Genomic DNA, 55472 nt, shown 5'->3' with positions numbered 1-55472 from the left:
ACGTCTACGACGCGGCGGAGCGAGCCGAGCGCCGTCTGGGCATTTCCGTGAATCCGGTGTTACGGAGCGTATCCGCGTGGGAGTCTGGCGACGAAGGCCTGCTCCGCGAGATCGCGAACGGGCCGACGGTAACCGTGGAGGTCTAGGGGGAACTCGGCAGTGCAGTGGACCATCGGGGAAGCCGCGATCCGCAAGCTTCTCGACGATCGTGAGCTCCAACGGGTTCCGCTGGCCGATCACATGGCCGAGTCGATGCTCGAATCGGCGCGAAGCCATCTCGAATCGGTGGAGTTGATCCGTGACACCGATCCCGACGGTGCCTACACCCTCTGCTATGACGCCGCGAGGAAGGCATCAGCGGCGCTCCTGCAAGCCCAGGGCCTGCGTGCCACGTCTGCCGGTGGCCACATCGCCCTCAGGGAGGCTGTCACGGCCCAGTTCGGGCAGACCAGGGAAGGTGCTTCGCTCCGTCGACTCGATCACATGCGGCGAAGAAGGAATGTCCTCGAATACTCCGGCCAGCCCAGCGAGGCGGTCACCGGCGCCGAACTCGACGAGGCGACCGCGTGGACCGCTGAGATCATCGACTTCTGTGAACGTCTCGTGTCGAAGCTCGATCTCTTTCCGCAGGGGGCGGTCCACCGAAAGTGATCATCGACATCGTCGTTCTGCCGTGAAACAGGCATGTTCGGGCTTGGGAGACATGGGGCGCGGTCTTCCCAGGAGAGCCATGACGGCGCGTATCGGGTCTATCGGTTGGGGAGATTTTTCAGGGCCTCGCGGCGGCTCAGGCCGCTGATGCGGGTGTGGTCGACGTAGCGGACGACCTCGTCGGGGTTGGTCTTGGCGTACTCGCGCAGGGCCCAGCCGATCGCCTTGCGGGCGAAGAAGTCGTTGTCGGACAGGCTCGGCTCGATGCAGGCGTACAGCAGGCCGGTGTCGGTGGCGGACTTGAAGCGGTTCTGGCTGAGGATGGCCGTACGGCGCTTCCACAGGTCGGTGCCGCGGGCCCAGCGGAGCATGAGGGGGCGCATGGTGTCGGGGAAGGCCGCGAGCAGGCCGCCGACGCGGTGGACGGCGAGCTCGTCGACGTAGTCCCACCAGGCTCCGGTGACGATCATCTCCTCGTACATCGGCAGCGCGTCGAGCGTCTGGAAGGAGCGGTAGAGGCGGAAACCGGTCAGCTCGATCGCCGCGTAGCGCTCCTCGCGGTATTCGGCCCCGCGCCACAGGGTCAGCGTCGCCTCTCGCCACGCGGACGCCTCGTCGACGGGATAGTCGGCGAAGACCCGCTTCAGCGCGGCGCGGCGGGGCGCGGCCTGCACGCCGAGGAACGGCATCGACGACCTCATGTAGGTCTGCATCACCGGAGCCTTGGCGGGGTCGGCCACGTCGGTGAGCGCCATTCGTACGGCCTTCTGCAGAATCTCCACGCTGCCCACCACTTCCCGTTCGCTTCGCGGACGCTTGATTCTCACAGGCCGCGCCGCCCGCCGCGCCGGTTCCGTGGGCGTTATTCGTTCTGGCTACTTCGCTCGCCGGTCGCCAGGCCGTCGAACAGGATGGTGATGTAGTGCTCGGCGAGGCCCGCGGTGTTGAGACGGCCCCCCGGGCGGAACCAGCGCACCGTCACCCAGATGGTGTCGCGGATCATGCGGTAGGTGAGCTTGGGGTCGACGTCCGCGCGGAGCAGGCCGGCGGCCTGGCCGAGCTTGATCTGCCCGACCCACATGCGCTCGACCTCCTCCTCGGCCCTGACCAGGTAGTCGAAGCGGTCGCCGGGGAGCGACCTCAGGTAACTCCAGTCGTTCTGCATGACGGTGATCGCCGCGCGGTGGGGCTCCAGCGTGCCGAACCCGATGCGCACCATCTCTGAGAGGATCGTGCGGGGGTCGCCGTTGCGGTCCAGGGCGGCGCGGTAGCGGCCGACGAGGTCGTCGAGGAAGGTGGTGAGCACCTCGTCGACGATCGTCTCCTTGGAGTCGAAGTGGTGATAGAGGCTTCCGGACAGGATGCCCGCCTCCTCCGCGATCTCCCGGACGGTCGTCGCCTGGAAGCCCTTGCGGGCGAAGAGCTCGGCGGCGAGTTTGACGAGATGGTCACGGCGCTCCGAGGCGGGGCCCGATGTGGCCGCGCGTCTGGTCCCGCTCTGGCGCCTGACCGGGGTCGTGGTCGCGCCGCCGGAGTTCTTTCGCGTGTTCACGCCCCCATTATGAGCCCTTGCGCAATCGCTTGTTCACCGGAACGCGCCAGCTCATCCCGGTTATCTCCCGCGACCGAACGCTCACCGCATTTGTCGCCGGACGGGTCCCGCCGGGCGCGGGACCTCTCGTTCTCCGCCCGCCTATCAGCGGACCTTCGGCTCGTCCATCGTCGCGATCCGCAAAATCCTGAGCGGAAGCCCTATGGTCAGCCCACTAGCAATTAGGAAACTTTCCTATTAGATTTGCGCAGAGCCGCCGTGGGAGCGCTTTCCCCGGGGGTCCGGTGACAACGCGGTGCCTGCGCGTTCCCGGCAGGAACGCCGACCGGTCGTCAGGCGAGGAGGGGTGAATGAAGCGCGGCCCAGAGCTGCTCCGTCTGGCGGAGACGGTCGTCTTTCCCGGGTTCGAGGGCAAATCGCCGCCGGACTGGATCCGACGCCGGATCGGCGAGGGACTGGCCGGAGTGGTGCTCTTCTCCAGGAACATCGCCACCCCCTCCCAGGTCGCCGAGCTCACCGCTGTACTGCGAGGGGAGAACCCCCAGGTCCTCGTCGGCATCGACGAGGAGTCCGGCGAGGTCACCCGCCTGGAGGCCGCGGGCGGGAGCACCCGCCCTGGCAACTTCGCCCTCGGCGTGGTCGACGACACCGACCTCACCGAGGAACTCGCCGCCGACCTCGGCCGCGACCTCGCCCTCGCCGGCGTCAACCTCAACTTCGCCCCCTCGGCGGACGTGAACTCCAACCCCGACAACCCGGTCATCGGCCTGCGCTCCTTCGGCGCGGACCCCGACCTCGTCGCCAGACACACCGTGGCCTGGATCCGCGGCATGCAGTCGGCGGGAGTGGCGGCCTGCGCCAAGCACTTCCCCGGCCACGGAGACACCTCCGTCGACTCCCACCACGGCGTGCCGCTCGTCGCCGCCACCCCCGAGGAACTGCGCGAGGTGGCGCTGCGGCCCTTCCGCGCCGCCGTCGAGCAGGGAGTACGCACGGTCATGACCGGGCACCTGCTCGTCTCCGCCCTGGACCCCGCGATGCCCGCCACCCTCAGCCGCCCGGTCCTGCACGACCTGCTCAGGGTCGAGCTGGGCTTCGAGGGCGTCGTCGTCACCGACGGCATCGAGATGGCCGCCGTCTCCGGCCCCTACGGCATCGGCGGCGCCTCGGTCCTCGCCGTCGCCGCGGGTGCCGACGCGATCTGCGTGGGTGGCGAGCACGCCGACGAGGAGACCGCGATCGGGATCCGCGACGCGATCGTGGACGCCGTGATCGAGGGCAGGCTCTCCGAGGAGCGGCTCGCCGACGCCTCCCGGCGCGTCTGCGAACTCGCCCTCTGGAGCACGGCCACCCGTCGGAGCGCGTCGGCGGGCTCCGGAACCCCGTCGATCGGTCTGACCGCCGCCCGGCGAGCCCTGCGGATCACCCGCCGCTCCGCGACCGCGCCCATCCCGCTGTCCGCACCGCCGCACGTCGTCGAACTCGCCCCCGAGATGAACCTCGCCATCGAGAAGGACACCCCGTGGGGCGTCGGGGAGCCGCTCGGCAAGCTCCTCCCCGGCACCACGGTCACCCGGCTCACCGCCTCCGGCGCCACCGGAGGCGCCGTCGAGGCCGCACTCGCCGCGGCGGCCGAGCGCCCCCTCGTCGTCGTCGTCCGCGACGCCCACCGTCACCCCTGGCAGGCCGACGCGCTCCTGCACCTGCTGGCCGCCCGCGCCGACGCGGTCGTGGTCGAGATGGGACTGCCGGGCCGCTCCGACCTCGGCGCAGTCCACATAGCCACCCACGGCGCCTCCCGCGTCTGCGGCCAGGCCGCCGCCGAACTCCTCGCCGGGGATCAGGGCACGGCCTGAGCGGGAGCGCTCCCACCGACCGTGACGCCCCGGAGCGCCGTGGCCTCGCGGACCGCGGGACCTCTTGGACCACAGGGCCTTCCGGAGTCTCCGGAAGGCCCTGTGGTCTCCCGGAGCAGGGGGTGAGAATTCTGTCGGTGCGGCCTGCTTGAATCGCGGAATGAATGCGGCACGGTTGCTGACAGAGCAACGCGAGATCCACGGGGTCGATCTGGCGGGGCTCTCGCTCAGCGATCATCTGACCGGTGAAGGACCCTACGTGTTCAGGGAGTGCGATCTCACCGGCGCGGACCTCGCCGGGGCGTCGCTGGTGGAGGCCTCGTTCGAGAAGTGCGTGCTGGAGCGGGCCGACTTCCGCCGCGCGGACCTGGACGGGGCCCGCTTCTCCGGCGGCGGGGGAGCGGGGCTCAGGTTCACGAACGCCGAGCTGGTCGACGCGACCTTCACCGACGTCGACCTGTCCGGCGCGCGCTTCGAGCTGGCCCTGCTCACCGACGTCACCTTCACCGGTTGCCGCATGATCGGCGCGGTGCTGTCCTCCTGCCGGGGCACCGGCTACCGGTTCGACGGCTCCAACCTGGCGCTGGCCGACCTCACCGGCTGCTCGATGCGAGGTCTCCACCTGCGGGGCGTCCGCTTCGACGACGCCAACCTGTCGGGCTGCGACTTCACCAAGAGCGTGTTCGAGGACTGCCGCATGATCGGCGCCCGCACCGTCGAGACGGTCTTCACCAAGACGGACCTGCGCGGCGCCGATCTCGGCGAGGTCGACGACACCCGGCTCCGATCGCTACGCGGAGCGATCGTCAGCCCCACCCAGGCCGCCCTGATCCTCGCCTCCCGGGGACTGACCGTAGGCTGACGGTCGGGGCCGACAGTCGGGGCTGACGGAGGCTCATCCACCGCGGACACACCGGCCCCGACCTATCCGTCCCACACGACCGGGTTCAGCACCGGGTAGACGCGGGACCGACCCTCACCGCCTCCACTGCTCCGCCGCGGACACACCCGGCAGCGGCTTGCCGATGAGGGCCAGGGGGAGGAAGAAGCAGACCTGGCCGATGGCCATGATGAGCGTGGCGAGCGCCCTGTCGTCATACTGCTCCGACGCTCGGGCGTACAGCTCGTCGGGGACGCGCTCGCCCGACGGGTTCGGGGTGAGCACGGATTCGGCCAGTTCCAGCGCGACGCGTTCGGCGTCGGTGAAACAGAGAGCGTCCCGCCAGGAGGCCACGGCGGTGATGCTCTCCTCGGTGGCGCCGGCCTCACGGAGGTTCCCGGTGTGCAGGATGGTCAGGTATGTGCTGCCGACGATCTGGCCGACGCGCAGCTGCACCAGGCCGATGGTGGTCGGCGGGACCGTGCCGTTCCCGGTCGCCCTGTACAGGGCGCCGCCGACGTCCTTGAGTTCGGGAACGAGCATGACGGGGTTGGGCAGACGCGACTCGGTGGTGGGCACAGTGGGCTTTCCTTCCGGATTCGAATGGTGGAACGCCGCTCTGACGGATCGCACGGGGCGAAGGTGACCGGGTACGTTCGCGGTCACCTTTCACCGCTCCGCCGCGTCAGCGATTCGACGTGGCCGAGACGAGAGGAACGCGACCATGACGCCCCATGAATTTCTGGCCGACCGGTTCCAGGTGCACCGCCCCCATCTGAAGGCGGTCGCCTACCGCATGCTCGGCTCGCTGAGCGAGGCCGAGGACGCGGTCCAAGAGGCTTGGCTGCGGCTGGCGCGTTCCGACTCGGGTGACATCGGCAATCTCGGTGGCTGGCTGACCACGGTGGTCGGCCGGGTTTGCCTGGACATGCTCCGAGCCCGCAGGTCCCGGCGTGAGGAGTCGCTGGAGGAGCGCCTGCCCGACCCGGTGATCAGCCGCGCGGATGCCGCCGACCCTGAACGGGAAGTGCTGCTGGCCGACTCGGTGGGCCTGGCGCTGCTGGTCGTGCTGGAGTCTCTCACCCCAGCCGAACGGCTCGCGTTCGTGCTCCACGACGTCTTCGGGCTGCCGTTCGAGCAGATCGCGCCCATCGTGGACCGTACGCCGGCGACGGCCAAGAAGCTCGCCAGCCGCGCCCGCCGGCGCGTTCGTGACACGGCCCCGAAGCCCGACCCCGACCTGAGCGGTCAGCGACGAGTGGTGGACGCCTTCCTCGCCGCCGCACGTGGCGGCGACTTCACCGCGCTGGTGTCCATCCTCGACCCCGACGTGGTGCTTCGCGCCGACGCCGGCCCGCTCACCGGCATGAAGGTCATCCGCGGCGTCGCGGCCGTGGCCGGACAACTCGCCACCTTCCAACGCATGGCCACCAGCGCCGCCACTCATCCCGTCCTCGTCAACGGCCTCGCAGGCCTGGTCAACACCATCGACGACCGGTTGATCTCCGTCATGAGCTTCACCGTCTCCGACGGCAGGATCGCCGCGATCGACATCCTCTCCGACCCCGACCGGCTGGCCCACCTCGACCGCACCCACCTGGAGCCGTGACACCCGACCTTTGTCGAGCGGGAATCGGCGAGCCTTGACCAGACGCCGCGCCTCCTCCCAAGAGCTGACAGGAGGTCGACCGTGCACACCTAACGAGCGCCCGGACTTCCGGCTTTCAGAGCTATCTGCGCTATCTGCTCGTATTGAAGCTCTCGGCTCCCAATACATTCAGAAGGGCGAGAATCTCGGCGTCACGCGATCCTGGTGGCGCGCTGTAGAGCACGAGGTTCTGGTCGCGGTCGGCGAGCGTGAGCGAGTCGCAGTCGACGGTGATCTCTCCGACGACCGGGTGACGGAAGGTCTTCGTGAGCGTCGGCGCGGCCTGCACGTCGTGCCGCTCCCAGAGCCGGGCGAACTCGGGGCTGCCGTCGCGGAGCTCGTCGACGAGTTCTATCACCGCGGGGTCGGACGGGTACCGGGCGAGGGCGGATCGAAGTCCCATGACGACGTGGTGCCGGAACTCCGTGGCGTCGGAGACCCCGTACAGCGCCGCGTCGGCGTGCGCCGATCCGAAAAACGCCTTGCGTGCGAGGTTACGGTCCTTGGGGTCGAGTGCGGAGAAGTCCTCCATGAGCGCGGCCATGAGGTCGTTCCACGCGAGCACCTCGAACGCGGCGGATGTCACGAAAGCGGCCGTCTGCGGCAGCCGTTCGAGGAGCGCGAGGATGCTCGGGCGGACGTCGCGCCGGTGCAGTCCGCTACGGTTTGGCGCGGTGCCCGCCAGGACGTGAAGGTGATCGGACTCGGCGTCGGTCAGCCTCAGCGCGCCGGCGATCCCGGAGAGGACCTCGCCGGACGGGCGTGGCGCCCTGCCCTGCTCAAGCCGGACGTAGTACTCCGTGGAGATGTGCGCGAGGACCGCAACCTCCTCGCGGCGAAGACCCGGTGTCCGGCGTCGCGAGCCCGAGGGCAGGCCGACGTCACGCGGCTGGAGTCGCTCGCGGCGGCTCCGGAGGAAGGCTCCGAGCTCCTGCTTGTCCATAACTCCCAGTCTGCACGCAGCGCGGCGGCCGATCCTGGTACTGCCTGTGCCTGTATCCGACCTGGTGGCCGACCTGACACTGCCGTCATGACGAACACCATCGACATCGCACCCATCGGCCTGCTCACCGGCAAGGTCGTGTTCATCACCGGCGCCAGCCGCGGCATCGGGGCGGCCGCGGCCCGGCTCTTCGCCTCCGAGGGGGCCGCCGTCGTGCTCGCCGCCCGCAGCACCGATGCCCTCCAGCAGATCGTCACCGAGGTCCGCGCCGACGGCGGCGTGGCGGACGCCGTGACAGTGGACCTCGCCGACCGGGAGAGCATCCGCGCGGCGGTCGACCACGTCGAGAAGCTGCACGGCCGGCTCGACGGCGCGTTCAACAACGGCGCGGCGATCCAGCAGCCCGGACCGCTCGACACGACGAGCGACGAGGACATCGAGGAGCAGTTCGCGGTGAACTTCCGCGCGCACTGGACCGCGATGACAGCCGAGGCCACGCTCATGCGCCGGGGCGGTGGCGGGGCGATCGTCAACACCTCGAGCATCGGCAGCCGCCGCGCGAACCCGGAGCTCCCCGCGTACGGCGCGATGAAGCGCGCGCTCAACAGCATCACCGAGACCGCCGCCGTGACCTGGGGACGGCAGGGGGTCCGCGTGAACGGCATCACCCCCGGCGGCACCGCGACGCAGATGATCGACGAGTGGGAGGCGGTGTCCCCGGGTGTCGTCGAGCGCATCAACGCGAGCATCCCGCTCGGCCGGATGGCCGAGCCTCGCGAGGTCGCCGAGGTGGCGGCGTGGCTGCTCAGCGACCGGGCCTCGATGGTGACCGGCGCGATCGTGCCGGTGGACGGCGGCGCCGGCGCCTGAGCTCGGGCCAATCCGTGATTCGGGTGGTTACCGAAACCGGCTCTCCAGGGTCAGGCCGATTCGGAGGACATACATCGCCTGCAGGTTAGCCCGGCCAGGGACCGTAGTCGGCGCCCCCGCAAGACGTGCCCCTTGCGCACTTCACAAGGGGCACGAACGCCGGGCCTGACGGCGCATCGCCTGCCGGACTACAGGGGGAACCGCAGACCGCCTTCACCGTGAGGAGAAGGAGGTGTGTCCTGACCAGAGAGGCTGTGCCCGAGCCTGAACCAGACGGCACCGCCTACTTCGTCGTCGCGATCGGTGCCCCAGGCGCAGGCCAGGCGGTCCACCCAGCTCAGGCCGCGCCCGCTGAGGCTGTCGTCGTCGGTCGTCCGGATCACGGGCACGCTGGTCGCCGAGCCGTCGTCGATCACCTCGATGTGGATCAGGTCGTCGCCCACCCCCACCCTGACCGTCACCAGGCCGCCGGGCCTGGCCGAGTCGCTGTGCAGGACGGCGTTGGTGACGACCTCGCTGATCAGCAGTTCGAGCGTTTCCAGTCTTTCAGCGGACGCGTGGCCCTCTAGAAGCTCCAAAGCCCACCTACGAGCCGCCCCCGCTGACTGCGCGATGCCGGGAAAGTCCCGCCGCCCCACGATCCGAAGCCCGTCCCAACGCCCGGCCGCCGTATCCGCCGCGCCGGAGACGTCCTGTTCCGGCGCGCTCACGCGGCCACCGCCGACGCGACCATGTCGGCCGCGTTGTCGGCCTCGGCCCAGATCCAGTCGCGTCGCCAGATCCTCGACCACCAGGGCCGCCAGACGAAGACCCAGCCGCAGGCGCGGCGGACGACCTGGATCCGGACCCGCACCCCGCCAGGAGACATGATCTCCAGCACCGGCGCCCCGGCGACGGGGACGACCAGCGAGGTGGACACCCCAAGCCCTCGCAGACCCCAGCCGAGCCGCACGAGGTGGATGTACTGCACTTGCTGCGAATCACGCTCTCGCGCCGGTATCTCCATCACCCCACCGCTTCTGTAGTCGTTCGATTACACTCCGATAAGCTACCTCGGGTCGTATGTTCTTGGTAGTTACCTAAGGAAGTTTCCAAAGATAGTTTTCGGACGTAAGACCTTCAGGAAGGTGCGGTCATGGCTGCCGACACGAGTCCCACCGTCCGCAGGCGTCGCCTGGCGTCGGAGTTGCGCCGGTTGCGCGTCGAACGCGGCCTGTCCATGCAGGAGGTGGCCGAGCGCATGGATCTGACGGCGGCCTCGGTCAGTCGGATCGAGACGGGCCGCAGGGGCATCCGGCCACGAGATTTGCGTGCGTTCCTCGACATGTACGAGGTCCCCGAGGCCGACAGGGAGCCGCTGATGGCCCTGTCCAGGGAGGCACGGCAACGAGGGTGGTGGCAGAACTACGGGGACGTGCTGCCTGGCGAGTACGCGACGCTCATCGGCCTCGAAGCCGAGGCGATCTCTACCAGGACATACCAGCAGACGCTGGTGCCAGGTCTGTTGCAGACCGCAGACTACGCGCGAACACTGATCGCGGCCGGACGCCTTGGTGACACACCGGAAGAGATCGAACGCCGAGTCTCCGTACGGATGGAGCGTCAGAAGCGGCTCGCGGATGACAGTCCACTGGAATTGTCAGCCGTCATCGGTGAAGGGGTGGTGCGTCAGCGCGTGGGAACGGCCGAGATTACCGTCAACCAGCTTAAGCACCTCGCCGAGGTCAGTCAGTGGCCCAATGTCATGGTCCAGATCCTCCCCTACCGGGCTGGAGCGCATCCAGCGATGACGGGATCATTCAGCATCGTGGGCTTTCCTGCCCAGAGCGACCTGGATGTTATTTATCTGGAGAACATGTCCAGCGGTCTGTACCTGGAGGACAGCGCTGACGTTCGGCGCTACGTCGCGGTGTTCGACTACCTCAGAGCAGCGGCACTCAGTCCGGCGGATACGGCGGTTATGCTGATGAACGCATCAAACAATCTGGTGTGAGTGTCGAGCGGAAGGGCCATGTGATGTCCGACCCGGTAGACCTGACCAAAGCCACGTGGCGGAAGAGCACGTTCAGCGGAGCCAACGGAGACTGCGTCGAAGTCGCGGACCTGGGTGATGCCGTTGCCGTTCGGGACTCCAAGGACCCCTCGGGTCCCAAGCTCGTCTTCGCCCGTAACACCTGGGCGGCATTCGTGACCGACCTGAAAAACGGCGCGTAGCCCGCAGCGTAACCAGAATTTCGCAGAGGGCCGGCCCGGTCGGCGTCTTTCGCCTGCTCCGACGACATCGACCCTGAAGTGGTGCGTGAGATACGCGTCAGCTACGGCGGTCGACCCTGAGCGGTCCCGTCGTGAGGGCTTCAGCATCGGAGAGCGCGCTGGGCGGCCGGAGAGTGAGCGACTACGGTCCGCACGCGGTACGGCGGGGTAGGGGAGCGCGGAGGTGGGTGGGTGTTCCGGCCGGCGTATAAAAGCCCGCAACCGTCGCGCCCGAGCAGGCCGGAGGCCTGAAACGCCGGGGAGCAACTGAGACGGCCGGCCGGAGCACCCGCCCACCGGAGCGCGCACCTCGGATCAGCCGGAAACAGTCGCAGCGCACACCCAACCCACCCGCCACCCCAAGAACACGACCCAGACCGGCCCGCAGCCGACAACACGGCCATAGGTAAGGTGCCTTATGTCCAATTGATGCTGACATAAGAGGATGCCCCATGCCTGCTTCCGCGGCGTACGTGACCTTCACGGATCCGGACAAGATCGATGACGAGAAGGGAATCGCCGTCGCCGCGTGGGCCGACCAGGGGATCACCGGTCACATCGTGCGCTGGGACGACCCCGAGGTCGACTGGGCCGCGTTCGACGCCGTCGTGGTCCGCACCGCCTGGGACTACGTGACGAGGCGGGCGGAATTCCTCGACTGGGCGCGCCACGTGGAGTCCGTCACCCGGCTGCTCAACCCGGCCGCCGTGCTGGAACGCAACACCGACAAGGTCTATCTGAAAGACCTGAAGGCGCCGATCATCCCCACCTCCTGGGTCGCGCCCGGCGAGGCCACGGACCTCCCGTACCTCGACGAGTACGTGGTCAAGCCGTCGGTCTCGGCCGGAGCCCGCGACACGATCAGGACCACGGACCGCGCACTGGCCGAGGAGCACGCGGCCAAGCTGGCCGCCAACGGCCGGACCGCGATGATCCAGCCGTACCTGGACATGGTCGAGGGCGAGGGGGAGACCTCGCTGCTCTACTTCGGCGGCCGGTTCAGCCACGCCGTCCGGCGCAGCCCGATGCTGACCGAGAACGCAACCAGGCCGGGACAGGGCGACGGCCACGGGGAGCTCCGCACCCCGGACCCCGACCAGTTCGCGCTCGCCGAGCAGGTGCTCGGCGAGTTTCCCGAACTGCTCTACGCCCGGGTGGACCTGGTCCGGCTGGCCGACGGCAGCCCGGCGCTCATCGAGATCGAGCTCGCCGAGCCCTACCTGTTCCTGTGCTACGCGCCCGACGCCGCCGCGAACCTGGCGACCGCCCTGGCCAAGGCGATCTGAAAAAACTACGCGCAGCCGGAGATGCCGCCGTCGACGGGGATCACGGTCCCGGTGAGGTAGGCGCCGGCGCGTGAGGACAGGAAGATCGCGGTGCCGGCCATGTCCTCCGGGCTGCCGATCCTGCCCAGCGGGACGTGCGAGGCGACGGCCGCGCGCATCGCCGGGTCGTCGAGTGCGAAGGCCATCATCTTCGACTCGAACGGCCCGGGAGCGATCGCGTTGACCGTGATCGACTCTCCCGCGAGCCGCTGGGCCAGGTGCCGGGTGAGCATGTGCACGGCCGCCTTCGCCGCAGAGTAGGCGTAGTTCTCCATCGCCGGCACCCGGAGACCGTCCACTGAGCCGATGTTGATGACCCTCGCCGGGTCCTCCGGGCTCGCGGCGGCGCGCAGCAGCGGCAGGAACCGCTGGGTGAGGTGGAAAACGCCCTTGACGTTGATCCCCCAGAGCTTGTCGAAGGCATGCTCGGGATACTCCTCCAGTGGCGCTCCCCAGGTCGCCCCGGCGTTGTTGACCAGCACGTCGAGCCGGGTCTCCCGCTCCGCGACCGCCTCGAACAGCGTGGACACCCCCTCCTGGGTGGACAGGTCGGCGGGTATCGCGGTGCACCCCAGCTCGGCGGCCGTCTTGCCGACCTCGGCCGCCTTGCGTGAGGAGATGTAGACCGTGGCCCCCGCGTCGACGAACCCGGACGCGATCATCCGGCCGATTCCCCGGGATCCGCCGGTGACGACGACCGTCTTGCCTTCCACCGAGAACAGAGTCATGTTCCGCAGCATGCCGCACCCCGCCGACCTCGTCCATACCAGCCGGTCGGTGCAGCGCATCGGCCGCCCTTTTCTCGAATAAAAATCCCTTTTGTCGGCATTCGTCCCAGAGAATCTGAAAAATAATGTCGCCAAATAAAACGAGAGTGAAACAATCTTCCACCGCCCGTTGACACGCACTGTTTGTATGGTGTGCCTTCGTTGTCAGGGAGTCAGCGATCCGGAGGTGGGTACGGCATGCTCAGAAGGGGTGCGCGCCTGGCGGCGCTGAGCCTGGGACTGTCAATGGCACTCTCGACAACGGCACTTCCCATGGCGCACGCCTCACCCCCGGAACCCCCGGAACACCTCCCGTCGTCTCCAAGGCACTTCCCCCCACTTCCTGAACGCCCGCCCTCTCCCCAGCCCCTCACGCTCTCCGCCGCGGGGGCGTCGCAGTCGCAGCCACAGCAGCAGAAGAGGATCGTCCGGCTGGGCGCGACGCAGAGCGTGGACTCGATGAACCCGTTCCTGGCGGTCCGGGTGGTCTCCACGTCGATTCACCGCTGGATGTACGGCTTCCTCACGGTGCCCGACTCCAAGACCCTGAAGCCCAGCCCGGACCTCGCCGAGTCGTGGGAGACCTCACCGGACAAGCTGACCTGGACCTTCACCATGCGAGCCGGAGCCACCTGGTCGGACGGCAGGCCCGTCACCGCCCAGGACGCCGCGTGGACCTTCAACAAGATCATGACGGATGACGGGGCCAAGACGGCCAACGGCCCCGCCGTGGAGAACTTCGACACCGTGACCGCGTCCGACGACCGGACCTTGGTCATCACCACCAAAAAGCCTCAGGCATCGATGCTGGAGCTGCCGATCCCGATCATGCCCAAGCACGTCTGGGAGAGCGTCCCCGACATCGGCACCTACGAGAACGAGACCTACCCCGCCGTCGGCAGCGGCCCCTACATCGCCGTCGAGCACAGGAAGAACGCCTATGTGAGGCTCAAGGCCAACCCGTCGTACTGGCGCGGGGCTCCCGGCATCGACGAGCTGCACGTCGTCTTCTACGAGAATCCCGAGGCGGCGATCGCCGGTCTGAAGAAGGGCGACATCGACTGGATCGGCCGCCTGCAGGGCCCGCAGTTCCAGGCCCTCGCGAACGACGCGAACATCACGCAGTGGAACACCCAGGGTCGCCGGGCCGCCTACCTGCAGTTCAACCCGGGCGCCGCGACGGCCGACGGCGAGCCGATCGGCGACGGGCACCCCGCGCTGAAGGACGTCAGGGTGCGCCGGGCCATCCACCACGCGATCGACAAGAAGACCCTCGTCGAGCAGGCACAGAACGGTCTCGCCGTACCGGCGGACGGTTCGATCGTCCCGCCGATGTACCAGGAGTTCTTCTGGAAGGCCGAGGGCGAGACGGCCGTCGCCTTCGACCTGGCGGAGGCCAACCGCATCCTCGACGAAGCCGGCTACACCAAGGGCGCGGACGGCATCCGCACCATGCCCGACGGCGGACGCAGGCTGGAGATGCGCTTCAGCATCCACACCGACGAACCCGTCGAGGACAAGATCGCCCAGTTCCTCACCGGCTGGCTGAAGGACATCGGCATTCAGGTCACCACCCGCAAGCTCGACTCCAACAAGTTCACCGAGGAGACGGGCAGCACGGCCCTCTACGACATCGCGATCAGCGGCTGGTCGGTCAACCCGGACCCGGAGGAGATCCTCGCCACCCACCTGTGCAGCCGCAGGCCCACCGCGAGCGGCCAGGGCGGCGGCACCGAGTCGTTCTTCTGTGACAAGGAGTACGAGCGGCTCTACCAGGCCCAGCTGGCCGAACTCGATCGGGCCGCCAGGGTCGAGCTGATCAAGCGGATGCAGGAGCGGCTCTACACCGAGGCCCCCGTCGTCGCGCTCTACTATCCCAACAACCTGGAGGGCTACCGCAAGGACCGGATCGCCGCCATCACCCCGATCCCCGAGGACAGGGGAATCCTGTACGGCGGGAGCAGCTACTGGCCGGTCTACTCGCTGCGTGCGGTGGAGCGCGACGCCGCCCCGGCCGGGAGCGGTTCGGGAACCGGCACCGTGGTGGCCGTCGCGGCGGCCGTTGTACTGGCTCTCGGCGCCGGAGCTTTCCTCCTGCGGCGCCGCCGCGCCTCCGTCGACGACCGCGAGTAGCGGCCGATGCTCACAACACCGCGGGAGATGAGAGACGGCACCGAGGAGGGCGGTGCCCGCCGGGCCGTGGTCCGCTACGCGCTGGGCAAGCTCGGCGGGGCGCTGCTCGGCATCGGGCTGGTGATCGTCGCGACGTTCTTCCTGTTCCGCCTGATCCCCGGCGACCCGACCATCGCCTACACCCGCGACGTGCCCGTCACCCCCGACCAGCTCGCCCTGCTCAGACGGCAGATGGGCCTGGATCGGCCGCTGGGCGAGCAGTTCCTGGACTTCGTGCTGCGAACCCTGCGGCTGGACCTCGGCACCTCGTACGAGTACCGCAGGCCGGTCGCCGAACTCATCGGCGAGCGGGTGGGGCCCACACTGCTGCTGGTGGGCACCGGGCTCGCCGTCGCGGTCGGCCTCGGCATGTGGCAGGGCACGAGGGCCGCCTGGCGGCACGGGGGCCGGTTCGACCGCCTCTCCACGGGAACCGCGCTCACCCTGTGGTCGGTGCCGACCTTCTGGCTGGGGCTGCTGCTGCTCATGGTCCTCGCCGCGGGGGCGGGCCCGATACCCGGCCTGTTCCCCACCCGGGGCATGCGGGACGTCGACGCGCCCGACGGGCCGCTCTACCTCCTGCACGTCGCCCATCACCTGGTGCTGCCGTGCCTCACCCTGGTCGCCGTCGTCTACGCGCAGTACCTGCTGGTCATGCGCTCCTCGTTGCTGGACGAGATCGGCCAGGACTACGTGACCACCGCCCGCGCCAAGGGGTTGCGCGACGACGACGTGCGGCGGCGCCACGCGGTGCCGAACGCGCTGCTGCCGACGGTGACCCTGGTGTTCATGCAGATCGGTTTCGTGGTCGGCGGCGCGGTCTCGGTGGAGTTCGTCTACTCCTGGCCGGGTCTCGGCCTGCTGTTCGTCGAGGCGATCAGGGGACCCGACTACGCGGTCATGCAGGGGACCTTCATGCTCGTCTGCGTCGCGGTGATCGTCATGAACACGCTGGCCGACGTGGTCTACCACGTCCTGGATCCGAGGGTGAGGTCGGCGTGAGCACGAAAAAGGAGGACACGAGGGACACGAGAGGCAGGCGGGCAGGCGAGGCGGCCTCACCGGTAACCGCCGATGGAGTCGCCATGACGTCGCGAACCGCCGATGACGACTCCGCGACTCCGCGCGCGATCGCCAGGGCGCGCCGTCGCGCCGCGTTCGCGCGGTTCCGCCGCGCGTACGGCCGCGACAGGGCCGGGTTGTACGGCGCGGCGATCCTGCTGGTCGCCGTCCTGGCGGCCCTCGTCACGCCGCTGGTCACCGACCCGTCCGGCCTGGACGTGACCAGGGCGACGGGCGCCAAGATGGCTCCGCCGAGCGCCGGCTTCCCGCTCGGCACCGACGAGTCCGGTCGCTCGGTCCTGCTCATGCTCCTGTGGGGCGCGCGGGTCTCGCTGCTCATCGGGTTCATGTCCGCGCTGCTCAGCATGGTGATCGGTACGGTCTTCGGCATCGCCTCCGGGCACTTCCGCGGCTGGGTCTCCGCGGTGCTGATGCGCGTCACCGACTGGTTCCTGGTGCTGCCCGCCCTGGTCCTCGCCCTGGTGCTCGCGGCAGTACTCGGCGGCGGCACCTCCACGATCATCCTGGCGATCGGGGTGACCTCGTGGGCCTCCACGGCGAGGCTGATCCGGGCGCAGACGCTCGCGGTCGAGGCGAGGCCCTACATCGAGAGGTCCAGGGCGCTGGGCGCCGGGCACTGGCACGTGATGACCCGGCACGTGCTGCCGAACGTCGCCCCGCTGGTCCTGGCGAACACCACCCTCACGGTCGCCGGCGCGATCGTCACCGAGTCCACCCTCGCCTTCCTCGGCGCCGACTCCGGCCAGGTGTCGTGGGGCGGCATGCTGCGCGCCTCCTACGACTGGGGCGCGGCCACCTCGGGCGCCTGGTGGTACGTGCTGCCGCCGGGTCTGTGCATCATCCTGGTCGTCCTGGCGTTCACCCTCTGCGGGCGCGCTCTGGAGACCGTACTCAACCCACGTCTTCGGGGGGTCTCGTGACCGTACTCGACCGATGGTCTCCGGAGGTCTCGTGAGCCTGCTCGAACTGCGCGACGTGGCGGTGACCTACCGGAGCGCGACCGGGGACGTCCCCGCGGTGCGCGGGGTATCACTCGGACTGGCGGAGGGCGAGGCCCTCGGCGTGGCGGGGGAGTCGGGTTCTGGCAAGTCGACGCTCGCCATGTCGCTGCTGCGGCTGCTGCCGAAGAACGCGCTGGTGTCCGGGGAGATCCTGCTGGACGGCGAGGACGTGCTCACGATGAGCTGGGGGCGGCTGCGCGCGGTCCGGTGGGCGTCGGCCTCCCTGGTCTTCCAGGGGGCACAGCACGCCCTGAACCCGGTGCGCAGGATCGGCGACCAGATCGCCGAGCCGCTGCGGGTGCACGGCATGGCGACCGGCGCGGCGGCGCGGCGCAGGACGGCGGAGCTGCTGGAGCAGGTCGGCCTGCCCGCCTGGCGGGCGCGCGGCTACCCGCACGAGCTGTCCGGCGGGCAGCGCCAGCGCGTGATGATCGCCATGGCGCTCGCCTGCTCCCCACGCCTGATCATCGCCGACGAGCCGACCACCGCGCTGGACGTGATGATCCAGGCGCAGGTGCTCTCGCTCATCCGCTCGCTCATCGCCGAACACGGGATCGGCCTCATCATGATCTCTCACGACCTCTCGGTCCTCGCCGCGACGTGCGACCGGCTGGCGGTGATGTACGCGGGCCGCGTGGTCGAGTCCGGTCCCTCACGCGAGGTCTTCCTGGACGCGAGGCACCCCTACGGCCACGCGCTGGCCGAGGCGTTCCCCACCGTCGGCGACCCGGCCTCCAGGATGGCGCCGAGAGGATTGGGCGGTGACCCGCCCGACCCGGCCCACCTGCCCGCGGGCTGCTCCTTCCATCCCCGCTGCCCGGTCTCGCTCGTCTCGTGCGCGTCGGAGCCGGTCGAGCTCAGGGTCGTGGGCCGTACCGGGCCGGGTGGCGCCGAGGTGCCGCACACCGCCGCGTGCGTCCACGTCCCCGAGGAGGTCCGATGACCCCGCCGGAAACGCGGAGCGCGGAGTTCGTCGTCCGCGTCCTGTGTTCCCGAGGAGGCCCGATGATCCCGCGCGACGCGTGTGTCCACGGCGTCCCCGAGGAGGCCCGATGACCCTGCTCGAAGCGCGGGACCTGCGCGTGGAGTTCGCCTCGCGCGGGCGCCGCGCCCGCGCGGTGGACGGGGTGAACCTCGCCGTGGGCGAGGGGGAGATCGTCGCGCTGGTCGGCGAGTCCGGTTGCGGCAAGACGACGCTGGCTCGCACCCTGCTCGGCCTGGAGCGGCCCGCCTCGGGGTCGGTCCGGTACGGCGGGGCACCGCTGGCCTACTCCTCACGCGCGCTGCGGGCCCATCGGCGCGAGGTGCAACTCGTGCTCCAGGACCCCACGGGATCGCTCAACCCCCGGCACACCGTCTACGAGGCGGTGGCCGAGGGGCCGCGCATCCACCGGCTGCCTGCGGAGGCGGACCGGGTCGCCTCCGCGCTGTCACGCGCCGGGCTGCGGCCTCCCGAGCGGTTCTTCGGCCGCTACCCGCACGAGCTGTCCGGCGGCCAGCGCCAGCGCGTCGTCATCGCGGGAGCCCTCGCGCTGGAGCCCAGGGTGCTGGTCGCCGACGAGCCGGTGGCCTCGCTGGACGCGTCGGTACGCGGCGAGATTCTCGCCCTGCTGCTCCGCCTCCGCGACGAGTTCGGCCTGTCGGCGCTGGTCGTCACCCACGATCTCGGGCTCGCCTGGAACATCGCCGACCGCGTCGCGGTGATGTATCTCGGCAGGATCGTCGAGGCCGGACCCGTGGAAACGATCCTCACCGCGCCGTCGCACCCGTACACCCAGGCGTTGCTCTCGGTCCTGCCGGAGTCGCCGTCACCCGTGGTGCTGGGCGGCGAGCCACCGGACCCGACCCGCGTCCCGCCGGGCTGCCGCTTCCATCCGCGTTGCCAGGTCCTCGCCTCGGGCGCGGCGGCCGAGGCGGGGGTCGACGGGTTGTGCGCGTCACGGCCGCTGCCCGTCCTGCCCTCCTCGGCCGAGGCCCAGGTCGCCTGCCACCACGCCGAGGCCCGCCGAGGGGTGGAGGTCGAAAACGGGAGACAGTGACCGGGAGAGGTCACAGACCGGGGAGGCGGCCGTTCCTGAACAGGTCGACGAAGAGACCGTGGTCGGCCCTCGCCCGTGCCCCGTAGGTGTGGGCGAACTCGACGAGGCCGCGGGTGAAGCCTTCGGTGTCGCCGTCGATCACGGCCACGATCGCGTCCTCGGTGGAGAAGTCGACCAGGTCGTGGCTGGACTCGTCGTCGGCCACCGAGTGCATCCTGGCCACGGCCCGGCCCAGGTCGCGGATGACCGAGGACAGCTCGTCCGGCTCGTTGACGTCGCCCCAGTCCAGGTCGGCGGAGTAGGGGGAGACCTCGGCGACCATCTGGCCGACGCCGTTCAGCGTGGTGTAGCCGAGCCACGGGTCGGCGTACGCCTGCAGGGCCCGCTGCGACTCCGCGGTGCGGTGGCCCTGGTGTTTGAAGTAGCCGTGCACCTTCTCGTCGGTGATGTACCGCGCGACGGCCGGCACCTGGGCCTGCTTCATGTAGAGGATGACGTCGTTCTCCAGTGCCTGGGTGTGGCCCTCAAGAAGCATGTTGTACGAGGGCAGCCCGGCCGAGCCGATCCCGACGCCGGTGCGCAGCGCGAAGTCCTTGATCGTGTGCTCCATCTCGGAGACCGCGGGAAGGGTCGTCAGATAGTCGCGGAAGGCCACCTCCACCGCCTCGCGAGTCTCCTGGTCCACCGGGTAGCGGCCGTCCATGACGGCGAACCTGCGGTCGAAGTTCTCGATGGTGGTCTCCAGCTCCAGCAGCGCCACCCGGGTGTTCAGCCGGGCGTGCTGCAGCACCCGGTGCAGCACGCCGGTGGTGGTCTCCAGGGTGAGTGAGCCGATCGCGTCGTCCCCGCCCTCCGAGATGCCGTGCAGCTCGGAGAGGTAGGAGTGGGCGAACCCGGTCACCAGCTCGCCGATGGCGTCGTCCGACAGCGCCTTGGCGTACCCGATGAGCGCGACGCTGGCCGCGAACCGTCGCAGGTCCCAGATGTACGGGCCGACGTAGGCCTCGTCGAAGTCGTTGACGTTGAACACCAGGACGCCCGAGGCGTTCATGTAGGTGCCGAAGTTCTCGGCGTGCAGGTCGCCGTGGATCCAGACGCGTCGCGTCTGGTCGTCGAGGAAGGCGTCGTCGGCGAACTCGCCGGTCATGTCCGCGTAGAACAGGCAGGCACTGCCCCGGTAGAAGGCGAAGGGCGAGGCGGCCATCTTCCGGAACTTGCGCCGGAAGGCGGCGGGGTCACGCTTCATGGAGTCACCGAACTCGGTGATGAGGACGTCGAGAATGCGCGCCGAGCGCCCATCGGTGGTCATGGTGGGCAGATTAGGTCGCGGGACCGAAATTCCGCCAGGGCCGGAGCATTACGGATCTGGAACGCACCAAGGAACCGCTCCCGTTCCCATCCGGTGCGCGGGCTCCGGCACGGCTGTCCGAAAGGAGGAGAGGCATCGACAGGCACGCCGGTTGATCATAGATTCGCGGGGAGCCGAGGGGCACGGACGGGGAGCGGACGCGAAGGCCACGGCCGGGGAGTTCACGGGAGAGGCGGAGGGGCGACATGGCGGTGCTCGAAGGCAGGACGGCGGTGGTCACCGGGGGGTCCAGGGGCATCGGCCGGGCGATCGTGGAGCGCCTCGCCCGCGACGGGGCGGACGTCGTCTTCGGCTACGCGAACGCCGCCGTGTCCGCGAGCGAGGTGGAGGAGGCCGTCAAGGAGGCGGGCGGCAGCGCCCGCGCCGTCCAGGTGGACCTCGCCAGGCGCGGCGCCGCGGAGTGGCTGATGGAGACCGCCGAGCAGGTCCTCGGCGGCCTCGACATCCTGGTGAACAACGCCGCGCTGAGCTTCACCCCGATCTCCATCGCGGAGACCAGCGAGAAACTGTACGACCGCGCCATGGCGGTCAACGCCAAGGCCGCCTTCCTCACCATCCGGTACGCCGCGAGGCACATGCGCGACGGCGGCCGCATCGTCAACATCTCCACTCTCAACACCGTTCGCCCCGCGGCCGGTATCGCCCCCTACGCGGCGAGCAAGGGCGCGCTCGAACAGCTGACCGCCGTCGCGGCCCGCGAGCTCGGCGGGCGGGGCATCACCGTCAACACGGTCTCTCCGGGCGCGACGGACACCGACCTGCTGCGCGGTACCAACCCGGAGAAGGTCCTCACCGAGATCGCCGCGCTCACCCCGCTCTCCCGCCTCGGCGCGCCCTCGGACATCGCGGACGTCGTCGCCTTTCTGGTGGGACCCGACGGCCGCTGGCTCACCGGCCAGAACCTCCAGGCCAACGGCGGCCTCAGCTGAGCCGCGCGGTCAACGACGCCGAGGGGGCGTTCGAGCGCGAGCCGTGAGCGGGGTCAGGTGACCGGAATCGCGTGGGTGAACAGGCCGCTGTAGGCGTTCAGCGCCGGCTGGCCGCCCAGGTGGGCGTACAGGACGGTGGAGTCGCGGGGGATCTCCCCGCCGGTGACGAGGTCGATCAGACCGGCCATCGACTTGCCCTCGTAGACCGGGTCGATGATCACGCCCTCCAGTTCGCCGGTGAGCCGGATCGCGTCCAGGGTCGACCGGACGGGGATCCCGTACAGGTCGCCCGCCCACCCGTCGAGGATGGTGATCTCGTCCTCCCTCAGGGGGCGGCCGACGCCGATGAGCTCGGCGGTGGCCCTCGCGATCCGGGCCACCTGGTCGCGGGTCTCCTCGAGCTTCGCGCTCGCGTCGATCCCGATCACCCGGCGCGGCCGGCCGCCGGCCTCCTCCAGGGCGGCGAACCCGGCGATCATGCCGGCCTGGGTCGAGCCGGTGACCGCGCAGACCACGACGGTGTCGAAGAAGACGCCCAGCTCACGTTCCTGCTCCGCCACCTCGTACGCCCAGTTCGCGAACCCGAGCCCGCCGAGCCGATGGTCGGAGGCGCCCGCCGGGATCGGGTACGGCGTGCCGCCGCGCGCCTTCACGTCCTCGATCGCCCGGTTCCAGGAGTCCTTGAAGCCGATGCCGAAGCCGGCCGGGTCGAGCCTGACCTCGGCGCCCATGATCCGGCTCAGCATGATGTTGCCGACCCGGTCGTTGACGGAGTCGGGCCAGTCGACCCAGTTCTCCTGCACCAGCACCGCCTTCAACCCCAGCGACGCGGCGACGGCGGCGACCTGGCGGGTGTGGTTGGACTGGTATCCGCCGATCGACACCAGTGTGTCGGCACCCTGGGCGAGCGCGTCGGGGACGATGTACTCGAGCTTGCGGGTCTTGTTGCCGCCGTACGCGAGCCCGGAGTTGCAGTCTTCGCGCTTCGCCCAGATGGACGCCCCGCCGAGATGCCGGGTGAGCCGCGGCAGCGGATGGACGGGACTCGGCCCGAAGGTCAGCCGGTGGCGGGGGAAATCGGACAGGGTCATGCTCGCTCCACGGTGGCGGGGAAATCGGACAGGGGCATGCTCACTCCTCGGTGGCCGGCAGCGTGCGCCAGGTGTCGAAGGCGATCGCCGCCGCCTGGTCCGCGTCTCCGGCGGCGCAGAACCGGATCAGCGTTTCGTGCCGGGTGAGGGAGGCACGCCCGCCCAGCGAGGAGAAGCGCAGCCGCTCGGCGCGGCGCAGCACCGGCGTGAACTGGTCGAGGACCGAGGTCAGGGCCCGGTTCGAGGCCACCCGCACGGGGATGCCGTGCAGTTCGTCGTCGGCGAGCAGGGCCGCCTCGACGTCGCCCTGCTCGATCGCCGCGCGGAACCGGTCGTTGGCCTCGCGCATCGCGTCGAGGTCGGCTTCGGTGAGACCGCCCACCGCCTCACGGACGGCGAGCTCGTGCATCGCCGCCACCACGTCGCGGGCTTCACGGATGTCGCGCAGGTTCAGCGAGCTCACCGTCGTGGAGCGTCCCGGCTGGGCCACGACCAGCCCGGCCTCCGCGAGCCGCAGCAGCGCCTCGCGGACAGGGGTGCGACTGACCCCCAGCCGGGTCGCCAGCTCGACGTCGCGTAACTGCTCGCCCGGCGCGAGGCTGCCGTCGACGATGGCGTCGCGCAGGCGCTGGTAGACGTTGTCACGCAGGAGATGCCGGTCGATGGCGGGCGTGTTGTGCGGGATGGGCATGCAATATATTGCGCACACCGGGCGGGAAACTTCAAACCGGGCTGCGAGGTTGACGGTGCTAGCAATATATTGCATATTTCCCTCATGAGCAGCAGCCGCCGCTCTCTTATCGAGAGGAAGTCCCGATGAGCACCACGTCCCGCGAGCCCACCGTCGTCCTGGTCCACGGCGCCTTCGCCGAGTCCGCGAGCTGGAACGGTGTGGTGGCCGACCTCCGGCGCCGCGGCTACCCGGTCATCGCCGTCGCCAACCCGCTGCGCGGACTGCGGGAGGACGCCGCGTACCTGCGCAGCGTGCTCGACAGCCTCACCGGCCCGATCGTGATCGCCGGCCACTCGTACGGCGGATCGGTGATGAGCGAGGCCGCCGACGGCGCCGACGGCGTCGTAGCGCTCGTCTACATCGCCAGCTTCAACCTCGAGGTCGGCGAGAGCACCGGCGAGCTGGCGGCCAGGTTCCCCGGCGGTGAGCTCGGCTCCGCCCTCTACCAGGTGCCGTACCCGGCGGCCGGTGGGGGCACCGGGACCGACCTCTACATCCGGCAGGACGGGTTCCGTGAGGTGTTCGCCGCCGACGTCGACCCGGAGACGGCCGCGCTGATGGCGGCCACGCAGCGGCCCATCGAAGCGAACGCGCTGGCGGACAAGGCGACCAGGGCTGCCTGGAAGACCATCCCGTCCTGGACCATGGTCACCACCCAGGACCTGGCCATTCCCGCCGAATCCATGCGCTTCATGGCCAAGAGGGCGGGGTCGACGACCGTCGAGATCGACGCCTCCCACGCCGTCACCGTCTCCCAGCCCGCCGCCGTCGCCGACCTCATCGACGCCGCCGCCCGCGCCACCGCCTCCTGACGCGGCCACACTGCCGCCGCACGATCCCGGAGCGGCTCACCCGGCCGGAGTCCACCGCGAACGGAAATGTTCGCGGCGGTGCGTGGTCCGGCCGGGGCGGCGCTCGTAGTCCTTCAGGGTGATGGCGTTCACCGTCCACCGGATGTCCTTGGCGATCAGGCCCTTCCGCGGCACGTAGGGCAGAAGCTTGTAGTTCTGGCTGACGAACCAGGCCATGAACCGGCTCTCGGGGACCATCCGCCTGCCCACCTCGTCGCCCGCCCCCGGCATCCCGCCGCGTACTCGCGCATGGCCTCCTCGTACTCGTACGAGGAGGCCATGCGCGGTGGTCGCCGCCCGCGGGAGCCGGTTCCCCGGCGAGGACGTAGGCGCCGAGCTGGTCCGCTGGCATCCGCCGCGTCTCCTCGAACGCGAGCAGAGCCTCCGCCTGCCCGCCACCCGCCCGCGGGCGCGCATGAGAGGGCTCCTGAGTCTTTCCCCCAACGGGTAGCGGGTGCAGTTCGGGCACCGCGGCCCGGTGCTCACCCCGCTGAAAGGGCGGCCTCGATGCGGTCCTCCGGGGCGCCGAGCCTGCGCTTCTCCAGTCGCAGGACCAGGGCCCGCACGGAGGTGGCGTCCGCGGCGTCGGCGAGCGCGGGTCCCCGCCACAGCTCCAGGGCCTCCCGCAGCGGTACGGAGGGTGATCGTCTTCCCTCGTGTGGTCTCACGTCTTCCGTCCCAGCGGGTCGCCCGCCGTCGGAGGCGGAGGTGAGGGGAGGCGAGCGATCACGTCCCGGCGGGTCCCTGTCCCGTCAGGACGCGTTTCCGTGATGGGAAGCGCGCCCTGGCGGGCGTGGGGGACCCGCCAGGACGCGTTCCGCCCCCGGCGCGGCGACGGAGGACCCCGGCGAGGGATGGGGTCCTCGGTCCGCTAGTCGCGCTCGGAGCCTGTGGCGGCGAAGGCGTGGACCGAAAGGTCCGCCGCCTCCTCCGGGAGGTCGTCGTCGGGTGTGGGCCGCCGGTAGTGCCGTGAGATGAGACGGGCCGCTCCCGCAGGGTCGTCGGCCGGGTGGGACGACTCGATGCCGTCCTCATTCCAGACAAACAACCCGTTTTTACACCAAACGGTTAGATCGGTCATTACCGAGAGCACGGACATACCGTTTCCGTTGCTCTGGTAGGTGTGGGTGAATCCCTGGCGGTGCAACGCGTAACGCAGCAGACGCGTCGCCTCGCGGGGCTCACGCCAGGGCGCGTGCGGCGTGTTCGTGCGGACCGACAGCACCGGCTTCCACCCCCCTCGTAGACCTTTCGGTGGATTTGTACCAACGATTGGATGATGCGGGTCTTGGGAGGTTGGGTCAAGGGGCTGTTCCCCACTAGAACCAGATCGTCTAGTTTTGTTGGCACAAAGGGGACTTAATGGCACGGTCAACGCTGTATCAACAGGTGGCCTCCGACCTGCGGAGGACCATCTACTCCGGTGCGCTCGGACCGGGAGATCAGCTGCCGACCGAGGCGGAACTCATGCTCGTGCACCAGGTGAGCCGCAACACCGTACGGCTCGCCCTCGGCGAGCTCGTGAACGAGGGCCTGGTCACCCGCACCCCCCGCAGGGGAACCGTCGTGAGGGAACGCCGCCCGCTGCTCATGCATCCCCAGCGCGAGCTGCAGCCGCGGCGCGAGGAGACCATGGAGGCCTTCGCCTGGGCCGTCTCCCGCGAGGGGCGCGCGCCGAGTCAGGAGATCGAGGTCTCGATCGTGCAGCCGGCCGAGGAGATCGCCAGCAGGCTGGAACTCTCCGACGAGGAGCTCGCCGTGGTCCGCCGCAGGCTGCGCTTCGTGGACGGCCAGCCGTACAACACCAACGACTCCTACTTCCCCCTCGCCCTGGTCGCGGACTCCGAGATCACCCGCCCCGGTGACATCAAGCGCGGGGCGAACAAGGTCCTGGAGGAACTCGGCCACCGTCAGGTGCGGGTGGTGGACGACATCTGGGCGCGGATGCCCAACAGCGCCGAGAGCGAACGACTCCAGCTCCAGCTCGGCACGCCGGTCGTCGTCTACATCCGGGTCGGCTACGACGAGGACGACACCCCCGTGCGCGTGGCGGTCTCCGTCCTGCCCGCGGACAAACACCTGATCCGGTACGAGCTGGAAAGCCGTTGACGTCTCCGTGACCGCCCTGACGGGCCGGCCGCCGTTCCGCCCGCGCCGCGGGCGAAAACAGGGTCGCGCCCGCCGGGTGGCTAGACGCCGCTCTCCGCGCCCGCCCGCGCCTCTCGTTCCGCTGGGCCTCTCCCCGCCTCCCCTCCCCGGCGCGGCCCCGCCGCTCACCCCAGACCCCTAGGCATCCGCCTAGCCCGACATGGCTGCCGTGCGCCATCACATGGTCACACTCCGTGTCATCTCACGCACCAAACGCAACGAAGGGATGAACCATGCACTCGAACACCGCCAGTCCCACCGCCACGCGCCCGTTCACGCTGCGCAGGGCCACGGACGGTGACCTCGACGGAGTGCTCGCGCTCCTCGCCGAGACCGCCGGATGGCTGAACGGCCGCGGCGTGCGGCAGTGGCCCGCGGACGGCTTCCCCGCCGGGCGCATCACCCCGCTGATCGGCGAGGGGGTCCTGTACCTGCTGGAAAGGCAGGCCGAGGAAGAGAGGGCGGACCTGGACGCCGACGACGGACACGTCTGGGAGGGCGGACCCGTCGCCACCCTCGCCCTGGACGGCCACGCCGACCCCGAGTTCTGGAGCCGGGACGACGATCCCTCCTCGGCGCTCTATGTCCACAAGCTGGCCGTGGCGCGCGACCACGCCGGTACGGGCCTGGGAGAGGCGCTCCTCGACTGGGCGGGCCTGCGAGCCCTGGCCTTGGGGAAAAGATGGCTCAGGCTTGACTGCTCCAAGGACAACTCAAGGTTGCAGGACTACTATCGGGGACAGCGTTTCGCGCATCTCCGCACGGTCGACCTGCCGCACCGCGCCTCGGGCGCCCTGTTCCAGCGGCCGGGGGGCCTGCGCGCTCGCGCGTCCGGCCTCGCGCTGCCCTTCTCGGACCGGCGCGGAGCGTTCGTCCCCGAGCATGTCTGAACCACGGCGATCCCAGGACAAAACCATCCGATAACCTCCATCCATGACCGGATCCTTACTTGAGGTGATCACGCTCGATGTGCGTGACGCCGTCGCCGCGGAAGCGGGCGGCGCCGATCGCCTGGAGGTCGTCGCCGACATGACCTCCGACGGGGTCACCCCGGCGGTGGAGACGGTCGCGGCGATCTCCAGGAAGTGCGCGCTTCCGCAGATGGTGATGTTGCGCGCAGAGGCGTCGTTCCTGGCCACGCCCGAGTCGCTGAAGGCCCTGAGCCGCGCTGCCAGGGCCCTCGCCGACGCGGGCGCGGCCGGGTTCGTGTTCGGCTTCCTCGACGAGGCGGGAGCGGTCGACCTGGCCGCCACCGAGACGCTCATCCACGCGGTCGCGCCGCTGCCCTGGACCTTCCACCGGGCGGTGGACCACGCGGCCGACATCCAGGCGAGCTGGCGTGCCGTCCGTCTCCTGCCCAACCTCGCCACCGTGCTCACCTCAGGTGCGCCCGGTGGCGTGGCGGACGGGCTGCCGGTGCTCAAGACCCGATGCGAGGCCGGCGACGGCCCGCTGATCATGGCCGGGGGTGGGTTGCGGCCCTGCCACGTCGGAGCGCTGATGGAGTACGGCGTGCGGGCCTTCCACGTCGGCAGCGCCGTGCGGGCGTCCTGGTCGGACCCGGTCGACGCCCGCCGGGTCCGCGAGTGGCGCACCCTGATCGACTGAGCCCCGCAGGGCCTCGTCGGGCCTCGACGAGGCCCTGTGGGGGCGCGATGATCGGCCGCGAGGGACGGTGGGATCCCCGCCGTGCCACCCGGATCGGGCCTCCCCCGGCGGAACCCGTGCCCGGCACCCGTGGCCGAGACCGGACCCTGGAGGTGACCGGGGTCAGGCCGGTGGCTTCGCGAGGCCGTCGCCCAGTGCCAGGTCGGCGCGGCGGAGAGCGGCGGCCATGGTCTTGACCGTGGCGGGCTCGTCCATCACCCCCTCACCGGCGTCGCGCCGCTCCTCCCAGGCGCGTACCCGGTGGGCGTACTCCCCGTACCGGGACAGGTGGAAGGCGTAGACCGCCGCGTACCGGCTGACCAGGTGTGACGGGTGCATGTCCCAGCCCTGGTAGAAGCCGTGCTTCAGGGAGTGCCCGACGAGCTCCGCGTGGCGTCGCCACAGGGCCCGCACGTCACTCCCGCCGTCCGAGGCGGGAGAGGCGGCCAGCGAGCCGTCGGACAGCTCCACCCCGGTCCCGGCGAAGACGGTCTGCATGACGTGCCTGGCGTGGTCGCAGGCGGGGTGGTCCAGCCGCTGCTCGTGCGGTGGAAGGGCGCAGCTCGCCGTGTAGTCGAAGACACCGAAGTGGGCCGCGGCCAGCCTGCCCCGCAGGGAGGTCACCAGGCCCGCGTCGAGGAACAGCACCGTCTGCGGCGCCTCCACCTGGATCTCGAACCTCAGTGCGCCCCGGCCGAGACCCAGCCCGTCCTCCAGCGCGTCGAGGCAGTCGGCGAACTGGTACAGGTAGTCCCTCATCAGCACCTTCGGGAAGGTGACCACGAAGCCTTCGGGCAGGTGCCCGGCCCGATCGAGCACGCCGGTGAGGAAACCGTCCAGGGTCCTGACGGCGCGGACCGGGTCGCCGTCGGCGAACGACTTCACCCGCAGCCCCCAGCGGCGGGGGAGCGTCCCGGCCGCGTGCATGGCCGCGATCGCCTTGGCTGCGGAGGAGGCGTGGCCGTCCTCCTCCCCGGGGCGCGTCCCGTAGCCGTCCTCGAAGTCGATCCGCAGGTCCTCGACGGGCTCCCCGGCGAGCTTGGCGGCCACCATCCGGTGCACGGCTCCGGCGACGTCCTCGCCCGCGCCGAAGGGCGCACCGAGGGGGGCACCGGGGGCACCGAGAACAACGCCGGGGGTCGTGCCGAGGATCACGGCGAGGTCGCCCGCCGGCAGGTGCCGCCGGAACAGCTCCAGCGCCGCGTCCCCCCACTCCCGCGTCGTCCCGGCGTCGAACCGGTCGGCGGGGACGTAGACCGTGTGCACGGGCTGCCAGTCGGCCGGTCGGTACGGGTACAGCGCGGACTGCTCACGGTGGGTCTGCTCGAAACCCGGGATCAGGGCGGACGGGTCGGCGAGCGTGACGCGCATGCTGGTGCTCCTCCTGGACGTGCTGGTTCGCGCGGGGGCCGGTTCGGGGCGGGCGTGCCGGTTCGACCGGGGCGCGAGTGCGAAAGCGCCCGGTTCACCGGCCATTCCCGGCTTTTGGCCGGTTCGGTCGGTAAGGGGTGCCCGGCCGGTCGCCGGTTCAGCCCGCCTGGCCGGTTCGGCCGGCCTCCAGATCGCCTCCCGACCGTAGCTCCAGATCACAGGCGGTGAGCATGGCGGCGAGGCCGAGGAGCTTCACCCGCTCTCCTCGGTCGAGGGACCTGGCCAGAGCCGCCTCGGCCGCCTCGATGGCGAGCCAGTGCTCGTAGGTGATCGGCGAGACACCCCGGGAGGCGAGAAGCTCGTCCGGGTCCGCGCGGCGGACAGGATCGAGGTCGGCCAGGTCGGCGAGGAGGGTGCGGACCGTCTCCGCGGCGTCGGACTTGTTGGTGCCGATCACACCGGTGGGCCCCCGCTTGAGCCAGCCCGCGACGTATTCGCGGTCGCGGACCCGGCCGGCCTCGTTCGGCACGGTCATGGTGGTCTCCGAGAAGGGGACACCGGGCAGTGGCACGCTCTGGTAGCCGACCGAGCGCAGCACCATGCCGACCGGGAGGGTCTCGAACTCGCCGGTGCCGACCACCCGGCCGTCCTCCAGCCGGGTGCGCTCCAGCCTGAGCGCCTCCACCCGCCCTTCGCCGAGGATCTCCACCGGGCGCATCCAGAACCGCACGTCCAGCCGCCGGGGAAGGCCCCTCGCGGGGCGGGTCGCCCAGCTCCGCAGCACCTCGACGTTCCCCCGGACCTGCCGGGAGGCCGCCGTGACGTCCGCCACGCACTCCTCGGGCCGTACGCGCACGTCCGCGTTGGCCAGCTCGCCCAGCTCCCTGAGCTCCTTCAACGTGAACTTGGCGTGCTCTGGCCCCCGGCGCCCGATCATGTGGACGGTCTTCACCTCGCTGGCGGCGAGCCGGGTCAGCACCTCCTCCGGCACGTCCGTGGCGCGCAACTCCTCCGCGGTCTTGGCCAGGACGCGCACCACGTCGACCGCCACGTTGCCCACGCCGATAACCGCGACCTCGGGGCTGTCGAGGACGAAACGGTCGGCGGGCATGTCGGGGTGACCGCAGTACCAGTTGACGAAGTCGGTGGCGGCCACACTGCCCGGCAGGTCCTCGCCGGGAATGCCCATCCGCCGGTCCACCATCGCGCCGGTGCAGTAGACCACGGCGTCGTAGCAGTCGAGCAGGTCGGCGACGTCGACATCCTTGCCCAGCTCGACGCCCCCGAGGAACCGCACCTCGGGAAGCTCCAGCACGCCGCGCAGGTATCCGGCTATCGACTTGATCGAGGTGTGATCGGGAGCCACTCCGTACCGCACCAGCCCGTACGGCGTCGGCAGCCTTTCCAGCACGTCCACCCTGAGAGGCACGGTGGCCTGTTTCGTCAGAGCCTCGGCGGTGTAGATCCCGGCGGGTCCTGACCCCACGATCGCGACTCGCAGTGACATATCGCCTCCTCGGCGTTGGATGTCATGAACGCGACGCCCTGCTCGATTCTGTATCACCGAGGGGGGCGACTGCCAGACTCACGCGCCGACATGATCGAGCCTTTCTTCGGTGAACGGCGGATGCGGTGATCAAGATGTCATCCGGTGCCGGGTTCCGCCTCCCGCCGTTGGAAGATCCTCCAGGGGGGCGTCGGGGGCGTGTTCCCGTGTTCTCCCGAGTGATCCCCGCCCACCCGACGGTGGACCGGTCCGGGGCGTCCGGAGGCCGGAATACCGCCGGAGAAAGACGCGGGCGGCGTCGCGGAGCTTCGGCGGAGTTCTGTGAAAGATTAATCAAACGCTCAAGGAAAGCCGGGAGCCGGCAGCGTGACCAAGTGCCCACCTGCTTTGCGAATTTGATTTGTTCAAGGTGTTGTCGCAGGTCAGATAGACTGCCGGTGGCCACTAGCAAATGTGATCGGGGGATCAGTGGCTTTGGTGGAACGCAATTACACGCTTGACTTCGCCGCGGGAGACCGCCGGGACCGCGCCATCCTTCGGCACATGCTCCTCTCGCTCTTCGTGGGAATGTTGCTCGGGGGCATCGGAGCGCTGGCGGCCTACGGGCCCGATCTGCTGTACGCGCTTTACAACCCGTACGCCTACCTTCTCCTCGTCGTCGTCGTGGGGCGGACCGCCACCGGCTTCGGCTGGGCGGTGCTCTCCAGCGTGCTGGCCACGTTCGGGCCGATACTCTCGCTGCTCGTCGCCGCGATCTTCGAGTCGAGTGCCTGGAGCATGAGCCTCGGCGACGACGGCATCTCGATAAACCTTATGATCACGAACCTCGTCGCGATCGGCATCCTCTCCTACCTCGCCAAACGCCGCGACCGCTGGGGGACCACCGCGGCCGGCGGCGCGGCCGGGCTGGCGCTGCTCGACGGGATCGACAAGACGATGCCCGGTGGGCCCGAGTACGTCTCGGGTTTCTGGCCGTGGGGCGTCGCGGCGGTGGTCGCGATCGCGGTGGGGATGCTGGGTTCGCTGGGGCGCGGACGCGACCATGTCTGCTCCGCGCTGATCGCAATCGTCCTCGGTGCCTCGTACTTCGTTTTCCTCACCGGGCTCTGAGGGGCGCGGCGGGGGTTCGGTGGAGGTGCGGTGGGGGTTCGGAAGCCGCCGACCGCAGACAATCGGCTTGCGAGACTCGATAGCCTGTAGGGCATCGAACCTCGCTAGCTAGGAGTAGCCGTGCTGCTGCGCATGTCGTCGCTGTTTCTTCGAACGCTGAGGGACGACCCGGCAGACGCGGAAGTCCCGAGCCACAAGCTGCTCGTCCGCGCCGGTTACGTCCGCCGCGTCGCGCCCGGCGTCTATTCCTGGCTGCCGCTCGGCAAGACGGTCCTGGAGAACGTCACGCGCGTCGTGCGCGAGGAGATGGACCGCATGGGCGGACAGGAGGTGCTCTTCCCCGCCCTGCTGCCCCGCGAATACTACGAGGCGACCGGCCGCTGGACCGAGTACGGCGACACGCTCTTCCGCCTCAAGGATCGCAAGGGGGCCGACTATCTCCTCGGGCCCACCCACGAGGAGATGTTCACCGACATGGTCAAGGGGGAGTATTCCTCCTACAAGGACTATCCGGTGACTCTCTACCAGATCCAGACCAAATACCGCGACGAGGCCCGTCCCCGGGCCGGCATCCTGCGCGGGCGCGAGTTCGTCATGAAGGACTCCTACTCCTTCGACCTCGACGACGACGGCCTCAAGCGCTCCTACGAGCGTCACCGCGAGACCTACATCAAGACCTTCGACCGCCTCGGCATCGCCTACAAGATCTGCTTCGCCACCTCGGGGGCGATGGGCGGGTCGGCCTCCGAGGAGTTCCTCGCTCCCGCGGCCACCGGTGAGGACACCTTCGTCGCCTGCCACAACTGCGGCTACGCGGCCAACGCGGAGGCCGTCGTCACCCCCGCGCCGGCCGCGGTCACCGGTGAGCGGCCCGCGACGCGGGTGCTCGACACCCCCGACACCCCGACCATCGAGTCACTGGTCGGCCACGTCAACGAGCACTACGGCCTCGGCATCACCGCCGCCCAGACGCTCAAGAACATCGTGGTCAAGGTGACGGTTCCCGGCACCGGCAAGACCGAGACCCTGATCATCGGCGTTCCCGGAGACCGCGAGGTCGACTTCAAGCGGCTGGAGGCCTCCCTCGCCCCCGGTGAGCCCGCGATCTTCGAGGCCGAGGACTTCGCCAGGCACCCCGGCCTGGTCCGCGGCTACATCGGCCCCCAGGTCCTCAAGGACCTCGGCATCCGCTACCTCGTCGACCCCCGCGTGGTCGACGGCACCGCCTGGGTGACCGGCGCGAACGAGCCGGGCAAGCACGCCGTGGACGTCGTCGCCGGCCGTGACTTCGTCGCCGACGGCACCATCGAGGCCGCGGAGGTCCGCGCGGGTGACGCCTGCCCGGTCTGCGGCTCCGGCCTGTCCATCGACCGCGGCATCGAGATCGGCCACATCTTCCAGCTCGGCCGCAAGTACGCCGACGCCGCGAAGCTCGACGCCCTCGGCCCCGACGGCAAGCCCATTCGCGTCACCATGGGCTCCTACGGCATCGGCGTCTCCCGGGCCGTGGCGGTGCTGGCCGAGCAGAGGCACGACGAGCTCGGCCTGGTCTGGCCCCGTGAGATCGCTCCCGCCGACGTCCATGTCGTGGGCACCGGCAAGGACGGCCAGATAGAGGCCGCCACCCGCCTCGCCGAAGAGCTGGAGACCCGAGGGCTGCGCGTCCTGGTGGACGACCGGGCCGGCGTCTCCCCGGGGGTGAAGTTCAAGGACGCCGAGCTGCTCGGCATGCCGACGATCCTGATCGTCGGCCGAGGTCTCACCCAGGGGGTCGCGGAGCTGCGCGACCGCGCCACCGGCGCCAAGGAGGAGATCCCGCTCGCCGAGGCCGTCGACCGCGTCGTGGCGGCCTGCCAGGGGTGAGAACGACCCATCGGGGGTGAGCTCCGAACGCGCGGCACGGCTTCGCGGCGGGTGATCCCCGAACGCGTGAGAGCGGCCCGCCCCTTGGAAGGGGCGGGCCGCTCTTTTCGAGTGTGTGGCCGCGCGTCAGTAGTGGTGGTGTCGACGCCGGGAGCTCGGGCCGATCGCCTTACCCACGTGAAACCCACCGGGCAGGTTGACGGTCACGTATGTGCGGCCGTCGGGAGTTCTGCTGACGTGAAATCCGCGACCGCCGAAACTGTGGCCGATCCCGCGCGGGGACAGGTCGATCCTGAAAGGACCGACTTTGACTGACTTTCTGTATCCCCAGCCCAATGCCTTCTCCCCGGACTCGCGGAAACGCCGTGTCGTCTCGTGAGAACGAGCGGCGTCCGCGAAGGGTTCCGGAGTGATGCCCATCAGCGACGGCTGCTGCTGACGGTCTTGCGCCAGTGGAAGCCACCGGGAAGATTGATGCTCAGCGTGCGGCGCCCGTCGGCCGTTCTGGTGACCCTGAAGGCGCGGTTTCCCCAGCTGTGGCCCACTCCACTCCGCGAAAGGTTAAGACGGAACGGACCAAACTTCATGGATTTCCGGTATCCCCAGCCCATTACTTCCTCCTTAGGCGTATTCGGCGAGATCCAACTACCCGGCAGGCACGGTGCAAACGTGGTCGAAAGCGGGTTTGATTCGCGACTCGCACCCCAGGCGACCTCCATTGGAGATCGATTTACACGTTGACCAGTTCGTTGTGCCGGAAGGGGTCACCCGCGAAATGCGAAAGGAAAGGTCACTGGGACGTGGCCGGGGTGGGAGTGGGCTCCGGGTTCGGCGGCGCGGTCCTGGGCGGCATGCCGGGAAAGGCGTCGATCTCGGGCCGCAGGCTGTAGGAGCGGGTGACGCACTCCTGCATGACCAGCGCGGCCATCTTGCGCAGCGTGGTGTCGGTGGTCGCGGCCAGCTCCAGATAGGCGCCGGTCACCCCGCGCTCGACCAGCACGGCCAGCTCCACCGCCTGGTCCGGGCCGGAGGGCGTGATCGGAAGCTCGTAGACCGCTTTGGGCTCGGCGGGTGTGCCGCCCGCAGTGGTGATCATCGTGCGGAGCTGGTCGCGGCGGGCGCGATGGGCGTTGTAGGCCGTCGTCATCGCCGCCCGCAGCCTGCCCGTGGTCCTGGCCCCGAGGATCCCGTACGCGTACACGGCGGCGTGCTCGGCCGCCAGCGCCGCGCCGAGCCCTTGATCGGCCCCTGCGGACCCCCGCGCGCCTCTCACAGCGGCCTCGACAGGGCGAGGGCGTGCGCGGCCTCGCAGGCGCCGATGGACGCGAGCAACTGGGCGAGCGGGGGGGAGACCCCCTCGATCTGACGGGTGCGCAGTGCCGCGGCCTTGCGTTCCAGGTCGCGCAGGGCCCGCACCGACGTGCTCCGAGCCGGGCCACCCGACGGGGACGGCGTGGGCGAAGCAGAGGGGGTCGCGGCCGTGGACGCCGGAGCGGGCGGGAGACGGCGGCGGAGCTCGGCGAGATGGGCCTCGTGCCGCTGCCTGAAGGGCTCCAGCCGGGGCGAGGCGGCCGAGGCGTACAGCGCCACGGTCCGCTCCTTGCCCGCGATCAGCTCGCGCAGGAGCAGCGTCTCGGGGTCGGGCGGCGCGGCCACGGGCGGCACCGGCTCACCGGTGGCGCACCCCGCGGCCGTCACGGCTGCCACCCCGAGAGCGCCGCCCCTCAGCAGGGCGCGCCGGGAGACGGAACGCACGACGACCTCCGGTTCTGTGTCGGGCAGCTGACGCACTTAGCATCGTACGGGCTTGGAATAATGGCACTCACCTCGCTTCTCGGACGGCTCCGCCACACCGAGTGGCGCTGTTTCTACGCCCTGGTGTGGATAGGCTGGTTAATCGCATGGGCGAGGTCCGCCCGGCTGAGATCGTGACAATGGGAGGTCGGCATGGGCAGCGCCACATCCCGCGACCGCCTGATGAAGCTTCTGGAACCTGTCGTCGGAGCCGGAGGGCTCGACTTGGAGGACGTCACGGTCACCCCCGCGGGCAAGCGGCGGCTGCTGCGTGTCGTGGTCGACCGTGACGGCGGCGTGAGCCTCGACGACGTCGCGGAGATCAGCCACGTCGTCTCCGAGACACTGGACGCCGACGAGGCGATGGGAACCACCCCGTACGTGCTGGAGGTCTCCTCTCCGGGAGTCGACCGCCCCCTCACCGAGCCGCGTCACTGGCGCCGAGCGGTGAAGAGGCTGGTCAAGGCCGACCTGCGGGACGGCACCGCCGTGGAGGGCCGGATCGTCGCCACCGACGAGACCGGCGTGGAGCTGGACGTCGACGGCGCACCGCGCCGCATCGACTATGAGGACCTGACCCGAGGACGGGTGCAGGTGGAATTCCGCCGGCTCGACGACGCCGAAGACGACGGCGAAGACGGCGACGAGGGCTAAGGGGGAAGCCTCGTGGACATCGACATGAGCGTCCTGCGCAGCCTGGAGAGGGAGAAGGACATCTCCTTCGACCTGGTCGTCAAGGCGATCGAGGACGCGCTGCTGATCGCGTATTTCCGGAGTGAGGGCGCGGCGGCCAAGGCGCGCGCCGAGCTCGACCGCAAGTCAGGGCACGTGACCATCTTCGCGGCCGAGCTCGACGACGAGAGCGGGGAGGTGCTCAGGGAGTTCGACGACACCCCGGGCAACTTCAGCCGCATCGCCGCGACCACGGCCAAGCAGGTGATCCTGCAGCAGCTCCGCGACGCCGAGGACGAGATCAACTTCGGTGAGTTCGCCAGTCGTGAGGGCGAACTCGTGGCGGGGGTCATCCAGCAGGGCAAGGACCCGAGGGTCGTCCTGGTCGACCTGGGCAAGATCGAGGCGGTGCTGCCGCACAGCGAGCAGGTCCCGGGCGAGGAATACGTCCACGGCGACCGCATCCGCTGCTACGTGGTGCAGGTCAAGAAGGGCCACAAGGGTCCCTCGGTGACCCTGTCGCGCACCCACCCCGGCCTGGTGAAGAAGCTCTTCGCGCTGGAGGTGCCCGAGATCGCCGACGGCACGGTCGAGATCGCCGCCGTCGCCCGCGAGGCCGGTCACCGCACCAAGCTCGCGGTCCGGTCCCGGCGTCCGGGGGTGAACGCCAAGGGTGCCTGCATCGGCCCGATGGGCTCGCGGGTACGCAACGTGATGACGGAGTTGCACGGCGAGAAGATCGACATCATCGACTGGTCGGAGGATCCCGCGGAGTTCGTGGGGAATGCGTTGTCCCCGGCCCGCGTTTCCCACGTAGAGGTGATCGACTTCGACGGCCGCGCCGCGCGCGTGACCGTGCCTGACTACCAGCTTTCCCTCGCCATCGGCAAGGAGGGGCAGAACGCCCGGCTCGCCGCCCGCCTCACCGGCTGGCGGATCGACATCCGTCCCGACACCCAGCCGGGGGACGCGGCCGGTGCCGCAGATGCGCCCACACGGTAAGCTGGAATATGGTGGCCAGGCTGCCCCACGAAGAACATGTGTGGGGTGCCGGGTTCGCACGGTTTCCTCCGAGCTGCTCCGCCTGGTGGTGGTCGAGGGCGTTATCGTCCCTGACCTGCGAAGACGGCTCCAAGGGCGTGGTGCTTCACTGCATCCCACCTTGAGCTGTCTCGAACTCGCAGAGCGTCGCCGAGCGTTTTCGCGGGCTTTTCGTGTCGCGGAATCGCTCGACCTGTCGCGACTGCGCGGCCACCTGGAAGAGCAACAGGCTGAAAGGATCGGGTGAAATGGTTACCGACTGTCATGTAGGACGCCGAACTGATGGGCTGGTCAGATAGCTATGAGCGCCTGATGAGCATGCGGCGATGAGTACGTCAACGTAACGACGGTCCGGCGGCACCGCCTCCCGGGCCGAGACAAGGGAGTGCAGTGGCGAAGGTCCGGGTATACGAGCTCGCCAAGGAGTTCGGTGTGGAGAGCAAGGTCGTGATGGCCAAGCTCCAGGAGATGGGCGAGTTCGTGCGTTCGGCGTCCTCGACTATCGAAGCACCGGTAGTCCGCAGGCTCACGGAAGCTTTGGGCGGCCCCAGTAAGGGCTCGTCCGACAGGGGCAGAGGCCCCAGGCCGCCTCAGGCGGCCCCTCGGCCGGGTGACGGCCAGCCAAACGGTGCCACCTCGGCGCCGACATCCATCCCCAAGCCGGGTCCGGCCCCCAGGCCGGGTCCTCGTCCGGGGCCCGTGCAGGCCCGTCCCGCGGCCCCCGCGCCGCAGGCGGCCCCGCCGGTGGTTCCTCCGGCTCCGCCGGTCCAGCCCCCGCAGCCGCCGCGTCAGCAGCCGCCGCAGGTGCAGGCACCGCGGTTCGAGGCGCCCCGCACCGAGAGCGGACGCCCGGCCCCCGGCCCCAAGCCGGGTCCCAGGCCCGCCCCGCGTCCGGGTCCCGCGCAGCGCCCCGAGGCGCGCCCCGAGGGCGGTCGTCCCTCGGGCGGTCCCGGTGGAGCACCCTCGGGCCCCAGGCCCGGTGCCGGTGCCCCCGGCGCCGGTGCGCCCAAGCCGGGCCCGCGTCCGGGCCCGCGCGGTCCGCGCCCCGGCAACAACCCGTTCTCCTCGAACGCGAGCGGCATGGGCCAGGCCCGTCCGCCGCGCGGTGGCGGTCCCGGTGGTCCCGGTGGCCCCGGCCGTGACGGCGGTCCCGGCGACAGAGGTCCGCGTCCCGGCCCCCGCGAGGACCGCGGTCCTCGCCAGGACCGCGACAACGCCGGTCCCCGTCCGCCCGGCGCTCGTTCCGGCCCGCCCGGATCGGGTGGCCCGCGTCCGGGGCCCGGCGCCGGTGGCCCGCGTCCCGGTGGCGGCGCCGGTGGTCCCGGTGGCCCGCGTCCGGGTGGTCCGCGTCCCAGCCCGATGATGATGCCCCAGGGCCGGCCCGCCGGTCCCGGCGGCGGTGGCGCCGGCCGTCCCGGCGGCGGCGCGGGTGCCGGTCGCCCGGGTGGCGGCGCCGGTCGTCCCGGTGGCGGCGGTCGTCCCGGTGGCGGCGGCGGCTTCGCCGGTCGCCCGGGTGGCGGTGGCGGCGCGGGTCGTCCCGGCACCGGAACCGGTGGCCCCGGTGGTGGCGGCGGCGGTTTCGCCGGTCGTCCCGGTGGTGGTGGCCGTGGTCGCGGTGGAGGCACCGCGGGCGCGTTCGGCCGTCCCGGAGGACGCCCGACCCGCGGTCGCAAGTCCAAGCGCCAGCGGCGTCAGGAATTCGACAACATGCAGGCCCCGGCGATCGGCGGCGTGCAGGCTCCTCGCGGCAACGGGCAGACGATCCGCCTGTCGCGCGGCGCCTCCCTGTCGGACTTCGCCGACAAGATCGGCGCGATCCCGGCGTCCCTGGTGCAGATCATGCTGCACCTGGGCGAGATGGTGACCGCGACGCAGTCGGTCAACGAGGAGACGCTCCAGCTTCTGGCCGCCGAGCTCGACTACAACCTGCTTGTGGTCAGCCCGGAGGAGGAGGACCGCGAGCTCCTGGAGACCTTCGACATCGAGTTCGGCGAGGACGAGGGCGACGAGTCCGACCTGGTCGCCCGCCCGCCGGTGGTGACCGTCATGGGTCACGTCGACCACGGTAAGACCAAGCTGCTCGACGCCATCCGCAACACCAACGAGGTGGCGCGGGAGGCGGGTGGCATCACCCAGCACATCGGTGCCTACCAGATCGCCACCACGCACGAGGACGAAGAGCGGAAGATCACCTTCATCGACACCCCGGGTCACGAGGCGTTCACCGCCATGCGTGCCCGAGGCGCCAAGGTGACCGACATCGCCGTCCTGGTCGTCGCGGCCGACGACGGCGTGAAGCCGCAGACCATCGAGGCGCTCAACCACGCCCAGGCGGCCGACGTGCCGATCGTCGTCGCGGTCAACAAGGTCGACAAGGAGGGGGCGGACCCGAGCAAGGTGCGCGCCCAGCTCACCGAGTACGGTCTGGTCGCCGAGGAGTACGGCGGCACCACGATGTTCGTCGACATCTCCGCCAAGAACGGGATCGGCATCGAGCAGTTGCTCGAGGCCATCCTGCTCACCGCGGACGCCGAGCTCGACCTGCGGGCCAACGCCACGATGGACGCCCAGGGCGTCGCCATCGAGGCGCACCTCGACAAGGGCCGCGGCCCGGTCGCGACCGTGCTGGTCCAGCGCGGCACGCTCCGCGTCGGCGACTCGATCGTCTGTGGCGAGGCCTTCGGCCGCGTCCGGGCGATGCTCGACGACAAGGGCGAGGCGATCCCGGAGGCCGACCCGTCCCGTCCGGTGCAGGTCCTCGGTCTGACCGCGACGCCAGGAGCCGGTGACAACTTCATCGTCGTCACCGACGACCGGATGGCGCGCCAGATCGCCCAGCAGCGCGCCGCGCGCAAGCGCATCGCGGACATGGCCAGGTCCGGCCGTCGCCGCACCCTCGAGGAGCTCTTCAGCGAGATGGAGAAGGGCCAGGTCGACGAGCTCAAGCTCATCATCAAGGGTGACGTCTCCGGTTCCGTCGAAGCCCTGGAAGACGCGCTGCTCAAGATCGATGTCGGCGACGAGGTGCGCCTGCGGGTGCTCCACCGCGCCGTCGGTGCGATCACCGAGTACGACGTCAACCTGGCGGTCGCCGACGACAACGCCGTCATCATCGGCTTCAACGTGCGTCCCGAGGTCAGGGCGCGCGATCTGGCCGAGCGCGAGGGCGTCGACATCCGCTACTACTCGGTCATCTACCAGGCGATCGAGGAGATCGAGGCGGCCCTCAAGGGCATGCTCAAGCCGGAGTTCGAAGAGGTCCAGATGGGCACCGCCGAAGTCCGCGAGGTCTTCAAGGTGCCGAAGATCGGCAACATCGCCGGTGCGCTGGTCCGTTCGGGCACGATCGTCCGCAACAGCAAGGCCCGGATCATCCGCGGCGGGGTCGTCATCTCCGACAACCTCACCGTCTCCTCGCTGCGCCGTTTCAAGGACGACGCGACCGAGGTCCGCGAAGGGTTCGAGTGCGGTATCGGTGTCGGCTACAACGACATCAAGATCGATGACGTCATCGAGACCTTCGAGATGCGGGAGAAGCCGCGAACCTGATGCCTCGACAGGCAGGGAAACCGTTCCATCGGCCGCGCACCCTCGGGTGCGCGGCCGGTGGGCGGGACCCGAGCCCGTGGCACGGTGTCGATCGTGGCGAGTGACCCACCATGTATGTAGGTGCACTGACATTGGACATCCTGCTCGGCGACGTCCACTCGCTGAAGCAGAAGCGCTCGGTGGTGCGTCCCATCGTCGCGGAGGTGCGGCGACGGTTCCCGAATGTGGCCGTCGCGGAGACCGGTCATCTTGACCTGCATCGCCGTACCGAGATCGGGATCGCGGTCGTCTCCGCCACCGCAGCCAACTGCGGTGAGGTGCTCGACGACTGCGAGCGCCTGATCGCCTTCCACCCGGAGATCGAGCTGCTGTCCGCCAGACATCGGCTCTACAACGAGGACGAAGACTAGATACGGAGACGGCCGGTCGCGGAAGAACCCCTACCGCCACCGGCCATCCCCGTGAGAAGGGGGGAGTTATGGACGCCGCACGCGCGCGCAAGATCGCCGATCGGATCCAGCAGATCGTGGCGGAGATGCTGGAGCGCCGCATCAAGGACCCCAGGCTGGGGTTCGTGACCGTGACGGACACCCGCATCACCAACGACCTGGGCGAGGCCACGGTGTTCTACACCGTGTTCGGCTCCGAGGCCGAGCGGGCCGACTCCGCCATGGCACTGGAGAGCGCCAAGGGGCTCATCCGCTCGGAGGTGGGCCGCCAGACGGGGCTGCGCCACACGCCGACGCTGACGTTCACCCACGATCCGCTCCCTGACAGCGCCCGCCATCTGGAGGATCTGCTCGCCGAGGCGAAGGCCAGGGACGTGGAGATCGCCAAGCGGGCCGAAGGGGCGTCGCACGCCGGGGACGCCGATCCCTACCGCAGGCCCGAGGACAGGGAAGACGGCGACGAATCCGGGGACGAGGAAGACGAATCCCCGGAACGCGCGGGACGCTCCGCGACGTGACGCCCGCCTCGCGTGACGATGGCTCGGCGGGCTCGGCGGGTCCGGTGTCCGGCCGGGACTGGGCACGGGCCGTTGAGCTCATCTCCGCCGCGGACGAGATCGCGCTCGCCTGTCACGTCTCACCCGACGGTGACGCGCTCGGCTCGATGCTCGCCGTCGGGCTCGCACTGCGCGCGGCGGGCAAGCGGGTCACCGCCTCTTTCGGCGACCGGCGCTTCAGTGTGCCCAGGCTGCTGCGTTTCCTGCCGGGGCAGGAGCTGCTGGCCGACCCCGCGCACTATCCCGCCGCGCCCGAGGTGATGGTCACCTTCGACGTGCCCACCGTCGGGCGTCTCGGCGTGCTGACCGGCAACACGGTCAAGGCGAACGAGCTGGTCGTGCTGGACCACCACCCGTCCAACACCGGGTTCGGCACCCTCAACCTGGTCGATCCCGATGCCGCGGCCACCGCCGTGCTCGCCGAGGAGCTGATCCACCGGCTCGGCCTGCCGATCGACAAGGACATCGCGACCTGCCTGTACGTCGGGCTCGTCACCGACACCGGCTCCTTCAGGCACTCCTCCACCACCCCGGAGGCGCACGCGATGGCCGCCCGGCTGCTCGACACCGGGCTCGATCCCGAGAAGATCTCCCGCGAGCTGTGGGATCGTTCTCCGTTCGGCTACCTGAAGGTGCTCGGCGTCGTGCTCGGCAGGGTGCGGCTGGAGCCCGAGGTGGGCGGTGGCCTGGTCTGGACGTTCGTCACCCGAGCCGACCGCGCCGCGTACGGGCTGCCGTACGACGAGGTCGAGGGGATGATCGACGTGATCCGGCGCACCGACGAGGCGGACGTCGCCACGATTCTCAAGGAGGACGACGACGGCGTCTGGCAGGTCTCCATGCGCTCCAAGGGCGGGGTGGACGTCTCGCGCGTCAGCGTCGCGCTGGGGGGCGGCGGGCACGCCAAGGCGGCGGGTTTCACCTCCCACCAGCCCGTTGAGGAGACGATCGCGAGTCTCCGGGCACTGCTGTAAGCCCTTCACCGCACGCCTGTGAGGACCATAATGAGTACGGCCCGCGCCAAGCGCACCCCGCCGCCGAGCGGACTGATCATCGTTGACAAGCCCGCCGAGTGGACCTCGCACGACGTGGTGGCCAAGCTCCGCGGCATCGCGGGCACCCGCAAGGTCGGTCACGCGGGCACCCTCGACCCGATGGCCACCGGCGTGCTGGTGGTCGGTGTCGAGAAGGCCACCCGCCTGCTCGGCCACCTCGCGCTCACCGAGAAGGGCTACGACGCCACGATCCGCCTCGGTCAGACCACCAACACCGACGACGCCGAGGGTGAGATCACCGCGTCGGTGCCGGCGGGGCAGGTCGCCGAGGAGGACATCAGGAAGGGCGTCGCCGCGTTGACCGGCCCGATCATGCAGATCCCGCCGCAGGTCAGCGCGATCAAGGTGAACGGCGAGCGAGCCTACAAACGGGCGAGGGCGGGGGAGGAGGTCGAGCTCAAGGCTCGCCAGGTGACCGTGTCGAGCTTCGAGATCACCGCCGTGCGCCGGCACGGTGATCTCGTCGACGTCGACGCCTCGGTGTCCTGTTCCAGTGGCACCTACATCCGCGCGCTCGCCCGTGATCTCGGCGCCGACCTGGGCGTCGGCGGTCATCTGACCGCCCTGCGCCGTACCCGGGTGGGCCCCTACGACCTGTCGACGGCCCACACCCTGGAGCACCTCGCCGCCGAGTGCGTGATCCTGCCGATGGCCGACGCGGTCGCGGCGGCCTTTCCCCGCCGGGACGTGACCGCCGAGGAGGCGGCCACCGTCGCGCACGGCGGGCGGCTGCCCGCGCTGGGCGCGGGGAGCGGGCCGATCGGGGTGTTCGCCCCCGACGGCACCCTGGTGGCGCTGATGGAGGAGCGTGGCCAGGTCGCCAGGTCCCTGGCCGTCTTCGTCCCCTGACGGGCCGTCCGTCGTCGTCCCGGGTGTTGTCCCGGACCTTTCGCGGCGAGGGGCGCGCCACGGGCAAGGGGCTCCCCGATTGGGGGGAAGGGCTCAGAGCATGGCAGGCTTTAGGGGTTCATCCGCTACGAGGGAAGAGGCTGCGGTGCGAGGCTGGCACGGATTGGACGACGTGCCCGAAGACTGGGGCAGGTCCGTCGTCACGATCGGCGTCTTCGACGGCGTTCACCGCGGGCACCAGCAGATGGTGGCCCGTGCCGTCGCGATGGCCGCTCGTCTCGGGGTTCCCTCGGTGGTGGTGACCTTCGACCCGCATCCCGAGGAGGTCGTGCGGCCGGGCACGCACCCTCCGAGGCTGACGACGGCGAGGCACCGCACCGAGCTCCTCGCGGGCCTGGGCGTCGACGCGGTGTGCGTCCTGCCGTTCACGCTGGAGTTCTCCCGGATGAGCCCGGACGAGTTCGTGCAGACCGTCCTCGTCGACCGGCTGCACGCCGCCGGGGTCGTGGTGGGGGAGAACTTCCGCTTCGGCCACAAGGCCTCCGGCGACGTGGAGACGCTGCGCACCCTGGGGGAGAAGTACGACTTCGTGGCCGAGGCGGTCCCGCTGGTCAGCGACGGGGAGACGATCTCCTCCACCCTGATCCGCGAGCAGATCGCCTCCGGCGACATGGAGGCGGTCCGGCAGACGCTCGGCCGTCCGCACCGGGTCGAGGGTGTGGTCGTCCGCGGTTACCAGCGCGGCCGGCAGCTCGGTTTCCCGACGGCGAACCTGGAGTCGCCGGAGTTCACCGCCATCCCCGCGGACGGCGTCTACGCCGGTTGGCTGCAGGGTGTCGAGACCGGCAACCTGCCCGCGGTGTACGGCGGCGAGCGCTGGCCCGCGGCGATCTCCGTAGGCACCAACCCGACCTTCGAGGGGGTGCCCCGCACCGTCGAGGCGTACGCCCTCGACCGCGACGACCTCGATCTTTACGGCGCGCACGTGGCCGTCGACTTCGGGCCGAGGTTGCGCGGCAACACCAGGTTCGACTCGATCGAGGCTCTCGTCGCGCAGATCCACGCCGACGTGGACGAGGTCCGGCGCCTGACGAGCTGACCTCCTCAGGGAGGGGCCCGCGGGGGTCCCGGCCGGTCCTCATGCCACGCCGACCCCGGTTCCCGGAATTCCGGTTCCGTGCCCGATCCCCTGCCCGGTCCGTGCGCGATTCCGTGCCCGATCCTGTGCTCGATCTCATGTCCGGTCCCACCCGGCCCCCGTGTCACACGGCCCTCGCGTCACGTCGACCTCGGAGGCCGAAATGCCGGTCCTGTAGGGGTTTCGGGTGAGGCTCGCCGGGCTCTCACAGGATGTGCGGGGGTCGCGAAGCCGGTGGTAGCCTGGCATGTCAGCTCTGTAACCGGTGTCGTATGATCCCGGTGCTGATCTCGCCACGGCGACTGTAGGCACGCACGGTCGTTCGGGGAGCCGGAATTGCGCGTGCCCGCAGAGGTTCAAGGAGAAAAGTGTCTCTCGACACCGCAGCAAAGAAGAAGATCATCGGTGACTACGCCAAGGGTGAGACCGACACCGGTTCCCCCGAGGTGCAGATCGCGCTGCTGAGCAAGCGCATCAGCGAGCTCACCGAGCACCTGAAGGTGCACAAGCACGACCACCACAGCCGCCGTGGCCTGCTGCTGCTCGTCGGCCGCCGCCGCCGGCTGCTGAAGTACCTGCAGAGCAAGGACATCGCGCGCTACCGCTCGCTCATCGAGCGGCTCGGCCTGCGCCGATAGTGGTGTGAGGGAGTGGCGTTCGCGCCGCTCCCTCATCTCTCACGGGGGACGATGTCGGCGCGTCGCGCCACGAAGACGTCGCCCCGGTGAGCAAACTGAATAGCCGAGACAGTGCCCCGCGTCCGCAAGCAAGCGCGCCCCACGGCGTCGGAGGGCCGGTCCTCGGTAGTGGCCCCCGGTCATCATGGCACAAAGCCATACGGAACCGGGCGCTTCGATCGAAGACCGGCGCTGCACCTACGGGGAGCCGGCAAAACACGACGAACCAGGCGCGACACGTGCGTCTGGCCGGACGCGGGCGACCGATCCACAAGGAGGTCCCCCGTGGAGGGTGTCCACAGCAGCGAAGCCGTCATCGACAACGGCTCATTCGGCACACGTACCATCCGGTTCGAGACCGGGCGGCTCGCGCGCCAGGCGGCGGGTTCCGCCGTCGTCTATCTCGACGACGACACGATGGTCCTCTCAGCGACCACCGCGTCCAAGAATCCCAAGGAGAACCTCGACTTCTTCCCCCTCACGGTGGACGTCGAGGAGCGAATGTACGCCGCGGGCCGCATTCCCGGCTCGTTCTTCCGGCGTGAGGGCCGTCCCTCCGAGGACGCCATCCTCACCTGCCGCCTGATCGACCGGCCGCTGCGCCCCTCGTTCGTCAAGGGCCTGCGCAACGAGATCCAGGTGGTCGCCACCATCATGGCGCTCCACCCCGAGCACCTGTACGACGTCGTGGCGATCAACGCCGCGTCCCTGTCCACCCAGCTCGCCGGGCTGCCGTTCTCCGGCCCGATCGGCGGCGTCCGCGTCGCGCTGATCGAGGGCCAGTGGGTCGCCTTCCCGACCAACACCGAGCTGGCCAGTGCCACCTTCGACATGGTGGTCGCGGGCCGGGTCCTGGACGACGGCGACGTCGCGATCATGATGGTCGAGGCCGAGTCCACCCGCGACACGCTCAAGCTCGTCGCCGAGGGCGCGGTGGCTCCGACCGAGGAGACCGTGGCCCAGGGCCTTGAGGCCGCCAAGCCGTTCATCAAGGTGCTGTGCGAGGCGCAGGCCAAGGTCGCGAAGGTCGCCGCCAAGGAGACCGCCGAATACCCGCTGTTCCTCGACTACCAGGACGACGTCCTGGAGGCGGTGACCGGCGCGGTGCGCAGCGAGCTCGCCGCCGCGCTCACCATCGCCGGCAAGCAGGAGCGCGAGATCGAGCTCGACAGGGTCAAGGCCCTGGTGCTGGAGAAGGTCGGCCCCGACTTCGAGGGCCGCGAGAAGGAGCTCGGCGCCGCGTTCCGGTCGCTGACCAAGAAGCTCATGCGCGAGCGGGTCATCGCCGAGGGCGTCCGCATCGACGGCCGCGGCGTCAAGGACATCAGGCAGCTCAGCGCCGAGGTCCACGTCGTACCCCGGGTGCACGGCTCGGCCCTGTTCGAGCGCGGCGAGACCCAGATCCTGGGCATCACCACGCTCAACATGCTCCGTATGGAGCAGATGATCGACACGCTGAACCCCGAGCGCACCAAGCGCTACATGCACAACTACAACTTCCCCCCCTACTCCACCGGTGAGACCGGCCGGGTGGGCTCGCCCAAGCGGCGCGAGATCGGGCACGGCGCGCTCGCCGAGCGGGCGCTGCTGCCGGTGCTGCCGGCGCGCGAGGAGTTCCCCTACGCGATCCGCCAGGTCTCCGAGGCGCTGGGCTCCAACGGCTCGACCTCGATGGGGTCGGTCTGCGCCTCGACGATGGCGCTGCTCGACGCGGGTGTCCCGCTCAAGGGCATCGTCGCGGGCATCGCGATGGGCCTCATCAACGAGGGCGACCAGTACGTCACGCTGACCGACATCCTCGGCGCCGAGGACGCGATGGGCGACATGGACTTCAAGGTCGCCGGCACCAAGGACGTCATCACCGCGCTCCAGCTCGACACGAAGCTGGACGGCATTCCGGCCTCCGTGCTGGCGGCCGCGCTGAGGCAGGCCAAGGGCGCCCGCCTGGCGATCATCGACGTGATGCAGGAGGCCATCGACTCCCCGGCGGAGATGAACGCGACGGCTCCTCGCATCATCACGATCAAGATTCCGGTGGACAAGATCGGAGAGGTCATCGGCCCGAAGGGCAAGATGATCAACCAGATCCAGGACGACACCGGCGCCGAGATCACCCTGGAAGACGACGGAACCATCTACATCGGCGCCACCGACGGCCCGTCCGCCGAGGCGGCCAGGTCGGCGATCAACGCCATCGCGAACCCGCACATGCCGGAGGTCGGCGAGCGCTACCTGGGCACGGTCGTCAAGATCGCCGCCTTCGGCGCCTTCATCTCCCTCATGCCGGGCAAGGACGGCCTCCTGCACGTCTCCCAGATCCGCAAGCTGCACGGCGGCAAGCGCATCGAGAACGTCGAGGACGTCATGAACGTCGGCGAGAAGGTTCAGGTGGAGATCGCCGAGATCGACTCCCGCGGCAAGCTCTCCCTGGTGCCCGTCGAGGTCATCGAGAAGGAGGCCGCGGCCAAGGCCGAGTCCGGCGACACCGAGCCCTCGGCCGCCCCGGCGGCCGAGGCGCCCGCCGCCGACGAGCGGCCCCGCGAGGAGCGGCCCCGTCGCACCCGCACCCGCAGCAGCAGCAGCGGCGGTGGCAACCGCGGTGGCGGCGGAGGGGAAGACCGCAACTCGTGATCACCACCACTCTGCACCCCGGCAAGGACGGCGCCGGGGTCGTGAAGCGCACCGTCCTTCCCGGTGGGCTCCGGGTGGTGACCGAGTCCATGCCGACCGTGCGTTCCGTCGCGGTCGGCATGTGGGTCGGCATCGGATCGAGAGACGAGTCCCCCCAGCACATGGGCTCCTCCCACTTCCTTGAGCACCTGCTGTTCAAGGGCACGCCGACCCGGGACGCCCTGGAGATCTCCGCGGCCATCGAGGGCATCGGCGGTGAGATCAACGCCTTCACCGCCAAGGAGTACACCTGCTACTACGCGCGGGTCCTCGACGAGGACCTGCGGGTGGCGATCGACGTGCTCGCCGACGTGGTGACCTCCTCGCTCATCACCGAGGAGGACGTCGAGGCCGAGCGTGGCGTGATCCTGGAGGAGATCGCCATGCACGACGACGACCCCTCCGACGTGGTGCACGAGCAGTTCTCCGCGGAGCTGTACGGTGACACGCCGGTCGGCAGGCCGATCCTCGGCACGGTCGACTCGATCACCGCGGTCACCCGCGACCGGATCGCCGAGTACTACCGGCGTTTCTACCTGCCGACCCACACCGTGGTGTCGGTGGCGGGCAACGTCGACCACGAGCGGGTCGTGGCTCTCGTCGCCGCCGCCTACGAGCGGGCCGGGGCCCTGGGCGGGGACGCCTCGCCGGTGCCCCCGCGCGTGTCGGGGCCCGGCGTGGAGCTGCGCTCCGGCACGCGGGTGGTCCACCGGCCGACGGAGCAGGCGAACCTGGTCCTCGGCACGACCGCGCTGACCCGCACCGACGAGCGCCGCTTCGCGCTCGGGGTGCTCAACGCGGCGCTCGGCGGCGGTATGTCCTCGCGGCTGTTCCAGGAGATCAGGGAGAAGAGGGGCCTGGCCTACTCGGCGTACTCCTACACCTCCGCCCTCGCCGACACCGGCCAGTTCGGCATCTACGTCGGCTGCCTGCCGTCGAAGATCGACGACGTGCTGAAGATCTGCCGCGAGGAGGTGCTCCGCGTGGTCACCGACGGCATCACCGAGGAGGAGATCGTCCGCGGCAAGGGCCAGATGCGCGGCGGCCTCGTGCTCGGCCTGGAGGACACCGGCTCCCGGATGTCCAGGATCGGCAAGGGCGAGCTGGTCTTCGACGAGCTGCTCTCCGTCGACGACCTGCTCGTCAGGATCGACGCGGTGACCCCGGAGCAGATCGCCGAGGTCGCCTCGGACGTCCTCACCCGCCCGATGTCCCTCGCGGTCATCGGCCCCTACGAGGAGGACAGGGACTTCAGCGCGGTCGTCACCGGCTGACGACCCCGTCTGTCAGCGGCCCCGGCGCATCCCGCGCCGGGGCCGCCCGTGTCTTCGGGGGCGCTCCTGGAGGGCCGGACCCGGTGGTCCGCGACAGCCCGGCGGGCCCGCACGGTATAGCCTTGGGGCCGTGATCAGGGTTGGAGTTCTCGGCGCCCGAGGGCGCGTCGGTGTCGAAGTGTGCAGGGCCGTCGAGGCGGCGGGCGATCTGGAGCTGGTCGCGGCCGTCGACCAGGGCGACCCGATCGAGGCGTTGGAAGGCGCCGAGGTGGTGGTCGACTTCACCCACCCCGACGTCGTGATGGGCAACCTCGAATGGTGCGTCTCCCACGGCATCCACCCGGTGGTCGGCACCACCGGCTTCGACGCCGGGCGGCTGGCGACCGTCAAGGGCTGGCTGGACGCCAACCCCGGCGTCAACGCGCTGATCGCCCCCAACTTCGGCATCGCGGCCGTGCTCATGATGCACTTCGCCCAGCAGGCCGCCCGCTACTTCGAGTCGGCCGAGATCGTCGAGCTGCACCACCCCAACAAGGCCGACGCGCCCTCGGGCACCGCCCGCCGCACGGCCGAGCTGATCGCCGAGGCCCGGCGCAAGGCGGGCTCCGCGCCGATGCCCGACGCCACCAGCACGGAGCTCGACGGGGCGCGCGGCGCCGACGTCGACGGGGTCCGGGTGCACGCGGTGCGGCTGGCCGGGCTCATCGCCCACCAGGAGGTGATCCTGGGCGGTGACGGCGAGATCCTCACCATCCGCCACGACACCATGAACCGCTCGTCGTTCACCCCGGGGGTGCTCCTGGGCGTGCGCCGGGTCCGTGAGCTGCCCGGCCTGACCGTCGGCCTGGAGCCCCTTCTCGACCTCTGAGCACCCGCCCGGTGGGGCCCTGGACCCCCGGCCTGGCGCCGCTCGTTGCGCGAGTATGACGCACCCTGAGCTCGCCTGCCCGCTCTGTCGCGGCACGGAGTTCCGCAAGGAGACGGGCAGGCTCGACAGTCGCCGGGGCATCACCTCGCACCGGTTAACCCTGATGATCTGCGAGCGATGCCGCAATATCCTCCAGTTCCATGACAAGCACTCGAGCTTCGACTTCGACTGAGGTTCGCTGGGCGCGGCCGGAGGAGTTGTCCGGGCTGGCGGCGGTGGAGCTGGCGGCCGACGGGCTGTTCGCCGAGGTCGGGATCACCTTTCCGCCGGGGACCACGATGATCGAGGAGACCGAGGACCCAGGGCGGGTGCTCGTCGCGGGTGACCCGCCGATCGGGTTCGCCATGGTCGGCCTGGTCGACGGGCAACTCCACCTCGACCAGCTGGCCGTCCATCCCGACCATGGGCGCAGGGGTGCCGGTGGGCGCCTGCTGGAGGCCGTCTGCGAGCACGCGGCCTCGACCGGCTTCGCCGCCGTGACGCTGACGACCTACCGCGACGTGTCCTGGAACGCACCCTGGTACGCCCGGCGCGGCTTCGTCGTGCTCGACCCGGCCGAGTGGGGGCCGGGGATGGCCGAGTTGGTGCGCCACGAGCGGGAACTGGGTATCGAGATCGTCCCCCGCGTCGTGATGCGCCGGATCCTGTGAAGGGCCTCGGCCGGGTGCGGCCGGGGAGCGTTGAAGGTCAGAGGGCGAGGCCGACGGTGAGCAGCAGGCCGTACACGAGCTGGAAGCGGCCCGTCTGCTGGAGCGTCGCGATGAGCGCCGGGCCTGTGGCACCCGCCCGGACCGCCTTGACCGGGGCGACGGCGAGCGGGGCGGCGAGCAGTGCCAGGGCCGCGAAGGGCCGCCACGGCACGAGCGCGAGCGCGATCACCAGGGGCAGGACGAGGCAGAGGGTGTAGAGGACGCGGGTGCGGGTGTCACCGAGCACCACGGCCATGGTGCGCTTGCCCGCGGGGCCGTCGGTCACGATGTCGCGCAGGTTGTTGACCACGAGCATCGCACAGGCCAGCAGGCCGGCCGGGACGGCGGCCACCACCGCGAGAGCGGGCAGGTGTTCGAGCTGGACGTAGGTGGTGCCCGCCACCGCCACCAGGCCGAAGAACACGAAGACCGAGACCTCGCCCAGCGCCCGGTAGCCGTACGGGCTGGAGCCGCCGGTGTAGAACCAGGCCGCGGCGATCGCCGCGGCGCCGACCAGCAGCAGCCACCAGGCCCCGGTGACCGCGACGAGCACCAGGCCGGCCACCGCGGCGGCGAGGAAGCAGGCGAGGGCCGCGACGAGGACCTGACGAGGGGGCGCGGCGCCCGAGCCGACCAGGCGCATCGGACCGACCCGGTCGGAGTCGGTGCCGCGCACCCCGTCGCTGTAGTCGTTGGCGTAGTTGACGCCCACCTGGAGGGCGAGGGCCACGAACAGGGCCAGCAGGGCCCGCCACCACACCCCTCCGCCGTATCCGATCGCGACTCCGGTGCCGATCGCGACGGGGACGACGGCGGCGGGGAGGGTGCGCGGGCGTGCTCCGGCGATCCACTGGCTCGGGGTGGCCATGGCGTTGCGGCGTTCCTCTCCGGCTCTAGCTGATGTCGGTCGCCAGGCGGATCATCCGCACCGTACGGCCCATGTCGATGACCCGCTCGGCCCCGTCGGCGCCCCACCCTGCGGACTCCAGGAAGCCCCGCACCGCGTAGTTCTCGGCGAAGACCCAGGTCACGATGGTGTGGTAGCCGTCGTCACGGAGGTAGTCGACCGTGGCGTTCAGCAGCCTGCTGCCGTGGCCGCGCCGGACGTGGTCGGGGTCGATCAGGAACGTGAGCATCTCTCCGGCGGTGGTCGGGTCGAGGTCGGGATCCTCCGCCGGGGCGTGTGACGCCAGACCGGCGATCTTCTCCGCGCCCTGCAGCGCGGCCATGGCCTCGATGCCGCCCGGGCCGAGCGCCGGGAAGGCGTCGGTGTCGAGGACGACCTGCTCCACGGCCACCAGCACGCGGTGCCGGCGGCTGGGCGGCGAGGTGATCGCGTCGTCCCACTGCTGCCGCCACATGTTCTCGGCCGCGGGGCCGGTCATCTGCTCCAGCGGTCCTTCGGGAAGGAAGTCCCGGTAGCCGTATCTCCACGCGCGGATCTGGGTGCCCGTCACCGCGGCGACATCATCGTGCCGAGCCGCCCGCACGCCTACGTCTGCCATCTCGGCCCGCTCCTTCTCTGCCGTCTGCCGTCGCCTCGGAACGCGCTGTCTCATGGATCTCGTGCCACGCGAGCGGGCATCAGGCGGGTGGATCCGTGAGACAGGCTCTTACACCGTATCGGGGAATCCGACTCAGAGATGACGTGAACCCGGCTCCATCTGCCGCCGGGCCCGATATGCCCTTGTCTTCGTACGGTTGCCGCAGACCTTCATGGAACACCACGAGCGTGAGCGGTTCTTGGAGGAGTCGACGAACGCCCACTGGCAGGTGCTCTCGGTGCAGACCTTCAGGCGTGGCCACATCCCGTCGGAACGGGTGCCCATCACGGCGGCGACGATCCCGGCCAGTCCTCCGGGAACCCCCGTCGCGACCGGTTCGAGCACCGGCCCCGCGGCGGTGAGGGCGACGCGCAGCGGGAGGGCGGCGAAGGGCCTCGACTGCTCCGCCTCGTGGCCGTCGCCGGTCTCGCCGGGACGGTCGTGGTTGCGACGGAGCGCCTCGCGGAGTGCCTCGCGAAGATCGGCGGCCGTCGCCAGATCCCGCTCGTCGGCTTTGTCCCCGGGGCCGATCAGATCCCGCCCGGCCAGCCAGGCGGTGAGCGCGGCCGGGGAGGGGATCGAGTCGGTCCGCTCCTCGACGTCGTACGTGTTCACGAAGTCGATCACCAGGTCGGAGGGGTTGCCCATGGCGTCGCTCACCTCTTCCCTCTTCGCAACCACTGTACGGCATTAGGGGGTTGTGTTACTTTCAACACCTGTATAACGCGATAGATGGTGTTTTCATGAGGGGTGCGCATGTGGTACCTGGTCTATCTCGCGTTCAAGGAGGCCGGCAGGCGCACGTCGTACCGGAGGAGAGATCATGATCATGAGGGTGTGAAGAGGAGGTCTTCGCGGTCGGCTGACCACTCTCGCGGGGGTTCGGGGGCAGGGGGCGCCTCCGAGCCCCCGCGAGGGTGACCAGACGGTCAGTGGTCGTTGAGGGCCGTCGCCAGCCTGCGTACGCCCTCGACCAGCTCGGCCGTGTGGACGGCCGCCGAGTGGGTCACCCTGATGCGCGGGCCCGGCGGCTCGGCCGGGTAGTAGATGCGCCCGGGACTCACCAGGGCTCCCGCCCTCCTGGCGGCTTCCACCGCACTCTCCTCGTCCCGGTCCTCGGGGAGCCGTACCCACAGGTGCAGGCCGCCGCGAGGAACGAGGTGGATCGTGGCGCCGGGCATCCGGGCGGTGAGGGCCGCGGCGAGGGTGTCCCTGCGCAGCCCCAGCTCGGTGCCGAGCGCGGCGAGGTGGCGCCGCCAGGCGGGCGAGCCGACGAACTCCAGCGCCGTCTCCTGGAGCGGCCTGGCGACGAAGAACGACTCCACGAGCTGGCTCGCCCGGAGGCGCCGCGCGGCGGGACCTCGGGCGACGACCCCGGCGACCCGCAGGTTCGGCGACAGGACCTTGGTCAGGGAGTTGATGTGCACGACCGTGCCGTGGGCGTCCAGCGCGACCATCGGCGGAGGTGCGGGGGCGGTGGTGAAGTAGCGCGCGTAGTCGTCCTCGATCACGAACGCCCCGGCGGCGCGGGCGATCGCCAGCACCTGCTCGCGCCGCTCCAGGGGCAGGGTCGCGCCCGTGGGGTTGTGCAGGGTCGGCTGGCAGAGGAACACCCGCGCGCCGGTCACGGCGAACGCCTCCGCGAGGAGTTCGGGCCGCACCCCCTCGCGGTCCATGGGCACGGCCGTCGCGCGAAGCCCCGCGGCCCGCGCGGCCGCGAGCGCGCCCGGGTAGGTGGGGGTCTCGACGAGTACGGGGGTCCCGGGGGCCGCGAGGGCACGGAAGGCGTGAATGAGCGCCGTCTGCCCGCCGCTGACGATCAGGACGTCCGACGGGGTGACGTCACCTCCCAACTCCTGGGCGAACCACCTGCGCAGCTCGGGCAGACCGCTCAGCGGCGGCATCTCCCAGACGTCGGGACGTCGCAGCGCGCGGGAGGCGGCGGCCGACAGCGCCCTGGAGGGGCGCAGAGCCGGGTTGAGGTAGCCGCCGGTGAGCGGGATGACCCCCTCGGGCGGCGAGGCGAGAAGGCCGCTCACCTCGCTGTCGTCCACCACCCTGTCGCCGAGCGCCACCGTCTGCCATGACATGTCGGCGTTGTCGCCGCCCCGTGTGATCGCCGGAGCCACGTAGGCGCCGCTGCCGGGTCTGGTGATCACCCGTCCTTCGGCGGCGAGCCTGCCGATCGCGCGTGACACGGTCACCGGGCTCACGTTGTGCAGCCGGACCAGCTCCCGGCTCGACGGCAGCCGGTCGCCCGGACGGAGCCGCGACACCTCCTCACGGAGCGTGGCGGTGAGCCGGACGATACTGCTATCGTCATTCATGAGTGAAAAGAGTAGCGCTATCGTGCCAAATCGGATAGCGGCGGGTACGGTCCCGCCCGCGGAGGTGCTGTCCGGCCTCGCCTCACCGGGAAAGGCGCGTCACGATCGGCGGCCGGGGGGCGCGACGCCGCCGGAGGCGCCGGGCAGGGCGTGGCGGGGGACCCTGCTGGCCGGGCTCGGGGTGCTGGCCTTCTCGGGGTCGTTCCCGGCGACGGTCTTCGCGATGGAGGGTTTCGACCCCTACCTGGTGGCCGTCGGCCGGGCCGTCGTCGCCGCGGTCGCGGCCGCCGTGTTCCTGCTCGCGGCGAGAGTGCCGTTGCTGCCGCCCAGGTCCCAGCTCCGGTCCTACGGCGTCATCGTGGCGGGCGTGGTGTTCGGCTTCCCGCTTTTCAGCGGTCTCGCGCTTCACGCCGGGGCCTCCACCTCGCACGCCGCAGTGGTGATCGGGCTGCTGCCCGCCGCCACCGCCGCCTGCGCGGTGCTGAGGGCGGGGGAGCGGCCCAGGGCGCTGTTCTGGGTGTCCTGCGGCCTCGGAGCCGTGTCGATCACCGTCTTCACCCTCAGCATGGGCGGCGGTCACGTCACCGGAGCCGACCTGCT

59 protein-coding genes (2 of these 59 running past the window's edge) are annotated in these 55472 nt (G+C 70.3%); 36 read left to right on the top strand and 23 right to left on the bottom strand.

Annotated features, from left to right (window positions below):
* Together AB0B96_RS14140 and AB0B96_RS14135 are read left to right on the top strand one after the other, a co-directional pair.
* Window positions 1–146 carry the 3' portion of a helix-turn-helix domain-containing protein gene (locus AB0B96_RS14140; protein ID WP_362898670.1) on the top strand. 430 nt of this gene lie to the left of the window's left edge, so only the last 146 of its 576 coding nucleotides appear in the window; its start codon lies beyond the left edge, outside the window; the stop codon is at window positions 144–146.
* 13 nt (window positions 147–159) lie between these two features.
* Window positions 160–651, top strand: coding sequence for a hypothetical protein (locus AB0B96_RS14135; RefSeq protein WP_362898668.1), 492 nt, complete (start codon window positions 160–162; stop codon window positions 649–651).
* Window positions 652–749: 98 nt separating this feature from the next.
* On the opposite strand, the gene AB0B96_RS14130 is transcribed toward AB0B96_RS14135, so the two are convergent.
* Both AB0B96_RS14130 and AB0B96_RS14125 read right to left on the bottom strand, forming a co-directional pair.
* On the bottom strand, window positions 750–1433 hold the full coding sequence (locus AB0B96_RS14130) for a DNA alkylation repair protein (protein ID WP_362898666.1): 684 nt from the start codon (window positions 1431–1433) through the stop codon (window positions 750–752).
* 80 nt (window positions 1434–1513) lie between these two features.
* Window positions 1514–2203, bottom strand: a complete 690-nt coding sequence (locus AB0B96_RS14125; RefSeq protein ID WP_362898664.1) for a TetR/AcrR family transcriptional regulator — start codon at window positions 2201–2203, stop codon at window positions 1514–1516.
* 350 nt (window positions 2204–2553) lie between these two features.
* On the opposite strand from AB0B96_RS14125, the gene AB0B96_RS14120 reads away from it, so the two are divergent.
* Entirely contained in the window at window positions 2554–4059 is a 1506-nt protein-coding gene (locus tag AB0B96_RS14120) for a glycoside hydrolase family 3 N-terminal domain-containing protein (RefSeq protein WP_362898662.1), read from the top strand.
* Between the two features lie 160 nt (window positions 4060–4219).
* Window positions 4220–4921: a pentapeptide repeat-containing protein gene (locus AB0B96_RS14115; protein WP_350944759.1), complete on the top strand. Its 702-nt coding sequence runs from the start codon at window positions 4220–4222 to the stop codon at window positions 4919–4921.
* A 114-nt stretch (window positions 4922–5035) separates the two neighbouring features.
* On the opposite strand, the gene AB0B96_RS14110 is transcribed toward AB0B96_RS14115, so the two are convergent.
* Window positions 5036–5518: a carboxymuconolactone decarboxylase family protein gene (locus AB0B96_RS14110; protein WP_362898660.1), complete on the bottom strand. Its 483-nt coding sequence runs from the start codon at window positions 5516–5518 to the stop codon at window positions 5036–5038.
* A gap of 145 nt (window positions 5519–5663) precedes the next feature.
* Between AB0B96_RS14110 and sigJ the strand changes: the two genes are divergently transcribed.
* Window positions 5664–6548, top strand: a complete 885-nt coding sequence (gene sigJ, locus AB0B96_RS14105) for an RNA polymerase sigma factor SigJ (RefSeq protein WP_362898655.1) — start codon at window positions 5664–5666, stop codon at window positions 6546–6548.
* Window positions 6549–6678: 130 nt separating this feature from the next.
* Here the strand turns inward: sigJ and AB0B96_RS14100 are convergent, their stop codons facing one another.
* The gene (locus AB0B96_RS14100; protein WP_362898653.1) at window positions 6679–7530 is read right to left on the bottom strand and encodes a helix-turn-helix transcriptional regulator; all 852 of its coding nucleotides are present in this window, start codon (window positions 7528–7530) and stop codon (window positions 6679–6681) included.
* Between the two features lie 87 nt (window positions 7531–7617).
* Between AB0B96_RS14100 and AB0B96_RS14095 the strand changes: the two genes are divergently transcribed.
* The gene (locus AB0B96_RS14095) at window positions 7618–8400 is read left to right on the top strand and encodes an SDR family oxidoreductase (protein WP_362898651.1); all 783 of its coding nucleotides are present in this window, start codon (window positions 7618–7620) and stop codon (window positions 8398–8400) included.
* A 188-nt stretch (window positions 8401–8588) separates the two neighbouring features.
* Here AB0B96_RS14095 and AB0B96_RS14090 read toward each other — a convergent pair whose 3' ends face one another.
* On the bottom strand, window positions 8589–9110 hold the full coding sequence (locus tag AB0B96_RS14090; protein WP_362898649.1) for an ATP-binding protein: 522 nt from the start codon (window positions 9108–9110) through the stop codon (window positions 8589–8591).
* Window positions 9107–9370 carry a hypothetical protein gene (locus tag AB0B96_RS14085; protein ID WP_362898647.1) on the bottom strand — a complete coding sequence of 88 codons (264 nt, stop codon included), beginning with the start codon at window positions 9368–9370 and terminating at the stop codon, window positions 9107–9109. The genes AB0B96_RS14090 and AB0B96_RS14085 overlap by 4 nt, the downstream gene beginning before the upstream one ends.
* Before the next feature lie 165 nt (window positions 9371–9535).
* Between AB0B96_RS14085 and AB0B96_RS14080 the strand changes: the two genes are divergently transcribed.
* The 3 genes from AB0B96_RS14080 (at window position 9536) to AB0B96_RS14070 (ending at window position 11939) form a co-directional block, all read left to right on the top strand.
* Window positions 9536–10393, top strand: coding sequence for a helix-turn-helix transcriptional regulator (locus AB0B96_RS14080; RefSeq protein ID WP_362898645.1), 858 nt, complete (start codon window positions 9536–9538; stop codon window positions 10391–10393).
* Window positions 10394–10416: 23 nt separating this feature from the next.
* Window positions 10417–10614, top strand: coding sequence for a DUF397 domain-containing protein (locus tag AB0B96_RS14075; protein ID WP_362898643.1), 198 nt, complete (start codon window positions 10417–10419; stop codon window positions 10612–10614).
* A 491-nt stretch (window positions 10615–11105) separates the two neighbouring features.
* The gene (locus AB0B96_RS14070) at window positions 11106–11939 is read left to right on the top strand and encodes a hypothetical protein (protein ID WP_362898641.1); all 834 of its coding nucleotides are present in this window, start codon (window positions 11106–11108) and stop codon (window positions 11937–11939) included.
* A 5-nt stretch (window positions 11940–11944) separates the two neighbouring features.
* Here the strand turns inward: AB0B96_RS14070 and AB0B96_RS14065 are convergent, their stop codons facing one another.
* Window positions 11945–12706, bottom strand: a complete 762-nt coding sequence (locus tag AB0B96_RS14065) for an SDR family oxidoreductase (protein WP_362898639.1) — start codon at window positions 12704–12706, stop codon at window positions 11945–11947.
* 237 nt (window positions 12707–12943) lie between these two features.
* On the opposite strand from AB0B96_RS14065, the gene AB0B96_RS14060 reads away from it, so the two are divergent.
* The 5 genes from AB0B96_RS14060 to AB0B96_RS14040 all read left to right on the top strand — a co-directional run bounded on the left by AB0B96_RS14060 (window position 12944) and on the right by AB0B96_RS14040 (window position 19040).
* Window positions 12944–14878, top strand: coding sequence for an ABC transporter substrate-binding protein (locus AB0B96_RS14060; RefSeq protein ID WP_362898637.1), 1935 nt, complete (start codon window positions 12944–12946; stop codon window positions 14876–14878).
* Between the two features lie 27 nt (window positions 14879–14905).
* The gene (locus tag AB0B96_RS14055) at window positions 14906–15919 is read left to right on the top strand and encodes an ABC transporter permease (protein WP_362898635.1); all 1014 of its coding nucleotides are present in this window, start codon (window positions 14906–14908) and stop codon (window positions 15917–15919) included.
* A gap of 83 nt (window positions 15920–16002) precedes the next feature.
* Window positions 16003–16920: an ABC transporter permease gene (locus AB0B96_RS14050; protein WP_362898633.1), complete on the top strand. Its 918-nt coding sequence runs from the start codon at window positions 16003–16005 to the stop codon at window positions 16918–16920.
* A gap of 13 nt (window positions 16921–16933) precedes the next feature.
* Window positions 16934–17944, top strand: a complete 1011-nt coding sequence (locus AB0B96_RS14045; RefSeq protein ID WP_362898631.1) for an ABC transporter ATP-binding protein — start codon at window positions 16934–16936, stop codon at window positions 17942–17944.
* A 109-nt stretch (window positions 17945–18053) separates the two neighbouring features.
* Window positions 18054–19040, top strand: a complete 987-nt coding sequence (locus AB0B96_RS14040; RefSeq protein WP_362898629.1) for an ABC transporter ATP-binding protein — start codon at window positions 18054–18056, stop codon at window positions 19038–19040.
* Between the two features lie 10 nt (window positions 19041–19050).
* Here the strand turns inward: AB0B96_RS14040 and AB0B96_RS14035 are convergent, their stop codons facing one another.
* Window positions 19051–20349, bottom strand: a complete 1299-nt coding sequence (locus AB0B96_RS14035; protein ID WP_362898627.1) for a DUF2252 domain-containing protein — start codon at window positions 20347–20349, stop codon at window positions 19051–19053.
* Window positions 20350–20594: 245 nt separating this feature from the next.
* On the opposite strand from AB0B96_RS14035, the gene AB0B96_RS14030 reads away from it, so the two are divergent.
* Window positions 20595–21338, top strand: coding sequence for an SDR family oxidoreductase (locus AB0B96_RS14030; RefSeq protein WP_362898625.1), 744 nt, complete (start codon window positions 20595–20597; stop codon window positions 21336–21338).
* Between the two features lie 53 nt (window positions 21339–21391).
* Here the strand turns inward: AB0B96_RS14030 and AB0B96_RS14025 are convergent, their stop codons facing one another.
* Both AB0B96_RS14025 and AB0B96_RS14020 read right to left on the bottom strand, forming a co-directional pair.
* Window positions 21392–22429, bottom strand: coding sequence for a 1-aminocyclopropane-1-carboxylate deaminase (locus tag AB0B96_RS14025; protein WP_362898623.1), 1038 nt, complete (start codon window positions 22427–22429; stop codon window positions 21392–21394).
* A gap of 40 nt (window positions 22430–22469) precedes the next feature.
* Complete coding sequence (locus tag AB0B96_RS14020) at window positions 22470–23120, bottom strand: GntR family transcriptional regulator (protein WP_362898621.1); 651 nt, start codon at window positions 23118–23120, stop codon at window positions 22470–22472.
* A gap of 125 nt (window positions 23121–23245) precedes the next feature.
* Between AB0B96_RS14020 and AB0B96_RS14015 the strand changes: the two genes are divergently transcribed.
* On the top strand, window positions 23246–23974 hold the full coding sequence (locus AB0B96_RS14015; protein ID WP_362898618.1) for an alpha/beta hydrolase: 729 nt from the start codon (window positions 23246–23248) through the stop codon (window positions 23972–23974).
* Between the two features lie 36 nt (window positions 23975–24010).
* Here the strand turns inward: AB0B96_RS14015 and AB0B96_RS14010 are convergent, their stop codons facing one another.
* The 3 genes from AB0B96_RS14010 to AB0B96_RS14000 form a co-directional block, all read right to left on the bottom strand.
* On the bottom strand, window positions 24011–24211 hold the full coding sequence (locus AB0B96_RS14010; protein ID WP_362898616.1) for a hypothetical protein: 201 nt from the start codon (window positions 24209–24211) through the stop codon (window positions 24011–24013).
* A gap of 284 nt (window positions 24212–24495) precedes the next feature.
* Window positions 24496–24681, bottom strand: a complete 186-nt coding sequence (locus AB0B96_RS14005; protein ID WP_362898614.1) for a BTAD domain-containing putative transcriptional regulator — start codon at window positions 24679–24681, stop codon at window positions 24496–24498.
* A 203-nt stretch (window positions 24682–24884) separates the two neighbouring features.
* Window positions 24885–25238 (bottom strand): hypothetical protein, encoded by a 354-nt coding sequence (locus AB0B96_RS14000; RefSeq protein ID WP_362898612.1) that lies wholly within the window; start codon window positions 25236–25238, stop codon window positions 24885–24887.
* Between the two features lie 137 nt (window positions 25239–25375).
* Here AB0B96_RS14000 and AB0B96_RS13995 point away from each other — a divergent pair, with 137 nt between their 5' ends.
* The 3 genes from AB0B96_RS13995 (at window position 25376) to AB0B96_RS13985 (ending at window position 27769) form a co-directional block, all read left to right on the top strand.
* Entirely contained in the window at window positions 25376–26122 is a 747-nt protein-coding gene (locus tag AB0B96_RS13995; RefSeq protein ID WP_362501119.1) for a GntR family transcriptional regulator, read from the top strand.
* Between the two features lie 272 nt (window positions 26123–26394).
* Complete coding sequence (locus AB0B96_RS13990) at window positions 26395–27051, top strand: GNAT family N-acetyltransferase (RefSeq protein ID WP_362898610.1); 657 nt, start codon at window positions 26395–26397, stop codon at window positions 27049–27051.
* A 43-nt stretch (window positions 27052–27094) separates the two neighbouring features.
* Window positions 27095–27769, top strand: coding sequence for a copper homeostasis protein CutC (locus AB0B96_RS13985; protein WP_350944725.1), 675 nt, complete (start codon window positions 27095–27097; stop codon window positions 27767–27769).
* A 162-nt stretch (window positions 27770–27931) separates the two neighbouring features.
* Here AB0B96_RS13985 and AB0B96_RS13980 read toward each other — a convergent pair whose 3' ends face one another.
* On the bottom strand, window positions 27932–29179 hold the full coding sequence (locus tag AB0B96_RS13980; protein WP_362898607.1) for an aldolase: 1248 nt from the start codon (window positions 29177–29179) through the stop codon (window positions 27932–27934).
* A gap of 157 nt (window positions 29180–29336) precedes the next feature.
* Complete coding sequence (locus AB0B96_RS13975) at window positions 29337–30686, bottom strand: FAD-dependent oxidoreductase (RefSeq protein WP_362898605.1); 1350 nt, start codon at window positions 30684–30686, stop codon at window positions 29337–29339.
* Between the two features lie 477 nt (window positions 30687–31163).
* Between AB0B96_RS13975 and AB0B96_RS13970 the strand changes: the two genes are divergently transcribed.
* Both AB0B96_RS13970 and AB0B96_RS13965 read left to right on the top strand, forming a co-directional pair.
* Complete coding sequence (locus tag AB0B96_RS13970) at window positions 31164–31796, top strand: hypothetical protein (protein WP_362898603.1); 633 nt, start codon at window positions 31164–31166, stop codon at window positions 31794–31796.
* A gap of 120 nt (window positions 31797–31916) precedes the next feature.
* A complete protein-coding gene (locus tag AB0B96_RS13965; RefSeq protein WP_362898601.1) occupies window positions 31917–33659 on the top strand; it encodes a proline--tRNA ligase in 1743 nt (580 codons plus the stop codon).
* Between the two features lie 126 nt (window positions 33660–33785).
* On the opposite strand, the gene AB0B96_RS13960 is transcribed toward AB0B96_RS13965, so the two are convergent.
* From AB0B96_RS13960 to AB0B96_RS13945, 4 genes are all read right to left on the bottom strand, one after another.
* Window positions 33786–34079 (bottom strand): DUF4236 domain-containing protein, encoded by a 294-nt coding sequence (locus tag AB0B96_RS13960; RefSeq protein WP_362898599.1) that lies wholly within the window; start codon window positions 34077–34079, stop codon window positions 33786–33788.
* Window positions 34079–34270, bottom strand: coding sequence for a DUF4236 domain-containing protein (locus tag AB0B96_RS13955; protein ID WP_350944719.1), 192 nt, complete (start codon window positions 34268–34270; stop codon window positions 34079–34081). The genes AB0B96_RS13960 and AB0B96_RS13955 overlap by 1 nt, the downstream gene beginning before the upstream one ends.
* A 179-nt stretch (window positions 34271–34449) precedes the next feature.
* Window positions 34450–34932: a ferritin-like domain-containing protein gene (locus AB0B96_RS13950; RefSeq protein ID WP_362898597.1), complete on the bottom strand. Its 483-nt coding sequence runs from the start codon at window positions 34930–34932 to the stop codon at window positions 34450–34452.
* A complete protein-coding gene (locus AB0B96_RS13945) occupies window positions 34929–35450 on the bottom strand; it encodes a hypothetical protein (RefSeq protein ID WP_362898595.1) in 522 nt (173 codons plus the stop codon). The genes AB0B96_RS13950 and AB0B96_RS13945 overlap by 4 nt, the downstream gene beginning before the upstream one ends.
* A gap of 156 nt (window positions 35451–35606) precedes the next feature.
* Here AB0B96_RS13945 and rimP point away from each other — a divergent pair, with 156 nt between their 5' ends.
* The 14 genes from rimP to AB0B96_RS13875 all read left to right on the top strand — a co-directional run bounded on the left by rimP (window position 35607) and on the right by AB0B96_RS13875 (window position 50962).
* Window positions 35607–36107 (top strand): ribosome maturation factor RimP, encoded by a 501-nt coding sequence (rimP, locus tag AB0B96_RS13940; protein WP_350944716.1) that lies wholly within the window; start codon window positions 35607–35609, stop codon window positions 36105–36107.
* A 12-nt stretch (window positions 36108–36119) separates the two neighbouring features.
* A complete protein-coding gene (gene nusA / locus AB0B96_RS13935; protein ID WP_350944715.1) occupies window positions 36120–37127 on the top strand; it encodes a transcription termination factor NusA in 1008 nt (335 codons plus the stop codon).
* Entirely contained in the window at window positions 37111–37413 is a 303-nt protein-coding gene (locus AB0B96_RS13930) for a YlxR family protein (RefSeq protein ID WP_350944851.1), read from the top strand. Before nusA ends, AB0B96_RS13930 begins: the two co-directional genes overlap by 17 nt.
* Window positions 37414–37556: 143 nt before the next feature.
* Window positions 37557–40715, top strand: a complete 3159-nt coding sequence (infB, locus tag AB0B96_RS13925) for a translation initiation factor IF-2 (RefSeq protein ID WP_362898592.1) — start codon at window positions 37557–37559, stop codon at window positions 40713–40715.
* 110 nt (window positions 40716–40825) lie between these two features.
* Window positions 40826–41125 carry a DUF503 domain-containing protein gene (locus AB0B96_RS13920; protein ID WP_350944711.1) on the top strand — a complete coding sequence of 100 codons (300 nt, stop codon included), beginning with the start codon at window positions 40826–40828 and terminating at the stop codon, window positions 41123–41125.
* 68 nt (window positions 41126–41193) lie between these two features.
* On the top strand, window positions 41194–41682 hold the full coding sequence (gene rbfA, locus AB0B96_RS13915; RefSeq protein ID WP_350944709.1) for a 30S ribosome-binding factor RbfA: 489 nt from the start codon (window positions 41194–41196) through the stop codon (window positions 41680–41682).
* Complete coding sequence (locus tag AB0B96_RS13910; protein WP_362898590.1) at window positions 41679–42695, top strand: bifunctional oligoribonuclease/PAP phosphatase NrnA; 1017 nt, start codon at window positions 41679–41681, stop codon at window positions 42693–42695. Before rbfA ends, AB0B96_RS13910 begins: the two co-directional genes overlap by 4 nt.
* 30 nt (window positions 42696–42725) lie before the next feature.
* Window positions 42726–43625 carry a tRNA pseudouridine(55) synthase TruB gene (truB, locus tag AB0B96_RS13905; protein ID WP_362898588.1) on the top strand — a complete coding sequence of 300 codons (900 nt, stop codon included), beginning with the start codon at window positions 42726–42728 and terminating at the stop codon, window positions 43623–43625.
* A 145-nt stretch (window positions 43626–43770) separates the two neighbouring features.
* Window positions 43771–44724 carry a bifunctional riboflavin kinase/FAD synthetase gene (locus tag AB0B96_RS13900; RefSeq protein WP_350944706.1) on the top strand — a complete coding sequence of 318 codons (954 nt, stop codon included), beginning with the start codon at window positions 43771–43773 and terminating at the stop codon, window positions 44722–44724.
* A gap of 407 nt (window positions 44725–45131) precedes the next feature.
* The gene (rpsO, locus tag AB0B96_RS13895) at window positions 45132–45401 is read left to right on the top strand and encodes a 30S ribosomal protein S15 (protein ID WP_350944705.1); all 270 of its coding nucleotides are present in this window, start codon (window positions 45132–45134) and stop codon (window positions 45399–45401) included.
* Between the two features lie 324 nt (window positions 45402–45725).
* On the top strand, window positions 45726–48071 hold the full coding sequence (locus AB0B96_RS13890; RefSeq protein WP_362898585.1) for a polyribonucleotide nucleotidyltransferase: 2346 nt from the start codon (window positions 45726–45728) through the stop codon (window positions 48069–48071).
* Complete coding sequence (locus AB0B96_RS13885; protein WP_350944849.1) at window positions 48071–49384, top strand: pitrilysin family protein; 1314 nt, start codon at window positions 48071–48073, stop codon at window positions 49382–49384. The genes AB0B96_RS13890 and AB0B96_RS13885 overlap by 1 nt, the downstream gene beginning before the upstream one ends.
* A gap of 130 nt (window positions 49385–49514) precedes the next feature.
* The gene (gene dapB / locus AB0B96_RS13880) at window positions 49515–50252 is read left to right on the top strand and encodes a 4-hydroxy-tetrahydrodipicolinate reductase (protein WP_362898583.1); all 738 of its coding nucleotides are present in this window, start codon (window positions 49515–49517) and stop codon (window positions 50250–50252) included.
* Window positions 50253–50509: 257 nt separating this feature from the next.
* Window positions 50510–50962, top strand: coding sequence for a GNAT family N-acetyltransferase (locus AB0B96_RS13875; RefSeq protein ID WP_362898581.1), 453 nt, complete (start codon window positions 50510–50512; stop codon window positions 50960–50962).
* A 37-nt stretch (window positions 50963–50999) separates the two neighbouring features.
* Here the strand turns inward: AB0B96_RS13875 and AB0B96_RS13870 are convergent, their stop codons facing one another.
* The 4 genes from AB0B96_RS13870 to AB0B96_RS13855 form a co-directional block, all read right to left on the bottom strand.
* Window positions 51000–51869: a 1,4-dihydroxy-2-naphthoate polyprenyltransferase gene (locus AB0B96_RS13870; protein ID WP_362898579.1), complete on the bottom strand. Its 870-nt coding sequence runs from the start codon at window positions 51867–51869 to the stop codon at window positions 51000–51002.
* A gap of 25 nt (window positions 51870–51894) precedes the next feature.
* Window positions 51895–52506 (bottom strand): GNAT family N-acetyltransferase, encoded by a 612-nt coding sequence (locus AB0B96_RS13865; protein ID WP_362501163.1) that lies wholly within the window; start codon window positions 52504–52506, stop codon window positions 51895–51897.
* Window positions 52507–52638: 132 nt separating this feature from the next.
* Complete coding sequence (locus AB0B96_RS13860; RefSeq protein WP_362898577.1) at window positions 52639–53205, bottom strand: CGNR zinc finger domain-containing protein; 567 nt, start codon at window positions 53203–53205, stop codon at window positions 52639–52641.
* A gap of 269 nt (window positions 53206–53474) precedes the next feature.
* A complete protein-coding gene (locus tag AB0B96_RS13855) occupies window positions 53475–54872 on the bottom strand; it encodes a PLP-dependent aminotransferase family protein (protein WP_350944694.1) in 1398 nt (465 codons plus the stop codon).
* Between the two features lie 22 nt (window positions 54873–54894).
* Between AB0B96_RS13855 and AB0B96_RS13850 the strand changes: the two genes are divergently transcribed.
* Window positions 54895–55472: the 5' portion of a DMT family transporter gene (locus tag AB0B96_RS13850; RefSeq protein ID WP_362898574.1), read on the top strand. Its footprint extends 409 nt past the window's final position; the window shows 578 of its 987 coding nt (coding positions 1–578); it begins with the start codon at window positions 54895–54897; the stop codon falls past the right edge of the window.

The organism is Streptosporangium sp. NPDC049046 (assembly GCF_040649155.1).
In the GTDB taxonomy this organism is placed as follows: Bacteria; Actinomycetota; Actinomycetes; order Streptosporangiales; family Streptosporangiaceae; genus Streptosporangium.
Note: the sequence above shows the minus strand (reverse complement) of the source record. Positions and strands in the feature narration are given on the sequence as shown.

What these genes read in the sequence shown, in the direction of transcription:
- AB0B96_RS14030 (WP_362898625.1), top strand. Translation starts at nt 20,595, where the DNA reads ATGGCGGTGCTCGAAGGCAGGACGGCGGTGGTCACCGGGGGGTCCAGG.
- AB0B96_RS14095 (WP_362898651.1), top strand. Translation starts at nt 7,618, where the DNA reads ATGACGAACACCATCGACATCGCACCCATCGGCCTGCTCACCGGCAAG.
- sigJ (WP_362898655.1), top strand. Translation starts at nt 5,664, where the DNA reads ATGACGCCCCATGAATTTCTGGCCGACCGGTTCCAGGTGCACCGCCCC.
- AB0B96_RS13955 (WP_350944719.1), bottom strand. Translation starts at nt 34,270, where the DNA reads ATGGGCTGGGGATACCGGAAATCCATGAAGTTTGGTCCGTTCCGTCTT.
- AB0B96_RS14025 (WP_362898623.1), bottom strand. Translation starts at nt 22,429, where the DNA reads ATGACCCTGTCCGATTTCCCCCGCCACCGGCTGACCTTCGGGCCGAGT.
- AB0B96_RS14100 (WP_362898653.1), bottom strand. Translation starts at nt 7,530, where the DNA reads ATGGACAAGCAGGAGCTCGGAGCCTTCCTCCGGAGCCGCCGCGAGCGA.
- AB0B96_RS13870 (WP_362898579.1), bottom strand. Translation starts at nt 51,869, where the DNA reads ATGGCCACCCCGAGCCAGTGGATCGCCGGAGCACGCCCGCGCACCCTC.
- rimP (WP_350944716.1), top strand. Translation starts at nt 35,607, where the DNA reads ATGGGCAGCGCCACATCCCGCGACCGCCTGATGAAGCTTCTGGAACCT.
- AB0B96_RS13975 (WP_362898605.1), bottom strand. Translation starts at nt 30,686, where the DNA reads ATGTCACTGCGAGTCGCGATCGTGGGGTCAGGACCCGCCGGGATCTAC.
- AB0B96_RS14070 (WP_362898641.1), top strand. Translation starts at nt 11,106, where the DNA reads ATGCCTGCTTCCGCGGCGTACGTGACCTTCACGGATCCGGACAAGATC.
- AB0B96_RS14035 (WP_362898627.1), bottom strand. Translation starts at nt 20,349, where the DNA reads ATGACCACCGATGGGCGCTCGGCGCGCATTCTCGACGTCCTCATCACC.
- AB0B96_RS13980 (WP_362898607.1), bottom strand. Translation starts at nt 29,179, where the DNA reads ATGCGCGTCACGCTCGCCGACCCGTCCGCCCTGATCCCGGGTTTCGAG.
- AB0B96_RS14115 (WP_350944759.1), top strand. Translation starts at nt 4,220, where the DNA reads ATGAATGCGGCACGGTTGCTGACAGAGCAACGCGAGATCCACGGGGTC.
- AB0B96_RS13865 (WP_362501163.1), bottom strand. Translation starts at nt 52,506, where the DNA reads ATGGCAGACGTAGGCGTGCGGGCGGCTCGGCACGATGATGTCGCCGCG.
- rbfA (WP_350944709.1), top strand. Translation starts at nt 41,194, where the DNA reads ATGGACGCCGCACGCGCGCGCAAGATCGCCGATCGGATCCAGCAGATC.
- AB0B96_RS14020 (WP_362898621.1), bottom strand. Translation starts at nt 23,120, where the DNA reads ATGCCCATCCCGCACAACACGCCCGCCATCGACCGGCATCTCCTGCGT.
- AB0B96_RS13930 (WP_350944851.1), top strand. Translation starts at nt 37,111, where the DNA reads ATGCGCCCACACGGTAAGCTGGAATATGGTGGCCAGGCTGCCCCACGA.
- AB0B96_RS13985 (WP_350944725.1), top strand. Translation starts at nt 27,095, where the DNA reads ATGACCGGATCCTTACTTGAGGTGATCACGCTCGATGTGCGTGACGCC.
- AB0B96_RS14120 (WP_362898662.1), top strand. Translation starts at nt 2,554, where the DNA reads ATGAAGCGCGGCCCAGAGCTGCTCCGTCTGGCGGAGACGGTCGTCTTT.
- AB0B96_RS14075 (WP_362898643.1), top strand. Translation starts at nt 10,417, where the DNA reads ATGTCCGACCCGGTAGACCTGACCAAAGCCACGTGGCGGAAGAGCACG.
- AB0B96_RS13920 (WP_350944711.1), top strand. Translation starts at nt 40,826, where the DNA reads ATGTATGTAGGTGCACTGACATTGGACATCCTGCTCGGCGACGTCCAC.
- AB0B96_RS14050 (WP_362898633.1), top strand. Translation starts at nt 16,003, where the DNA reads ATGACGTCGCGAACCGCCGATGACGACTCCGCGACTCCGCGCGCGATC.
- AB0B96_RS13995 (WP_362501119.1), top strand. Translation starts at nt 25,376, where the DNA reads ATGGCACGGTCAACGCTGTATCAACAGGTGGCCTCCGACCTGCGGAGG.
- truB (WP_362898588.1), top strand. Translation starts at nt 42,726, where the DNA reads ATGAGTACGGCCCGCGCCAAGCGCACCCCGCCGCCGAGCGGACTGATC.
- AB0B96_RS14010 (WP_362898616.1), bottom strand. Translation starts at nt 24,211, where the DNA reads ATGGTCCCCGAGAGCCGGTTCATGGCCTGGTTCGTCAGCCAGAACTAC.
- AB0B96_RS14055 (WP_362898635.1), top strand. Translation starts at nt 14,906, where the DNA reads ATGAGAGACGGCACCGAGGAGGGCGGTGCCCGCCGGGCCGTGGTCCGC.
- AB0B96_RS14015 (WP_362898618.1), top strand. Translation starts at nt 23,246, where the DNA reads ATGAGCACCACGTCCCGCGAGCCCACCGTCGTCCTGGTCCACGGCGCC.
- AB0B96_RS13855 (WP_350944694.1), bottom strand. Translation starts at nt 54,872, where the DNA reads ATGAATGACGATAGCAGTATCGTCCGGCTCACCGCCACGCTCCGTGAG.
- AB0B96_RS14060 (WP_362898637.1), top strand. Translation starts at nt 12,944, where the DNA reads ATGCTCAGAAGGGGTGCGCGCCTGGCGGCGCTGAGCCTGGGACTGTCA.
- AB0B96_RS13960 (WP_362898599.1), bottom strand. Translation starts at nt 34,079, where the DNA reads ATGGGCATCACTCCGGAACCCTTCGCGGACGCCGCTCGTTCTCACGAG.
- AB0B96_RS13990 (WP_362898610.1), top strand. Translation starts at nt 26,395, where the DNA reads ATGCACTCGAACACCGCCAGTCCCACCGCCACGCGCCCGTTCACGCTG.
- AB0B96_RS14080 (WP_362898645.1), top strand. Translation starts at nt 9,536, where the DNA reads ATGGCTGCCGACACGAGTCCCACCGTCCGCAGGCGTCGCCTGGCGTCG.
- AB0B96_RS14065 (WP_362898639.1), bottom strand. Translation starts at nt 12,706, where the DNA reads ATGACTCTGTTCTCGGTGGAAGGCAAGACGGTCGTCGTCACCGGCGGA.
- AB0B96_RS14045 (WP_362898631.1), top strand. Translation starts at nt 16,934, where the DNA reads ATGGTCTCCGGAGGTCTCGTGAGCCTGCTCGAACTGCGCGACGTGGCG.
- AB0B96_RS14040 (WP_362898629.1), top strand. Translation starts at nt 18,054, where the DNA reads ATGACCCTGCTCGAAGCGCGGGACCTGCGCGTGGAGTTCGCCTCGCGC.